The organism is Bacillus sp. JJ1533 (assembly GCF_036965045.1).
GTDB lineage: Bacteria > Bacillota > Bacilli > Bacillales > Bacillaceae_L > Ferdinandcohnia.
Genome location: NZ_JBALOV010000018.1, coordinates 100549 through 157982, shown reverse-complemented (window position 1 = coordinate 157982; position 57434 = coordinate 100549). Strand labels below are relative to the sequence as shown.

At 39.7% G+C, this 57434-nt stretch carries 51 protein-coding genes; 14 read left to right on the top strand and 37 right to left on the bottom strand.

Features of this window, described 5'->3' with window-relative positions:
* Positions 1-504: 504 nt before the first annotated feature.
* Positions 505-1500, top strand: coding sequence for a zinc-binding dehydrogenase (locus tag V7138_RS09595; RefSeq protein ID WP_335396427.1), 996 nt, complete (start codon positions 505-507; stop codon positions 1498-1500).
* A 35-nt stretch (positions 1501-1535) separates the two neighbouring features.
* On the opposite strand, the gene V7138_RS09590 is transcribed toward V7138_RS09595, so the two are convergent.
* Genes V7138_RS09590 through V7138_RS09575 form a run of 4 tightly spaced genes read right to left on the bottom strand, consistent with a single transcriptional unit; the run spans position 1536 to position 5009 of the window.
* Entirely contained in the window at positions 1536-2279 is a 744-nt protein-coding gene (locus V7138_RS09590) for a hypothetical protein (RefSeq protein WP_335396425.1), read from the bottom strand.
* Positions 2280-2328: 49 nt separating this feature from the next.
* Positions 2329-3594: a kynureninase gene (gene kynU / locus V7138_RS09585; protein WP_335396423.1), complete on the bottom strand. Its 1266-nt coding sequence runs from the start codon at positions 3592-3594 to the stop codon at positions 2329-2331.
* Between the two features lie 12 nt (positions 3595-3606).
* Complete coding sequence (locus tag V7138_RS09580) at positions 3607-4752, bottom strand: GNAT family N-acetyltransferase (RefSeq protein WP_335396420.1); 1146 nt, start codon at positions 4750-4752, stop codon at positions 3607-3609.
* A gap of 56 nt (positions 4753-4808) precedes the next feature.
* Positions 4809-5009, bottom strand: coding sequence for a hypothetical protein (locus V7138_RS09575; protein WP_335396418.1), 201 nt, complete (start codon positions 5007-5009; stop codon positions 4809-4811).
* Positions 5010-5147: 138 nt separating this feature from the next.
* Between V7138_RS09575 and V7138_RS09570 the strand changes: the two genes are divergently transcribed.
* Positions 5148-5465, top strand: a complete 318-nt coding sequence (locus V7138_RS09570; protein WP_335396414.1) for a hypothetical protein — start codon at positions 5148-5150, stop codon at positions 5463-5465.
* Between the two features lie 197 nt (positions 5466-5662).
* Here V7138_RS09570 and V7138_RS09565 read toward each other — a convergent pair whose 3' ends face one another.
* The 14 genes from V7138_RS09565 to mnmH form a co-directional block, all read right to left on the bottom strand.
* Positions 5663-6913 (bottom strand): M20 family metallo-hydrolase, encoded by a 1251-nt coding sequence (locus tag V7138_RS09565; protein WP_335396411.1) that lies wholly within the window; start codon positions 6911-6913, stop codon positions 5663-5665.
* A gap of 23 nt (positions 6914-6936) precedes the next feature.
* Complete coding sequence (ald, locus tag V7138_RS09560) at positions 6937-8040, bottom strand: alanine dehydrogenase (RefSeq protein WP_335396410.1); 1104 nt, start codon at positions 8038-8040, stop codon at positions 6937-6939.
* A gap of 90 nt (positions 8041-8130) precedes the next feature.
* Positions 8131-9483 carry an aspartate aminotransferase family protein gene (locus V7138_RS09555; RefSeq protein ID WP_335396408.1) on the bottom strand — a complete coding sequence of 451 codons (1353 nt, stop codon included), beginning with the start codon at positions 9481-9483 and terminating at the stop codon, positions 8131-8133.
* Positions 9484-9501: 18 nt separating this feature from the next.
* Positions 9502-10968, bottom strand: coding sequence for a CoA-acylating methylmalonate-semialdehyde dehydrogenase (locus V7138_RS09550; RefSeq protein WP_335396405.1), 1467 nt, complete (start codon positions 10966-10968; stop codon positions 9502-9504).
* Positions 10969-11271: 303 nt separating this feature from the next.
* A complete protein-coding gene (locus V7138_RS09545; RefSeq protein WP_335396403.1) occupies positions 11272-12873 on the bottom strand; it encodes a PucR family transcriptional regulator in 1602 nt (533 codons plus the stop codon).
* A 146-nt stretch (positions 12874-13019) separates the two neighbouring features.
* The gene (locus V7138_RS09540; RefSeq protein ID WP_335396402.1) at positions 13020-13232 is read right to left on the bottom strand and encodes a hypothetical protein; all 213 of its coding nucleotides are present in this window, start codon (positions 13230-13232) and stop codon (positions 13020-13022) included.
* 27 nt (positions 13233-13259) lie between these two features.
* On the bottom strand, positions 13260-14582 hold the full coding sequence (locus tag V7138_RS09535; RefSeq protein ID WP_335396400.1) for a solute carrier family 23 protein: 1323 nt from the start codon (positions 14580-14582) through the stop codon (positions 13260-13262).
* 71 nt (positions 14583-14653) lie between these two features.
* Positions 14654-16129 (bottom strand): NCS1 family transporter, encoded by a 1476-nt coding sequence (locus V7138_RS09530; RefSeq protein ID WP_335396398.1) that lies wholly within the window; start codon positions 16127-16129, stop codon positions 14654-14656.
* A 117-nt stretch (positions 16130-16246) separates the two neighbouring features.
* On the bottom strand, positions 16247-17665 hold the full coding sequence (gene hydA / locus V7138_RS09525; protein ID WP_335396397.1) for a dihydropyrimidinase: 1419 nt from the start codon (positions 17663-17665) through the stop codon (positions 16247-16249).
* A 25-nt stretch (positions 17666-17690) separates the two neighbouring features.
* Positions 17691-18974 carry an NAD-dependent dihydropyrimidine dehydrogenase subunit PreA gene (gene preA, locus V7138_RS09520; protein ID WP_335396394.1) on the bottom strand — a complete coding sequence of 428 codons (1284 nt, stop codon included), beginning with the start codon at positions 18972-18974 and terminating at the stop codon, positions 17691-17693.
* Between the two features lie 22 nt (positions 18975-18996).
* Positions 18997-20367, bottom strand: a complete 1371-nt coding sequence (locus V7138_RS09515) for an NAD(P)-dependent oxidoreductase (protein ID WP_335396393.1) — start codon at positions 20365-20367, stop codon at positions 18997-18999.
* A 334-nt stretch (positions 20368-20701) separates the two neighbouring features.
* Positions 20702-21061, bottom strand: coding sequence for a hypothetical protein (locus V7138_RS09510; RefSeq protein WP_335396390.1), 360 nt, complete (start codon positions 21059-21061; stop codon positions 20702-20704).
* 119 nt (positions 21062-21180) lie between these two features.
* Entirely contained in the window at positions 21181-22455 is a 1275-nt protein-coding gene (locus tag V7138_RS09505) for a DUF5667 domain-containing protein (RefSeq protein ID WP_335396388.1), read from the bottom strand.
* Between the two features lie 176 nt (positions 22456-22631).
* Positions 22632-23684 carry a tRNA 2-selenouridine(34) synthase MnmH gene (mnmH, locus tag V7138_RS09500; RefSeq protein ID WP_335396385.1) on the bottom strand — a complete coding sequence of 351 codons (1053 nt, stop codon included), beginning with the start codon at positions 23682-23684 and terminating at the stop codon, positions 22632-22634.
* Between the two features lie 157 nt (positions 23685-23841).
* Here mnmH and V7138_RS09495 point away from each other — a divergent pair, with 157 nt between their 5' ends.
* The 3 genes from V7138_RS09495 to V7138_RS09485 all read left to right on the top strand — a co-directional run bounded on the left by V7138_RS09495 (position 23842) and on the right by V7138_RS09485 (position 27766).
* Positions 23842-24957: a CdaR family transcriptional regulator gene (locus V7138_RS09495; RefSeq protein WP_335396383.1), complete on the top strand. Its 1116-nt coding sequence runs from the start codon at positions 23842-23844 to the stop codon at positions 24955-24957.
* A gap of 77 nt (positions 24958-25034) precedes the next feature.
* Positions 25035-26447, top strand: coding sequence for a glycolate oxidase subunit GlcD (glcD, locus tag V7138_RS09490; protein WP_335396380.1), 1413 nt, complete (start codon positions 25035-25037; stop codon positions 26445-26447).
* A complete protein-coding gene (locus tag V7138_RS09485; protein WP_335396377.1) occupies positions 26444-27766 on the top strand; it encodes a (Fe-S)-binding protein in 1323 nt (440 codons plus the stop codon). Before glcD ends, V7138_RS09485 begins: the two co-directional genes overlap by 4 nt.
* Positions 27767-27798: 32 nt before the next feature.
* Here the strand turns inward: V7138_RS09485 and V7138_RS09480 are convergent, their stop codons facing one another.
* The 9 genes from V7138_RS09480 to V7138_RS09440 all read right to left on the bottom strand — a co-directional run bounded on the left by V7138_RS09480 (position 27799) and on the right by V7138_RS09440 (position 39386).
* Positions 27799-28371: a YdcF family protein gene (locus V7138_RS09480; protein WP_438824335.1), complete on the bottom strand. Its 573-nt coding sequence runs from the start codon at positions 28369-28371 to the stop codon at positions 27799-27801.
* Positions 28372-28487: 116 nt separating this feature from the next.
* Positions 28488-29303 (bottom strand): NAD-dependent epimerase/dehydratase family protein, encoded by an 816-nt coding sequence (locus tag V7138_RS09475; protein WP_335396374.1) that lies wholly within the window; start codon positions 29301-29303, stop codon positions 28488-28490.
* Positions 29304-29448: 145 nt separating this feature from the next.
* Complete coding sequence (locus tag V7138_RS09470; protein ID WP_335396371.1) at positions 29449-32652, bottom strand: UvrD-helicase domain-containing protein; 3204 nt, start codon at positions 32650-32652, stop codon at positions 29449-29451.
* Positions 32645-35575: a PD-(D/E)XK nuclease family protein gene (locus V7138_RS09465; protein WP_335396368.1), complete on the bottom strand. Its 2931-nt coding sequence runs from the start codon at positions 35573-35575 to the stop codon at positions 32645-32647. The genes V7138_RS09470 and V7138_RS09465 overlap by 8 nt, the downstream gene beginning before the upstream one ends.
* Positions 35576-35703: 128 nt before the next feature.
* A complete protein-coding gene (locus V7138_RS09460) occupies positions 35704-36393 on the bottom strand; it encodes a copper homeostasis protein CutC (protein ID WP_335396365.1) in 690 nt (229 codons plus the stop codon).
* Between the two features lie 58 nt (positions 36394-36451).
* Positions 36452-36952, bottom strand: coding sequence for a DUF1648 domain-containing protein (locus tag V7138_RS09455; RefSeq protein WP_335396363.1), 501 nt, complete (start codon positions 36950-36952; stop codon positions 36452-36454).
* A 101-nt stretch (positions 36953-37053) separates the two neighbouring features.
* Positions 37054-38121 carry a hypothetical protein gene (locus V7138_RS09450; protein ID WP_335396360.1) on the bottom strand — a complete coding sequence of 356 codons (1068 nt, stop codon included), beginning with the start codon at positions 38119-38121 and terminating at the stop codon, positions 37054-37056.
* The gene (locus V7138_RS09445; RefSeq protein ID WP_335396358.1) at positions 38114-38998 is read right to left on the bottom strand and encodes an ABC transporter ATP-binding protein; all 885 of its coding nucleotides are present in this window, start codon (positions 38996-38998) and stop codon (positions 38114-38116) included. The genes V7138_RS09450 and V7138_RS09445 overlap by 8 nt, the downstream gene beginning before the upstream one ends.
* Positions 38991-39386, bottom strand: a complete 396-nt coding sequence (locus V7138_RS09440; RefSeq protein WP_335396355.1) for a GntR family transcriptional regulator — start codon at positions 39384-39386, stop codon at positions 38991-38993. Before V7138_RS09440 ends, V7138_RS09445 begins: the two co-directional genes overlap by 8 nt.
* A gap of 215 nt (positions 39387-39601) precedes the next feature.
* Here V7138_RS09440 and V7138_RS09435 point away from each other — a divergent pair, with 215 nt between their 5' ends.
* The 4 genes from V7138_RS09435 (at position 39602) to V7138_RS09420 (ending at position 45025) form a co-directional block, all read left to right on the top strand.
* A complete protein-coding gene (locus V7138_RS09435) occupies positions 39602-40834 on the top strand; it encodes an aminopeptidase (protein ID WP_335396353.1) in 1233 nt (410 codons plus the stop codon).
* A gap of 318 nt (positions 40835-41152) precedes the next feature.
* On the top strand, positions 41153-42004 hold the full coding sequence (gene nadC, locus V7138_RS09430; RefSeq protein ID WP_335396351.1) for a carboxylating nicotinate-nucleotide diphosphorylase: 852 nt from the start codon (positions 41153-41155) through the stop codon (positions 42002-42004).
* A 62-nt stretch (positions 42005-42066) separates the two neighbouring features.
* Positions 42067-43080, top strand: coding sequence for a TAXI family TRAP transporter solute-binding subunit (locus V7138_RS09425; protein ID WP_335396348.1), 1014 nt, complete (start codon positions 42067-42069; stop codon positions 43078-43080).
* Positions 43081-43096: 16 nt separating this feature from the next.
* Positions 43097-45025, top strand: a complete 1929-nt coding sequence (locus tag V7138_RS09420; RefSeq protein WP_335396346.1) for a TRAP transporter permease — start codon at positions 43097-43099, stop codon at positions 45023-45025.
* A gap of 404 nt (positions 45026-45429) precedes the next feature.
* On the opposite strand, the gene abc-f is transcribed toward V7138_RS09420, so the two are convergent.
* Positions 45430-47118 (bottom strand): ribosomal protection-like ABC-F family protein, encoded by a 1689-nt coding sequence (gene abc-f / locus V7138_RS09415; protein WP_335396344.1) that lies wholly within the window; start codon positions 47116-47118, stop codon positions 45430-45432.
* 317 nt (positions 47119-47435) lie between these two features.
* Between abc-f and V7138_RS09410 the strand changes: the two genes are divergently transcribed.
* A complete protein-coding gene (locus tag V7138_RS09410; RefSeq protein WP_335396343.1) occupies positions 47436-48368 on the top strand; it encodes a CobW family GTP-binding protein in 933 nt (310 codons plus the stop codon).
* A 151-nt stretch (positions 48369-48519) separates the two neighbouring features.
* The gene (locus tag V7138_RS09405) at positions 48520-48714 is read left to right on the top strand and encodes an alpha/beta-type small acid-soluble spore protein (RefSeq protein WP_335396341.1); all 195 of its coding nucleotides are present in this window, start codon (positions 48520-48522) and stop codon (positions 48712-48714) included.
* A 74-nt stretch (positions 48715-48788) separates the two neighbouring features.
* On the opposite strand, the gene V7138_RS09400 is transcribed toward V7138_RS09405, so the two are convergent.
* Positions 48789-48944, bottom strand: a complete 156-nt coding sequence (locus V7138_RS09400) for a hypothetical protein (RefSeq protein ID WP_335396340.1) — start codon at positions 48942-48944, stop codon at positions 48789-48791.
* A 174-nt stretch (positions 48945-49118) separates the two neighbouring features.
* On the opposite strand from V7138_RS09400, the gene V7138_RS09395 reads away from it, so the two are divergent.
* Both V7138_RS09395 and V7138_RS09390 read left to right on the top strand, forming a co-directional pair.
* Positions 49119-49304, top strand: a complete 186-nt coding sequence (locus V7138_RS09395) for a hypothetical protein (protein WP_335396339.1) — start codon at positions 49119-49121, stop codon at positions 49302-49304.
* A gap of 109 nt (positions 49305-49413) precedes the next feature.
* Positions 49414-49632: a spore germination protein gene (locus tag V7138_RS09390; RefSeq protein ID WP_335396338.1), complete on the top strand. Its 219-nt coding sequence runs from the start codon at positions 49414-49416 to the stop codon at positions 49630-49632.
* A 43-nt stretch (positions 49633-49675) separates the two neighbouring features.
* Here the strand turns inward: V7138_RS09390 and V7138_RS09385 are convergent, their stop codons facing one another.
* The 8 genes from V7138_RS09385 to V7138_RS09350 all read right to left on the bottom strand — a co-directional run bounded on the left by V7138_RS09385 (position 49676) and on the right by V7138_RS09350 (position 57035).
* Positions 49676-51295, bottom strand: coding sequence for an ABC-F family ATP-binding cassette domain-containing protein (locus V7138_RS09385; RefSeq protein WP_335396336.1), 1620 nt, complete (start codon positions 51293-51295; stop codon positions 49676-49678).
* Between the two features lie 193 nt (positions 51296-51488).
* The gene (locus tag V7138_RS09380; protein ID WP_335396334.1) at positions 51489-51833 is read right to left on the bottom strand and encodes a DUF4257 domain-containing protein; all 345 of its coding nucleotides are present in this window, start codon (positions 51831-51833) and stop codon (positions 51489-51491) included.
* 194 nt (positions 51834-52027) lie between these two features.
* Positions 52028-52987 (bottom strand): nucleoside hydrolase, encoded by a 960-nt coding sequence (locus tag V7138_RS09375; RefSeq protein WP_335396333.1) that lies wholly within the window; start codon positions 52985-52987, stop codon positions 52028-52030.
* Positions 52988-53083: 96 nt separating this feature from the next.
* The gene (locus tag V7138_RS09370; protein WP_335396331.1) at positions 53084-53674 is read right to left on the bottom strand and encodes a cell wall hydrolase; all 591 of its coding nucleotides are present in this window, start codon (positions 53672-53674) and stop codon (positions 53084-53086) included.
* 242 nt (positions 53675-53916) lie between these two features.
* The gene (locus V7138_RS09365; protein WP_335396329.1) at positions 53917-55290 is read right to left on the bottom strand and encodes an aldehyde dehydrogenase; all 1374 of its coding nucleotides are present in this window, start codon (positions 55288-55290) and stop codon (positions 53917-53919) included.
* A 152-nt stretch (positions 55291-55442) separates the two neighbouring features.
* A complete protein-coding gene (locus V7138_RS09360) occupies positions 55443-56189 on the bottom strand; it encodes a GTP cyclohydrolase II (protein ID WP_335396327.1) in 747 nt (248 codons plus the stop codon).
* A gap of 104 nt (positions 56190-56293) precedes the next feature.
* The gene (locus tag V7138_RS09355; RefSeq protein ID WP_335396326.1) at positions 56294-56749 is read right to left on the bottom strand and encodes a MarR family winged helix-turn-helix transcriptional regulator; all 456 of its coding nucleotides are present in this window, start codon (positions 56747-56749) and stop codon (positions 56294-56296) included.
* A gap of 91 nt (positions 56750-56840) precedes the next feature.
* Positions 56841-57035: a hypothetical protein gene (locus tag V7138_RS09350; RefSeq protein WP_335396324.1), complete on the bottom strand. Its 195-nt coding sequence runs from the start codon at positions 57033-57035 to the stop codon at positions 56841-56843.
* A gap of 207 nt (positions 57036-57242) precedes the next feature.
* Between V7138_RS09350 and V7138_RS09345 the strand changes: the two genes are divergently transcribed.
* Positions 57243-57434: hypothetical protein (locus V7138_RS09345; RefSeq protein WP_335396323.1), on the top strand; the 192-nt coding region annotated here is incomplete at its 3' end.

The following is a 57434-nucleotide window of genomic DNA, read 5'->3' as shown; positions in this document are numbered from 1 at the left end:
CTCCTAGTTTTATCCAAATGAAGGTGTATTTATTACATTTGCTGGGTCACAGCCTCCTAATTTCATCCAAGTATATGCATCTTTAATAGATTTGCACGCTCACAATCTACTAATTTCATCCAAATGAAGGTATCTTTATTACATTTTCGCGTTCACAGTCTCCTAGTTATTCCCAATCACAAACTACTTTAAAGTGCTTTTAGTTCAAATTTACAAAATTACCTTTTTTCATTCCCATTCACTCCTATTAATCTTCCAATCGGGCATGATTCGAGCCTTTGCGTTACCGTTTCCATCCTAAACCTCGACAATTGGGTACGATTCTCCCTTTTCCGTTCCCCATTCCTCCTATTAACCTTATAATCGAGCACCATTCCCCTTCCCTCTTAGCAACCTTAGCAATCAGGAACATACAACACCCCCCACCAATCCTATAAGTTGAAATCGTACATACACCTCTATTAAAATAAAACTATCATAATAGACAAATTAGGAGGGGAAAAGATGAAAGCGTTTGTACACCACAAAGTTCCTGGAATTGACGGAACATCCTATACAGAGATCGATGAAGTAGAACCAAAGCTGGGTGAAGTGAAGGTTAAGCTAAAAAGCGCGGGCCTCAATCATCGTGATTTATTCGTTTTACATAGACATAAAGAAACGGAGCCACCTCTTGTTATTGGCTCAGACGGTGCTGGGGTTGTGGAGGCGGTTGGTCCTGGTGTTAAAGATGTGAAGGTTGGGGATGAAGTTGTCATCAATCCTTCGTTAGGTTGGACAGAAAACAGTGATGCGCCACCTGAAGGCCATGAGATCCTTGGCTTACCTGACCACGGGACCTTCGTGGAAAAAATCACGATTTCAGCAGATAATGTCGGTCCAAAGCCAGCACATTTGTCCTGGGATGAGGCAGGCGTTTTGTCACTTGCAGCCATGACGGCTTATCGCGCACTATTCACTCGAGCACAAGTAAAAGCAACCGATACAATTCTTTTACCTGGAGTCGGCAGCGGCGCGGTTACGTTCCTCTTACTTTTTGCAAAGGCAGTTGGGGCCCGAGTCATTGTCACTTCTCGTTCTGAAGCAAAGCGAAAGCAGGCACTTGAATTAGGTGCAGATGTTGCAATTGACAGCAACGGCGACTGGAATGAAGCACTGAACGGTGAAAAAGTAGATATCGTCGTTGAAACAGTTGGAGCCGCTACCTTCCATAAATCCCTTGGCCAGCTTCGAAAAGGTGGAAAAATGGTTACATTCGGCGCATCAGCTGGTGATACGGTGGACTTCAATCTTCGCGAGTTTTTCTATGGCCAGTATACGTTACTTGGTTCAACCATGGCGAGTACCGAAGAGTTCAATGACATGCTTCAGTTTGTCAATGAACATAAAATTAAACCCATTCTGGATAAGGTATTCCCTCTCAAAGATGCAGCAAAAGCACTGCAACGGATTGATGAGGCAGAACAGTTCGGAAAAATTGCGATTAAAATTGAAGATTAGCAAACACTGCACCCCTTCCATTGGGTGCAGTTTTTTTATGAAAAATAAGTCGCGAGCTTTCGTTTCATTTGTTCTTTGTTCTCCGCAAACTGACGATGTCGATGCCCGTTTCCTCCTGATGTATGTGGAAAACCATAGAGCACGGAATCGCGTGAAACATAGTCATTTTCTGCAAGAAAATCAAATACTCCCGTCACATTCACCCCTAAGGGAATAATGAGTGGATTTTGAAGGCTCACGAGTTCATTCGTAAAACTTTCCGTGATATGCTTCTTTAACAACTCTGTTTTTAGCATCTTCGGGGTAGAACCACTGTAGTTTTTACCCTTATAAAAGACTGGATACCTAATAACCGAGGCTGTTTGTACAAGATGACTTGCCGTCCGAAATAGCTCGCTTGTAGAAGATATGTCTAAATAGGCGTGCAAACCAAGCTCGTCCAACATGTGAATCAGGTTTTTTCGCATTGGTCCTTCAAAGCTCGAGTTTTTCTTGACCTGGTGAAGTAGCTGTTCTTTTGAGAAACCCTTATTTTTTGGGTCAAGAATCGTTGAATATGATTTCTTCATTTGATGGAATCCAGGGGTAATTCCGACAATCATCACTTTTGCATCTTCATTCACGTATTCAAACGGAGCATAATAGATTTCAAGATGCTTCTTTTCATCTTTCTCCAATAAAAATGTCTCACTTTTCAAGTCCTCTTCTTGATAGTCCATTGGCAGGTTCAATATTTTCTTTTTATAGGTGTCAAACTTGGAATCGGGTACGATCGCCATTTTAATTTCCTCCTTAAAGATGTAAAAGGTATACCGAAATTGGTATACCTTAAGCCACTACGTCCCTCTCATTTTTATATTTTTCGTATTGTTTTTCTTCCATTATCTTTTTTAACATTTGAACGACATTCCATACGTCCTCGAAGGAATTATAGAGTGGTACTGGTGCAAGTCGAATCATATTTGGTGCTCGGAAGTCTGGAATAACCCCATTTTCTTTCAAGGCCTTACAAATGCGTGCGGCTTCCTTATGTTCAAGACTAACATGGCCACCTCGAACAGAATCTCTACGAGGTGAGCCGATTGTAAATTCCAGCCCAGCGAGTTCTGTATCAATCAATTCCATTAAAAAATTCGTCAATAAAAGAGATTTCGCCCGGATCTTGTCAATTCCTGCCTCTGCAAACATTTCAAGTGAACCAAGGAGAGGCGCCAAGCTTAGCACATGTGGTGTTCCGATTTGAAAAACACCGGCACTATCAGCAGGGGTAAATGAATGATCCATATCAAATTGCTTTTCTTTATTTGATCCAAACCAACCAGCAAGCCCCGGCAGTACTCCAAAATGCTTACGATTTACATATAACCCAGCAACTGCCCCAGGTCCCCCGTTAAGATGCTTGTAATTACACCAAAACGCAAAATCGACATCCCATTCAGAAAAGGCATGAGGGATGGCGCCAACTGAATGACAGCCGTCATATCCAATTAATATTCCACGCTTATGTGCTTCTGCTGTTAAATGCTTCATATCCAAGATTTGACCACTGCGGTATAAAATCGATGGCAAAACCACCAATGCTACATCGTCGATCATTGCTTCAATGATATCTTCTTCTACTAAATAGCGACCATCACGACTTTTAACCCGAACAAGATGGTCTTTAGGATTAAAACCGTGTATTCGAAGCTGGCTTTGGAGGGCGTATATATCAGATGGAAAATTCAATTCATCCGCAACAATTTTGGTCCGTTTCCCATTTGGTTGATAAAAGGTCGCAACTAACTGATGCAAGTTAACAGTTGTTGAACCCGTTACGATAACCTCTTCAGGAGAGGCACCAACTAATGGAGCAAGCTGTTCGCTCGCCTTTTCTGACAGATAAAACCAGGGCTGCCTCCCTTGGGTCCAGCCATCGATCCCATGATCCTTCCAGTCCTCCAGTGAATCCAGCAGTGATCGCTCCGCCCGCTTCGATAATAAGCCCAGCGAGTTTCCATCCATATAGATGGTATTTGGTATTAAATAAAATTCATCTCGAAACTTCGCTAACGCGTCTTCCCTATCTAGTTTCCTGGCATGCTCTATTAACATAGATTTCCTCCTTTAAAAGAAATCGTACATATAGGCTGGACGGTCCGGTATCACTTTTTCAAATGCTTCAACATCGCTGTCAGCACCATCAATCATACCCGCTGCACATAATTCACTAGGACGCTTGTGACCGAATAGTACTGTTGATAATGCGTTGATTGACAGTTTTAGTGCGCCTTCGGTTTCTTCCGTAACTTGAACCTTCCCCTCTTTTACAAGGAGTGTTTTTTCATTCCATGGTGCAAACGGGTCTGTGATTTGTAATTTCAATGTTTCATTTCCAGCAAATTTATATTCTTTTAAAAATGACTCTACATCGACTATTCGAACCATAAAATAGGGTAAAACCTCGCGTTTCACAGTTTTTTGTTTCTTTAACGCAAAAAATAATGGTTCTTTTTCATATGTAATCATTTCAAGTTCTGCAATCATTGAATCATGCTGACAAATAAAGTTCCATAAGCCTCGACGCGCTTCAGCATTTACAGGGACAAACTCCTCAACAGTCATCTTTTCATCCTTCGTTTCATAAAGGATATAGCCGATTGGTCGTTCAGTGGCATCATAGTAAATCGCAATATGCAGGTCGTCAATCACGCTTTTCCACCAATCATCCTCACGAACAAGCATCCCCGAGAACCTCGATGCATATTGCCGGTAAACCTGGTTAAGCTCATCTAAATTGACATTTTCAAAAAGATATCGCTTCACCGTACCCTCTACAGGCTCAAGCATAATTAAATCAGAACGCTGTTGAATTGTTTTCAAGCGATTGCTAAAAAGCTCCCAGCCATATTTCCGATAGAATGAAACATCAAATGGATGAAGCATCGATACGGTAAACCCCTGTGTCTTCATCGTTTCAAGTGCATATGTAAGTAATTCCTTCACATAACCCTTTCTACGGTATTCGGGATATGTCGCTACACCTGCAATTCCACCCATTTTAAAGGACTGGTCACCAACACTGGTAGTAAGGGGGATGAGATGAAACTTTGCAGCTAAGTTTTCATGTTCATAGATACCGTATATCTGGTGTTTTTTCATTTTCTTTAAATTTTCATCTAAACGTTCTACAGGCACCTTATACTGAAACGCATATTCTGATAAACGAACGGAATCCATAAATCGTTCTTCTGTAATTCTCTCAATTGTCATCTTCCAACAACTCCATTATTTCAAAAGTTAATCCTAATTCGTGCGGATACTCATATTTACTCACAACTAACTTTAGTTAGACTAAATAGATGTTTTTCTTCAAAAACAACTGTTCCACCTTTATCCATACATGATTCTGCTAACTGAAGGTTTAATTTGTGTTCATCCTTAATTTCTAGGATTCTTACAACTCCAAAAGTTACAATCAGAAGGCTTCCAATGATTGCAAGAAGGAGATTTCGTCTACTTTTACTCATCATTTCACCCCATCTTTAGGGTAACATAATTTCATTTGGTCAGAGTCCTATTTTCGCAATTTTTGTAAAAAACTTTTTATGGAATTTTGGTTTTATCCGATGTATGATAGTAACATTAACAATGGGGAGATGGTAAAAATGAGGAAACATTTAGCCCTTGCCATCATTATGTTTGTTGCGATCATGTCTTTTTCTGCCACAATCGCACACACCCATGCCTTTAAATCATCAGACATTCAAGAGAATACAGTAACAATTAGTGGTGTATCGTATGATAATCTGTCTTTTGATAATGATGGTAAACTAAAGATTTCTTGGGTGCTTTTTTCAATCACATCCATTTTACTTGTCCTTCAAGGGATGTTTAAGAACATCGATGTGAATCAATCGATTCGAAAGTTTGCATGGATCACACCCATTTTTTATCAGTCGAATTATGTGGTAAAAGCTCTTTGATTTTTTAGATTTTAAAAATCAAGGAGGAGAATAAAAATGTGGTTTCGATTGATTATGATAGGATTATGTTCCTTAACAGCTACTAGTTTGTTCGTTTTTCAAGGAATAGAGATTACGCATGCATTTAAAGACTTATTTACAAATAAATAATTAAAATAACGAATGTAGAATTGCGGTTCTACATTCGTTTTTTATTTTTAGTCCTGTGCCATTTTTACGGTAGTGCGATACAGAAGTTCAGTACCAAGTGAGATATCTTCAAAGGTTGAAAATTCCTTCGGATTATGGCTGATTCCATCCTTACACCGGACAAATATCATGCCATAGTCACATTCATAGGACATCGCGAGTGAATCGTGAAAAGGACCACTCATTAATTCCGTTGGGTCTAATCCGATATTTTGCATTTCATTCCTCATGATCTCTTTTATGCTTTCAGCACAATAGCGAGGTTCACTATTCGTATCCTCTGTAATTGTGCAATGTAGCTGGTGTTCTTCTGTAATTTCGCTTATTTTGTCACGTAATTGTGCCTCAAGTCTATGACGTCTATTGATATCAATATCTCTTAGGTCAACGGTGAAGCTTACTTTTTCTGGGATGATGTTCCGTGAATCCGGAAAAACGCGCAAGCTACCCACGGTACCAACGGTTGGAGCACCAGGTTCTTGGCTAGCGATTTCGTTGAGTGCAACGATGATTTTGGCTGCACCGACGAGTGCATCCTTCCTCATTGGCATGGGAACTGAACCAGCATGCCCTGCAAAGCCCTCTAACTCAACTGTTAGCCAAAGTGGACCTGAAATTCCAGACACAATACCAACTGGTTTATCCATTTTTTCTAGAACTGGTCCTTGCTCAATATGCATTTCAAGGAAAGAGCCAATGCTTCCTTTTGGATATTCTGACTCTTTAAATTTCGCAGGGTCACATCCAAACTCAATCAGCGCTTCCCTTCTAGTAATTCCATCTTTATCCTGACGATCTAACTCACCTTCTTCAAGCTTCCCAAGGATTCCCCGTACTCCAAATAATCCCTTATTAAAACGGCAGCCCTCCTCATCAGAAAAGGCAATTACCTCAAGGGGTTGATTGGGAACAATCTGATTTTCCTTCATCGTTTGAACAACTTCAAGGGCCCCTAAAACACCAATTGTTCCGTCAAACCTTCCACCATAAGGCTGGGAATCAATATGGGAACCTAGCATTAAAATGGGTTTGTCCGAGTCTTTCCCTTCCATTCTCCCAATCAAGTTTCCAAAATGATCGATTTTAGCGGTTAATCCCGCCTCCTCCATCCATCCTTTTACTGTTTCTACTGCTTGACGGTCCTCCTTAGAAAGTGTGAGGCGGCATACTCCAGTTTCACCGATTTTACCTATTTTCGATAACTCAGTTATTCTTTGTTCAAGCCGTTCCTTATTTACGGTAAGTGTTTGGACATTCATTCTATCAGCCTCCTATTATAACGTTAAATGGTTGTCACATACGGTAAATTATGTGCTTTAGCAACTCCTTCATAAACGATTTTTCCATCGATCACATTAAGCCCTTTTTGTAAGGCATTATTTTCTTTTAAAGCTCGCTCATAGCCTTTATTTGCTATTTGAAGAATATAAGGTACGGTTACATTTGTAAGGGCTATGGTGGATGTCCTTGGGACCGCTCCAGGCATATTTCCGACTGCATAGTGAACGACGCCGTGTTTTGTATATGTAGGATTGGCATGTGTTGTAACATGGGTAGCCGTTTCAAATATTCCACCCTGGTCAATGGCAACATCCACAATAACGGAACCTTCCTCCATTAAGCGAACCATTTCAGTCGTCACAAGCTTTGGTGCTTTAGCGCCTGGAATCAACACAGCACCAACCACGAGATCTGATTCTGCGACCGCCTGACCTATTGTATATGGATTTGACATGATGGTTGTAATGGAATTGCCAAAAATGTCATCTAACTCTCGCAATCTTGTAGGATTAACATCTAAAAGCGAAACTTGTGCACCAAGACCAACTGCAATTTTCGCAGCATTCATACCAACTACTCCGCCACCAATGATGGTCACCTTCCCCCGACTTACCCCAGGTACACCCCCAAGTAGAACTCCTTTTCCTCCCTTTGTTTTTTCAAGAAAAGAAGCGCCAATTTGAGTAGCCATTCGACCTGCAACCTCACTCATCGGAGTTAGCAAAGGAAGACTGCGATCTTCCAATTGCACCGTTTCATAGGCAATGGCAACCACACTCTTTTGCATCAAGGCTTCAGTAAGCTCCCGATCAGCTGCTAAATGCAAATACGTGAATAAAATGAGTCCATCATAAAAATACTGATATTCCTCTTGAATCGGCTCTTTTACCTTAATTACCATATCACAAGCCCATGCATCCGCTGCCGATTGGACAATCGTGGCCCCAGCTTCCAGATAAAGCTCGTCAAAAAAACCTGAATTCATCCCCGCACCTGTTTCTATAAAAACGGCATGGTTCTGTTGAACTAACTGTAAAACACCTGCTGGAGTAAGTGCGACACGATTTTCATTATTTTTAATTTCCTTTGGTACTCCAATCCTCATCTCCATCCACCTTTCTTGTGATTTTCTTGGGAAAAACACCCGTAATCTTTTCTTTTAAAAAGAAGATTACGAGTGTAGGAGTGATTCCTTTTACAGGGCCATTATTTCTTCAATTACTGTGCGTTGGACAAATTCTACATCTTCCTCTGAAATCGTTAGCGGAGGAGCAAGGGTTAGCACATTATTGTACCCTGCCACTGTAGCTCCATTTTTCCCGATAATAAGGCCCTTTTGTAGACAGCCACCGATGACCTTGTTCACTTGGCTAACTTCAAGTGGTTCTTTCGTCTGTTTATCCTTGACTAGTTCGAGCCCTACCAATAAACCTTTTCCTCTAATGTCGCCCACCTTTGGGTGGTCCACTAAAGCTGCTGTCAGTCCATCTCTTAATCTAGCGCCAAGTTCTTCTGACCGAGCAAAAAGGTTTTCATCTTCCATTATTTCTAGGTTTTTAAGAGCTAAGGCACATGCCGCTGGGGTTCCACCAAATGTATTAATATGACGGAAATAATCATATTCCTCAGACCCTTTAAAAGCTTCATAAATTTCCTTTCTAACAGCTGTTGCAGATAATGGCAGATACGCACTTGTAATGCCCTTCGCCATTGTAATGATGTCTGGCTTCACCCCATAGTTCATAAAACCAAACGCTTTTCCCGTCCTTCCGAATCCACAAATGACCTCATCGACTATTAGAAGTGCACCATGCTTTTCGCAAACTTCTTTTACCCCAGCCATATATTGGTCTGGTGGAACGATTACGCCTCCACCTGTAATAATTGGTTCCATGATTACTCCGGCTATTGTTTCACTGAGCTCCCATGTCATGACCCGGTCGATATCTTTTACAGACTGTAAGTCCAATGCCTTTGCATCTGGTTTTTCATCAGAGCGATATAAATCAGGTGGTGCGACATGGAGAAATCCTGGTGCGAGTGGCTCATACTTATATTTTCGTTGCGCTTGACCAGTTGCGGCAAGAGATCCCATCGAATTACCATGGTAGGCACGATAGCGTGAGATGAATTTATAACGTCCGTGTTCCCCTTTTTGTTGATGGTATTGCCTGACTAACTTAAAAGCCGTTTCATTTGCTTCTGAACCACTATTTGAAAAGAAAATAACGTACTCGTCACCAAGCATTTCATTTAGTTTTTCAGCTAGCTTAATTGCAGGTTCATGACTGTGTGTTAATGGATAATAGGCCATTTCTTTCAGCTGTTCATGAGCGGCATCAGCCAGCTCTTTTCTTCCATAACCCACATTCACACACCATAGCCCAGACATTCCATCAAGATACCGCTTCCCATTATGATCTGTTAACCAAGACCCCTCAGCTTTCTTAATTACCAGTGTTGCGTTTGGATTATATGGCTTCATCGAATGCCATACATAATCCTTATCCTTGGTTAACAGGTCCTCCCCCTGTGAAACCTTTGTCATACCGCCTTCCCTCCTTTTTTAATAGTCGAAACGGGATGTAATCATCTTTTTACGTGTATAGAAATTCACGCCATCCTTTCCGTTTACATGAAGGTCACCGTAGAAGGAGTCCTTCCAACCGGAGAATGGGAAAAATGCCATTGTCGCTGGAACTCCTACATTGATACCAAGCATCCCTGCTTCTGCTTCCTCTCTAAATTGTCGAATAGCCTTCGCATCTTTTGTATAAATGGTAGCGCCATTTCCAAAACGAGACTTTCTAATATAGTCAAGGCCCTCATCTAAATCCTTCGCACGTAAAAGACTTAAAACAGGTGCAAAGATTTCCTCTTTGGCAATCGTCATATCTGGTGTGACATGATCGAAAATGGTTGGACCTAAAAAATTCCCTTCTGGCATTTCATCCATTTCTTTACGTCCATCTCGAATCAGTTTCGCCCCTTCTTCAAGCCCTTTTTTCACATATCCTAGAACTTTATTAAGATGTGACTCTCGGATAACTGGTGTTAAAAGCACCTCATCGTCCATTCCATTTCCAATTGTTAGCTGATCGGCGGCCTCTTTTAGTGCCGATACAAATTTCTCACCGTCCCCTACAACAACGACTGCACTACAAGCCATACACCTTTGTCCAGCACTTCCAAATGTAGAACTAATAATATTGGCTACCGCTTTTTCCATATTTGCATCTGGCATAACGATATGATGGTTTTTAGCTCCTGATAAGGCTTGAACCCGCTTTCCTTGTGCTGCAGCACGCTCATACACGTATTTAGCAACTGGTTGTGACCCTACAAACGAAATCGCATTTACATTTGGATGATCTAATAATCCATTTACAACGTCATGCGCCCCATGCACAACATTTAACACTCCGTTTGGTGCCCCTGCTTCGGTAAATAAACGGGCAAGCTCATTCGCAAGCATCGGTGTTCGTTCAGATGGCTTTAAAACGAAGGTATTTCCACACGCAATCGCTAATGGGAACATCCACATTGGAACCATCATTGGAAAGTTAAAAGGGGTAATTCCGCCCACTACTCCCAATGGATAGCGGAACATTTCAGAGTCTATTTCCTCTGCAATATTTGATAAGGTTTCCCCCATCATTAAAGTGGGAGCACCTGCTGCAAATTCCACACATTCAATCCCACGTAAAACCTCACCATGTGCTTCTTTGAATGCTTTCCCGTTTTCTTGTACAACGAGTCTTGCCAATCGATCATGATTTTCTGTTAGTAAATAGTGATATTTGTATAGTATTCTCGCTCGTTTTGGAACAGGGGTGTTTTTCCAGGTTTTAAATGCTTCTCTAGCGGCTTTTACAGCTAGGTCAACATCCTCCTTTGAAGAAAGCGGCACACGTACTAATGTTTCTTTTGTTGCTGGATTCGGCACTTCTAATGTTTCAGTTCCAAGCGCATCCACCCATTCTCCATTCATATAATTTTTTAGTACAACAGTTTCATTTTTAACTACGGTCATATATCGTACTGCCTCCTTTTTTGGTTTTCGACTCTTCGAACCTCTTAACCTATAGGTTCATTATCCTCTAAATTGAAAGTGCTTTCATTAGACATTCTGTAACATATCTGCTTGTAATTTCTCAACATTTTGAATGATTAAGAAAAGCGCAAGGCGCCCGCATATCGGCGACAAGCATAAGACAAGCGCTGACAGAAGGTGCTCTTTACCTTCCGAAGCGATTGACTTATGACCTCGAGCCGATGGCGCCTGGAGCTAGACACAAAATCTTTGCACTAAAAAACCCACTTTAAAACCAGTGGGTTACAAGATATCCCTTTTCTCTTTTATTTGTTTTGATGAAACTAAAAATTCATATGATAAAATCATAAACTCAATTGCGAGTCGTTTTTCGTGGTTCATAAAGTCTGATCCTAGTAATTTCTCAAGCTTTTGAATCCGGTGATAGAGTGTTTGCCTCACAATAAATAAGCGCTTTGCTGTTTCCTGTTTCGAGCCATTACAGGAAAGATAGGTTTTTAGTGTTTCCATCAGCTTCCCATTGTTCTTTTTATCATAGGCAATAACGGGTTCTAAATATTCTAAAACGACCTCCTGCAAATCAATATGTCGATGAAGCAATGAAATAAGCCGGAATATATGTAAATCATCGTAAAAATAACTTTGTGCTGGAATCGACAACCGATTTTGAATGCGAATCGTTTCTAGAGCAGTTTGATAGCTTTTATGTACATCAGCTAACTCCTCCACAAATCTTCCAATCCCAAATACCGGTTGTGTTTTGTTCGTTTTCCTCTGCAATTCCGAGTTTACTACTCGTCGTATTCCCTCCTGAACTCTCATTTTCCATGTCATTGTGTTTCGCTCATTCATCATGATTAAAACGATTGTGTTTCTTTTTTCAGCAACAAAAAGTGTAAAGCCCTGCTGTTCAAAGATGGATCGGAGAAACATTTTAAAATACGTCAGATCACTAGTCGAATACTCGTCAATTGGTTCTATTTTACAAATGCAAACTACGGCTCCTTTTGGTTTACGTGTTGTAGTCAGTGCTAAATACTCATTAATAGACTCCTCGCTTTGTTCACCTTCTAACCAATCATTGATCCATTCTGTAGCCTCTACTCTTTGCTTCTCCTCGACATAAAGATTACGAAGAAAAAGCTGTGCAAGAGCTGTTGCTGTTCGATCTAAAATAAGATGGTCAAATTCGGTCAATTCTCGTTCTTCGGAGATAATCACTAATTCTGCATAGCGATCCCCTAATAAATAAATCGTATTTTTGGCCACATAGGTAGAATCCTCTGACTGAAATAGTTCTAGTAGATGCAGTCGTTTTTGTTCGGTTGCTTCTGGAATAAATTGATATTCATTATTATTAAAGTGGATGATTACTTGAACTTGGAGATAGTTTCTTATAAATTTAAGAATGTCAACATAATGATCGATCGACAGCAATCTTTTATTTAATGCTTGTGAGTAATTTTCCAGATTGGTTATCATTTGGTATTGGCGGTTAATAAGCAGTCCATGGATATCTTGTGTAATTTCAACAAACGGTACTTCTTTTAAAAAAAGGATAATGGGAAATTGGGACTTATTTGCGATGTCAATGATTTCTGGTGGGATCGATGAGGTGTATATGCCTAATTCAATACAAATTCCTGCTGCATGTGAATCAATTAATTGCTCGATGACTGAGATCAATTTCTCCTGATTGTCCCTCCAAGCAACACCTGTAGAAAGAATTAATTCATTTCCATTTAAGAGATTACGAATATTGGTTACTTCTACGACGTGGACCCATTTGACTTGTCGCCCGAGCCCCTCTTTACCTGCAATCACCTTACTGCTTTCAAAGTGTCTTCGACTTAAAATATCTTCAACTGTAATGGATGATTTCAATCTACAACTCCCCTATATTGAATTTTCAGACTAATTCCATTATACTCTAAGTCTTATCAATATAGGAGTGCTATTCCAAATCTTTTTTAAATTCCAGATAAAGAAAACCAGTATCAAACCGATACCGGCTTTCCTCGCGACAACGCTTAAGCACCTTCCTTTTGCTGCTTGATAAGCATTACGGCAAAGTATTTACGCCCTTCTGGTGTAACAATGTGTAAAGTCTCTTTTTCATCTTTTTTCTCAAAATCTACGAAATCCCCACTAAGGTTTTCAATAATATTTGTTATTTTATAGCCTTTTTGAAGTAAAAAGTCGATCTTGTCTCTTTCTTGTAAAAAGACTTCGTATTCTGACATGTATTGACACTCCTTTGAAAAGATTTCTTATTGTACTTTGGTTTTACGGTCTAACTCTACCTCATAAATATTGACCTCTTCTTCGACAGATCCTCCCGGTAAAGCCCAATTTAAAAGAACACCTAGAATAGCTGCTAAGGCCATTCCATGTATTTCAAAGTTAGCAGTAAACTTCATGATGGCTCCGCCTATTCCAACAACTAATATGACGGATGAAATAATCAGGTTTCGCTTATCATCTAAATCTACTTGGCTGTCAATGAGCATCCGTAATCCAGATGCAGCAATGATTCCAAATAATAAAAGGGAAATTCCCCCCATTACTGCTGTTGGTATCGAACTAATGAGGGCAGTAATTTTACCGATAAACCCAAATAATATGGCAAGCACTGCTGCTCCACCGATAACAAACACGCTAAATACTCTTGTGATGGCAAGTACACCAATGTTTTCTCCATACGTTGTATTCGGAGGTCCTCCCATTAGTGCCGCTATCATAGTGGCCAGACCGTCCCCCATAATCGAACGATGTAAACCAGGTCTTTGGATTAAATCTATATGAACAACCTTGCTTAATACCATTTGATGTCCGATATGTTCAGATAATGTAACGATTGAAACAGGAACCATCAAAGCGATAATACTTAATGTAACAGCAGGGGAATAATGAACAAATGGGAAAAGAAAATCGGGCATTTCAAATATTTTTGCAGCCTTGACACCAGATAGATCGACTAATCCAACAATTGAAGCAAAAATATATCCTCCTACTATTCCAATTAAGACAGGAATTAAATTTAAAAAGCCTCTAAGGAAAATGGAGCTTAAAATCACAATTAGCAATGTCACCAACGCAACGGAAAAGTGAAGAAGACTATATTCACCAGATGCGTCATTCATTGCCATGCCAACTGCTGTAGGTGCAAGACTAAGTCCGATTACAATAATAACTGGTCCAACAACAACTGGCGGGAGTAACTTTACCAGCCATTTATGGCCAGTTGCTTTAATAACTAAGGCTACAATCCCGTATACAAGACCTGCTAAAAAACTCCCTATCATTGCTGCCCCTGGACCATCCGCTGCGGTGGCAGCAATAATTGGCGCGATAAATGCAAATGAGGAACCAACATATGCTGGCACTTGCCCCTTTGTAATCACGAGAAAAGTGATTGTACCAATCCCACTCGTGATAAGGGCTACACCCGGGCTTAAGCCAACAAGATACGGAACTAAGATCGTTGCACCGAACATCGCAAATAAATGCTGAAGACTTAGCACTAAAAACTTACCTGGTGGCGGTGATTCATTAATTCCCAAAACAACTTTCTTCGAATCTTCATTGCTCATTTCTAATCCCCCTTTACTTTTGAATGTCTAAAATGGTTCACTTTATTCCTGTTTATTTCTCAATGCAAAAACTACATTTTCGAATCGACGGTTGTGTCTGGTACAATTACATCTTGTTCATTATCTGAAATTTCCCAGTCACGTCCAACCGTGATGCCTAAATATTTTTCATCATCAGGGTCAATAATCTCTGCCTGGGCAAACTTCTTGAAATACCAATATTTTGCTAATACATAGTAAATGACTGCCCCTACTCCAAATCCAACAAAGAAAGAATAGGCGGAGAAGAAATACGCTGCAGTCCCTCCAATGATCCAAGCAATCATACCTGCCCAATTGACACCATTTGAATATCTGTATTGTCCCTTACTCTCATAAAGCTCTGGAACATTTACCCGTCTCTTTCTAAGAACGTAATAGTCGGTAAATAATATCCCTACAATTGCTGATAGAACCCCACCAATAATAAGAAGAGCTGGAATGATGACTCCAAATAATTTCCAAGGCTGAATGACAACCCCTATAATACCGGCCGTTATAACCCCAGCCCAAAATGGATATTTTGGTCCTCCCACATTTGAAAAGATGGTTGCTGCAGGTATTACGTTAGCGGCTGTATTTGTGGACCATTGAGCAAGAACAATCATTAATAATAGGATGACTAAAACAAATCCAGTAGCCGCTTCTTGTAAGGCAACAACAGGGTCATAATTTAAGACTGCAACATACGCAACTGCACCAATGATGATCATTAATAAATTAACAAGTGGCATTACGACGACATTGCCCGCAATTTGGGCCTTATTCCGTTTAAACCAATTTCTTTCATACTTTGGTGCTTTAAAGAATCTGGATAGAGAAGGCATGTCAGCTGCAAGTGTTGCCCAGAAGCCCATATTTGCCATAACCACAACCATAAATGCAGTTATTGCAGCAGTTCCATTAACTGGACTTTCAACCCATGTCCAAATATCTCGACCTTGGTCAGCTGCTTTTCCAGATAGGGAAATGAACATCCAAAACGAAATTAGTAAGATAATTGGGGCAGCCAAATCTGCAAATCTTTCAATAGCTTTCATGCCTAGTGCAGTGTTAACTAACTGGAAGGCTGCAAACAGTAAAAAGCAGACAAACCAGTTATCAAACCCGACTAGAGTTTTTAAAATCGCATTCATGGCTGTTGCACCAAAATAAGTATTAATTCCAAACCAACAAGAGGCTGTTACCCCCCGGACCACTGAAGGTATATGCGTTCCAATTGTCCCAAAAGGAGCTCTCATATAGACCGGAAATGAAAGGCCATGCTCTACTCCGATATCACCGATAAACGTCATAAAAATTCCTATTAACACTGATCCAATAATGGTAGCAACAATTACCCATCCGAGAGGTAAATGTCTGATTCCGTCTCCCCCGATTGCAAAAGCGGCTAATAATATCGCCATACCTACCCAAATCAAGGAGAAACCAAATGCGCTTATCTTCCTAGCTCCGTGGCCAATTGGAAACAAGTCAGGAGATTTTAAATAATTGTTGCTTTTTTTCATGACAACACCCTCTCTTATATTATTTTTAATATTCTGAATTATTCGCGAGCAGAATCACCTCATTTCCTTTTAGTAAACAAAGGAAGGAATTTGTATCCCCTCCTTCTTACACTCGTTTTACAATGTGGCTGTTTTGTCTTTCATAATTTCATAGCTTTCACCGTATTTTGCACGTTTTATAAATTGACCGGCTCCTAGTTTTCCAACGAATTGTTTATCCCGGACAACAAATTCCCCTCTTGATAAAACAGATACTGGTTCACCGGTAAACTTCATGCCTTCAAATGCACTGTAATCAACTGCCATATGGTGTGTTTCAGCTGATATTATTCGCTCAATCGTAGGATCAAAGATCACAATATCCGCGTCTGCTCCGACAGCAATTGTCCCCTTCTTCGGATACAGTCCGAATAATTTCGCAACTCTAGTAGAAGTTAAATCCACAAACTGATTTAAAGTAATTCTTCCTTTTTTCACCCCTTCCGAGAACAGGACTGTTAAGCGTTCCTCAATCATAGGTCCCCCGTTAGGAATTTTAGAAAAATCACCTAAACCAAGCTCCTTTTGTCCTTTAAAATCAAATGAGCATTGATCTGAACCAAATGTTTGAAGCTGCCCTGTTCGAAGTGCATTCCATAGTACATCTTGATTCCATTTCTCCCGTAATGGTGGTGACCAGACGTATTTTGCTCCTTCAAAATCCGGCTTTTCAAGATACGACTGATCGAGAACTAAATATTGTGGACATGTTTCCCCCCACACATCAAACCCCTTTTCTCTCGCTTCGCTAATAGCTTTAACAGCATCAGCACATGTAACATGGACAACGTAAAGTTGAGAATTTGCAAGTCCTGCAAATGTTGCAGCTCTTTCTGTCGCCTCTCCTTCAATCTCTTGAGGTCGTGTTAATGCATGATAGATTGGGTCTGTCTTGCCTTCGCTGAGAGCCTTTTTCACAAGATAGTCAATTACATCGCCATTTTCAGCGTGAACCATGACAAGGGCACCTAATTCTTTAGCAGCAAGTAAGGTTTTAAATAAGGTTTCATCATCCGCCTGAAGGACATTTTTATAGGCCATAAATACTTTAAAGGAGGTAATCCCTTCATTTTCAATAACGGAAGGAAGTTCATTTAATACAGCATCTGTTACTTCTCCAATTGAAAGGTGAAAGCCGTAGTCAATAACCGCTTTGCCATGTGACTTTCCATGCCATGTATTAATTGCGTTTTTTAAAGGCTCTCCTTTAGTGGACAAACAAAAGTCAATGATTGTGGTTGTTCCTCCAAAAGCAGCAGCAATTGTTCCGGTTTCAAAATCATCCTTTGTGACTGTTCCACCAAAAGGCATTTCCAGATGAGTATGCGGATCAATGCCACCTGGGAAAACATAGCATCCATTTGCATCAATTACTTCTGCACCTTCGCTCGAAAGATTCATCCCGATTTGACTAACCACACCATTTTCCACTAGAATTTCTGCTTGATACGTATCTGTTGCTGTAACAATGGTTCCATTTTTAATAATCTTCTTCATCGTAGCCCTCCCCCAGAAAAACGATTTATTTTACTGTGTCTACTTTACAACTAACTGCACCAAGAGCCGCCTGACGTTCATTCCATGTCATTGGTGGTAATCCACTTGGGACTTCAACCATGTCAATCGCTCCATCTACTGGACATACAATCGAACATAGGTTACATCCAACACAATCTTCCTCTCTTACCTTTAAAATGTTGTAGCCATTTCCATCCTGAAGCATGTCGATACATTGATGCGAAGTATCTTCACATGCAATATGACACTTATTGCAATTGATACAAACATCATTATTGATGCGGGCAACAATTTTATAGTTTAAGTCGAGGTCACCCCAGTCAGAATATTTCGGCACGGTTTTTCCAACGATGTCCATGACAGAATCAATCCCTTTTTGATCTAAATAGTTATCTAACCCCTCAATCATGTCCTCTACAATTCTAAACCCATGATGCATGGCAGCCGTACACACCTGTACCCCCGATGCTCCCATTAACATATATTCAACAGCATCCTGCCATGTTGAAATGCCACCTATCCCAGATATCGGAATATTAATATGAGGGCTTCTTGCACATTCAGCAACCATATTAAGTGCAATCGGCTTTACGGCAGGACCACAATACCCACCATGTGCACCTTTACCTCCGACATGTGGAATGGTGTTCCACGTATCCAAATCCACTCCCGCTAGACTATTAATGGTATTGATCATACTGATTGCATCGGCACCACCTCTAGTAGCAGCCTCCGCAGTGGCCGTAATATCCGTAATATTTGGCGTTAGCTTTACTATAACAGGGGTTTGCGCTACTTCTTTCACCCAATAGGTTTGTTGTTCTACAAGTGAAGGTACCTGCCCAGATGCCGATCCCATCCCCCTTTCAGCCATCCCATGTGGACAACCAAAGTTGAGTTCTAACCCATCTACGCCTACTTCTTCCACTCTTTTTACAATTTCATGCCATTTTTCCTGTTTTGGCTCAACCATTAATGAGGCAATAATGGTATGATTCGGAAATAGTTTCTTTGTTTCTTTAATTTCTTTTAGGTTAACCTCAATCGGACGGTCTGAGATAAGTTCGATATTATTAAAGCCTGCTACTCGCTGTCCATTAAAGCTAACAGCTCCAAATCGTGACGTGACATTTAAAATGGGGTCACCTAATGTCTTCCACACTGCTCCACCCCATCCTGCATCAAATGCCCGTTGGACTTGATAACCGGAATTTGTTGGAGGAGCAGAAGCCAACCAAAACGGATTAGGGGATTCAATCCCTGCTAGATTAATTCGTAAATCTGCCATTAATAAACCTCCCTTTCATTTTTTACGCGATTTCCGTCATTGCACCAAACATGACCTTATGAATGGCATACGCCGCATCCTTGCCCTGCTGTGCAGCAGAAACGACCATTGCTTCACCTTGACCCTTTCCAAAAATCACATCACCACATGCAAATACCTTCTTATTCGAAGTTTGGAGAGTCTCTTGATTAATTTTCACTACTCCACCATCATGCTCTAGACCGAATTGTTCAATCAGTTCCGTATACCTTGTCTGCCCAATTGCCTTAATAACAGCATCAACCTCTAAAGTAAACTCTGATCCCTTAATAGGCACAGGTCGTCTACGACCATCGGCTCCTGGTTCACCAAGCTCCATTTTGATACATTCGATTGCTGTTACACGGCCTTGTTCGTCACCTATTATTTTCTTAGGCGCTGTTAGCCATCTAAATTCAACACCATCTTGTTTAGCAAATTCGTATTCAAAATCATAGGCAGTCATTTCTTCAATCGTTCTTCTGTAAAGAATTTTTACATTTTCAGCCCCTAATCTGACCGAACAAGTTGCCCCATCAATGGCTGTATTTCCCGCACCTATTACTACAACTTTCTTTCCTAAGAAGCGATCTGTAATTGGCTTTGTTTTTGTTTCTTTTACAAAATCAATCGCATCATACACTCCATCGAACTCTTCACCGTCAATGCCTAGAGAGGGAACCTTTGACATTCCAATTGCTAGAATGACAGCATCGAAGTTTTCGAGAATTTCATCTACTGAAATATCCTTTCCAACTCTAGTATTTGTTCGTATTTTTACATCAAAGCTTTCTACCTGTTTCACTTCCCAGAATGATATCTCCTGTGGAAGTCTAAACGAAACGATCCCATATGTGTTTAGACCACCAGCCTTTTCTTCTGCTTCAAAAATTGTCACATCATAACCAAGTAAACCTAGTTCCCTAGCAGCCGATAGTCCTGCTGGGCCACCCCCAACAATAGCAACCGTTTTTCCATTTTTCTTACCTGGCTCAAAAAGTACCTGTTCATTTCGGATTGCCCAGTCCGTTGCATATCTTTGCAGATCACCAATCATAATTGGTTTTGTAGAGTGATTTAGGACACAAGCCCCTTCACATAACTCTTCAGTAGGACAAACACGGGCACAGCTTGCACCGATTGGGTTCGATGACATTATCGTTTTGGCAGATCCTTTTAAGTTTCCAGATGCGATTTTTTTAATAAAGGTAGGTATGTCAATTCCAGTAGGGCATGCAGTTATGCAGGGGGCATCATAGCAATAAAGACAGCGATTGGATTCTTCAATAGCTTCACGGTTCGTGAGTCCAGGGTTCACTTCATTAAAGTTCATTTTTAAATCCTGATACGAAATCCTAACATTTGAGTGACTCATAGAATGACCTCCTTCTTATAGTAAAATTTGCAAAACTCATAGCCATTCATTTTGCAAATTTATAAACATATAAACGGAAAGCGTTTTCATCTTTATTCATGTTCTAGTAGTTTTTATGACTAAATATGGACTATTGTCCAAAAAATATGAACTTTGTGTCTATTTTACTTTTTTCCAAGTATGATTGCATTATACAGAGTGTTAAAAGATATAGGCTGATTTCTGCTCATAATGTAAAAAAAAGAGCGCTAGATTTGAATCACTATCATTGTGACTTCAAACCTGCGCTCTTCCTTTTATAGTTTCGTTTATATTTACCGATCATTTCGAGAAACTACTTAACAATTGATTCCTTATAGATTAATTTATTTACTGTCGAACTATACTTTTCAAAAAATTCACTCTTAAAGGATTCCCATTCACCAATAGAACCATAATATTTTGCCATGGTATTTTTCTGGCCTACCTTTTTTCCTCTAACTGTAAATTCCTTTGAAGGATAGTAATGAACCTCCCCATTTTTTTGCAGTTTTAAAGGTATAATGACGGAAAAATCGATGCCTATCTTTTTATCGCGTACAACCATCTTCTTCGTGACATTACTTTCCGTTCTCTTGATTACCTGTGTCAAACATAGAGCCCGCTCATTTTCAAATGAAAATCGATTAGATCCCTTACTTTTTACATTAATCATTCATCTGTCCTCCTCAGGTAGTTACTCCTTTAATCATAACACAAAAAAAATAAAAAGCTAATTTATGGAAAAAGGATGAAATCAATTTTGATTTCATCCTTTGAATAACTGTACGTTATTTAGTTTTTACCATTTCCGTTGCCATTACCGTTGTTGCCCTGACCATTGCTGTTTCCGCTGTTCCCTTGGCCATTGCCATTGTTTTTACCTGCATTTTGATTTGGCTTATTTTCTTTAGCCTGTTGTTGTTTTTCAGCCTTTTTTTCTTGTGCTTGTTGTTTTTTCTCTTGAGCTTTTTGTTGCTTTTCTTGTGCTAGTTGCTGAGCTTGTTCACGCTTTTCATTTACTTTTTCTTGTTTCTTTTCTACGACAGGAACAGGAGTAGCTACAACCGGTTGAACCTCTGTTTCTTCGACTACTGGTTCAGCCGCTACTTCTTCAACTACCACTTCTTGCTCTACTACTGGTTCTTCTGTAGTTTCTTCGACAGGCTCTTCCTCTTGCTTAGCTGCAAATTTTGCCGCTTTTTGCTCAAGCTTTGCAAGTTTCTTATCCAATTTTGCAAATGACTTATGAATGTTTTTCATTAATGCTTTTTGAGCTGTTGGGTTTTTCACATTTGCAAGCGCAGCTGCTAAAGCATCGATATTATTTGCAAGCTTTGCTTCTACTACCGTTGCTTCAGAATCCTCAGCTACTTCTTCTTCTGCTACTACTTCATCTTCAGTAACTTCAGTTTCTTCTTCAACTGCTACTTCTTCTGTTCCATCTGACTCTTCAGTTGCAACCTCATCGGTTTCTGTTAACTTTTCGGTTGCAGCTTCTTGTGTTTCAATTGCTTTTTGAAGAAGTTCTTCAGCCTCTTCAGTTTTACCTTCAGCAAACAAAGCATTTGCTTCTGCGATTCGCTCTGCTGCGAAATCAGCTAATAGTTTTGCTTCCTTATAATCGTCAACAGTTACTGCAAGGCGTACTTTTTCAATCATAAGCTTTACAAAATAAAAGAAATCACCAGGTACTAGAGAAGCTTCTTCTTCAGCTTGAACTTCCTCTTCAGTTGCCTCTTCTTCAGCAATTTCTTCATTTTCTGAAACGACTTCTTCAGAAGGTTCTTCCTCAGTTACTTCTTCTTCGCCTTCGACAACTTCATCAGTAGCTTCTTCACCTTCAACTACTTCCTCAGTTGATTCTTCACTTACGCTATCTTCAACTACTTCTTCTTCCGCCACTACTTCATCTTCAGCTGTACCGTAATTAACCGGGATTTCTTCAACAACTGTTTCTTGTTGTACTTCTTCCTCGTTAGCAAAAGCAGCAGGTGTTGCTAATGAAAGAATAAGTGCAGATGCTACTGTTCCGCTAATGATTGACTTCTTGAACTTTGTTTTTGACATGTGTTAGTTCCCCCTAATTTTGAATTACGCTAAAACATTCGACGAAAGTTGACAGGTATATGTCCGTCTTTTACTAGAAAAATAATATATGATTCTTAAGTCTAATGAAATGCTAAAAAATTTCCAAAAGACCTAGTGCTAAGGGCGCTAGGTCTTTTACATTCTCATCCATTTGTTTAGGCTTTTGTTGTTTTTTCAGCAATTAGTTCTTTGATTGATTGTATAGCTTCTTCAACGTTTTTTACATGTAAAACCGTACTTCGTTCTTCAGGTATTTGTTCCGCAGTATGATGGTATCTCGGGTCATAATAATATTCCAATAGTAATTTTACTGCCGAATTGTAATTTCCGGTTTCAAGATCTTTTTCAATCTGTGCTGCAACTGGAGTATGAATTCTCTTTTTGATTCGTTGGAAGGCTGACATGCATTCATTCGGAAATTCCCATGGACGATAATCCTCTAATATGTTTAAGACTCGTTCCTCCATTGGCAGGTCAACAAAAATATGGTATCCCTGTTCTTTAATGTCGAGTAAAAAATCCGGTAGTGTGGCTCGACCAACTCGTTTGCTCTCTGCCTCAAGCAAAACATATGGAGTTTCCTTTAGCTGAAGTGCCCGCTCCACAAACATCAGGTCAAACACCTTTTGAGTGTGCGGTTTTTTCCCAATCATCCCAAACACCGAACCACGATGATTCGCCATGCCTTCTAAATCCATAACGGGGTATCCCTTTTCTTGAAGGTCAATTAAAATTTTTGTTTTCCCCGAACCTGTATATCCGTTAATTACCAGGGCCTTCGGTTTAAATTCTTTTTCAAGCTCTTCCAATTTTTCAACAACCCAAGTCCGATAGCCACGGATTCCACCAATCAGCCGTTTTGCCTTGATTCCCATTAAATCGATGAGTGTTGCAGATGTTTTACTGCGCATCCCACCACGCCAGCAATAAACAACCTTCTCCTCCTGTGGGAGCTTAGCAAATTCTTTAATAAAATTTGGAAGCTTGGCCGATACAATTTCTAGTCCTTTTTCCTTGGCCGCATCAGGACTAATTTGTTTATAGACTGTACCAATTTCAGCTCGTTCTTCATCTGTAAATATCGGTATATTCACACTGCCAGGTATTTTCGATTCGGCAAATTCAGAAGGTGAGCGCACATCAACGATCGCGATCGCCTTTTCCTTCTGTAATTCCCGCAACTCATCAACTGATATATCTTGAAACATCTGTTTTCTTCCCTTCCAAACTTGTCTATCTACACTATGTCCACATTATCCACCCTCTATTATAAAACAGAAAAACTTCATATGCTTAAAAAATGAAATTGCAACAGTTTTTTGAAATGATAGAATAAACATTAATAAAGAACCCGGAGGATTTTTCATGCTAATACCATCGCTTGCTAAAAAAATTAGTAGAGAAGTACGTCGATTAATTGATGAGGATATTATCATTGTCGATGTTTCAGGAACGATTATCGCAAGTACGGATACAAGTCGAATTGGAAACTTTCACGAAGGTGCACTTCTTGCAAGTCAGGACCAGAAGAAAATGATCATTACAAAAGATATGGAAAATCAATTAAAAGGGGTAAAAGCCGGCATCAATTTACCTATTCTTTTTAAAGAAAAGGTTGTTGGTGTAATAGGGATTACCGGGGATCCCGAAAAGGTTTCTGCATATGGAGAGCTTTTGAAAAAAATGACTGAGCTACTAATCCAAGAGAGCTACTATGCTGAGCAAATCGAATTGGAGTCCCGCGTACTTGAGACCTTTGTTTTCGATTGGCTTCAAAGTAGGGAAGAAAGTGAGGAATTTAATAAACGAGCAGAACATCTAGGTATAGATCTTGAAATAAAACGACAGGTTGTATTCGGGTCGATCACAAGTGAAACAGAAGTTCAGCTTCGGGAGATAGCTAATCTGCTACAGCAAAGATCCTTTTTACACGCGAATGAAATTTTTGTCAGATGGGGAAATGATCGATTCCTTCTCCTTTTAACAGACCGTTCAAAAGATCAAATTCAAAAAATGCTTCGAAACATTAAATCGGAACTGGAAAGTAAATTTACTGCGAAAGTCTCATTTGGAGTGGGCAGTGAGGATTATACGCTAAGAAAATCATTTGATGAAGCTGAGCGTGCCCTTCAAATTGCTAAAAAGAATAACTCGATAAAATTTGATGATGACTTAAAATTGGAAATGCTCATTCATGAAACAAGTAACAAAGTACAAGTGGAATATCTTAATCGTACAATCGGTATGCTTCTAGATGATACCGAGTTGTTAGGGACTTTAATTGAATATATTGTACATAATCAGTCGATCAAAGAAACTGCTGAGACTCTTCATATTCATGTGAATACTCTTACCTACCGTTTTAATAAAATCGAAGAGAAAACGGGACTACACCCAAGAAATTTTGTAGATTTAGCAACACTTTATCTTGGTATATTACTATTGGATAAATCTATAAAAGTAAGCCAAGAAAAACATTAAAATTTGTAGACTTCTCTATAGCGGATTTCTCCGCTTTTTTTTATGCTTAATATAAGAAGTTAATTGGAGGCGTTATCATGATTGATGTAAAAGCAAAACAACAATTTTTAAACATTGTCGGTCCGGAAAATTATGATGATTCATCTACAGGGCGGCTTGTCTACTCCTATGATGCTACCCCACAATTCCAGTCGATGCCTGATGCGGTCATTTCTCCTCGAAACAAACAGGAAATCTCAGAAATCGTCAAGGTCTGTAATGAATATAAAATTCCGATTGTCCCCCGCGGTTCTGGGACAAATCTTTGCGCAGGCACTTGTCCAACTGAGGGTGGAGTCGTCCTTCTCTTTAAACATTTAAACAAGATATTAGAAATCGATGAGGAAAATTTAACAATCACGGTCCAACCAGGAGTGATTACGCAGGAAGTAACAAACGCCGTAGAGGCAAATGGTTTATTTTATCCGCCAGACCCTGGCTCGATGAAAATATCAACCATCGGTGGCAACATCAACGAAAATTCTGGCGGATTACGTGGCCTTAAATATGGTGTAACACGCGACTATGTAATGGGGCTTGAGGTTGTTCTCGCGAATGGAGATATCATCAAAACCGGTGGAAAGCTCGCAAAGGATGTGGCTGGATATGACCTGACACGGCTTTTTGTCGGCTCGGAGGGTACACTTGGTATCATTACGGAGGCCACACTTAAACTCATCCCAATGCCCGAAACAAAGGAAACCATTCTTGCCCTTTATCAGGACTTGGAGGCCGCTGCCAAAACAGTTTCAAAAATCATCGCTAGTAAAATTATTCCGATTACTCTTGAATTCTTAGACCAGCCTACACTTGAAGCAGTCGAGGCTTTCGCACAAATCGGCCTTCCGACAGATGTAAAAGCAATACTTCTGATTGAACAAGATGGTCCTGCTGAAATCGTAAAACGAGATATTGAGAGAATTATAGAGATTTGTAAAGCTGAAAATGCCGTATCTGTAAAATCCGCTGAATCTGAAGAAGAAGCTGAAAGTTTAAGGACAGCAAGACGGGCTGCACTTTCTGCCCTTGCACGATTAAAACCAACAACCATTTTAGAGGATGCGACTGTTCCACGTTCTGAAATTGCCAAAATGGTAAAAGCGATTGAAGAAATCGCGACAAAATATGACCTAAGGATTTGTACCTTTGGCCATGCCGGTGATGGAAACCTTCATCCTACTTGCTTAACAGATGTCAGAGACCGTGAAGAAATTGAGCGAGTCGAAAAAGCTTTTGAAGAAATTTTTCAAAAGGCAATTGAGCTTGGCGGGACGATTACGGGTGAACATGGTGTAGGCGTGATGAAGGCTCCATATCTTGAGATGAAGCTAGGTGCTCCGGGGATTGCTGCGATGCAAGCCATTAAAACCGGACTGGATCCAAATAATATTATGAATCCAGGTAAGATGTTCGCAAAGGATTCAAGAAAACGTGTGGTGGTTTCTAAATGACAACAATTCACGAACAACAAAAAATCAAAGCTGATTTCCAATCAAGAATGGATCAGAATGAGTTATTGAATTGCATGCGCTGCGGGTTCTGTCTACCAACCTGCCCAACCTATATCGAATCCGGCTACCAGGAATCCCACTCCCCGCGCGGAAGAATTGCGTTAATGATGGCTGTTGTAGATGGTCTCATTGAACCTGATGAGGACTTCGAAAAATCGTTGAACATGTGCTTGGGTTGTCGCGCTTGTGAACCCGTTTGTCCCTCCGGCGTAAATTACGGGCATCTTTTAGAAGAAGCTAGAGATATCGTAAATCAAAATAAAAAGCATTCCCTACCAGCGAAAGCTGTGAGAAAAACGGTTTTTGAAGGTCTGTTCCCTCATCAAAATCGCATGCGTACTTTAACTGGGTTATTAGGTGTCTACCAGCGTTCCGGCATACAAAAAGTCGTTCATAAAAGTGGGCTATTGAAGTTTTTACCTGATAGTATGGCGACGATGGAACGTGTGCTTCCAGAGGTTCCTAGCTTAAAGGAACTAAAAAATCGGCCATATCACCTTGAACCGATTGGCGTTCAAAAGAAAAAAGTTTCCTTTTTCACAGGCTGTTTAATGGATACAATGTTCATGAAAACAAATGATGCCACAATGAAGCTGCTTCAATTAGCAGGTTGTGAGATTGTCATTCCTAAAACACAGGCTTGTTGTGGTGCATTGCATGGGCATAGTGGTGAAAAAAACAAAGCCAAAGAACTTGCAAAACAAAATATTACCGCATTTGAAGAAATTGAAGCAGATTATATCATTACAAATGCGGGTGGCTGTGGTGCCTTTTTAATTGATTATGGCCATCTTCTAAAAGATGAGCCCGTGTGGTCAGAACGGGCGAAAGCATTTTCGAAAAAGCTTAAGGATATTTCTTCTATTTTAGTTGAATTAGAGTTTCATAAAAAAGAGCTTTCGCTTCCTACACAAGTAATCACTTATCAGGACTCCTGCCATTTGCGAAATGTGATGAAGACCGCTTCAGAGCCAAGAAAGCTTCTTCAAGCCATTGGTGGTGCAAGCTATTTGGAAATGAAAAATGCGGATAGCTGTTGTGGCTCAGCCGGGATTTATAATATCGTAGAGTCTGAAATGTCGATGAAAATATTGGATTCCAAAATGAAAAATGTGAAAGATACTCAGGCAAAAACAATTGTCACAGCGAACCCAGGCTGCTTACTGCAGATGAAGCTGGGCATTGAACGCGAAGGATTATCCGATAAAATGCGGGCAGTCCATATCGTAGACTTATTGCTTGAAGCAGTTGAAGGCTAAAAGCGAAAACAACGCTCGATTGGGCGTTGTTTTTATTTAAGAATATACTTTTCCATATAATATTTCGTAACCGACAAATACTCGCGACTGTACGCTTTTAGCAATGTAACTTGCGGTGTTTTTGCCGGCAAACCTTTCACCTTTAAACCAGCATCTTCCGCAATTTGGATTGAGCGATAAAGATGATAATCATTCGTTACAATAATCCCAAGCTTTGCATCCTCAGGGATAAATTCTTTTGAGAATTTAATGTTTTCATATGTACTTGTTGACCTGTCTTCAAGGTAAATTCTTGATTCCGAAATTCCTTTGTCAACAAGTTCTCGTCTCATTGCCTCAGCTTCTGTGATATCTTCCCCTGGTCCCTGGCCACCTGATGCAATCAAGATCGTATTCTCGTTCTCCTTCGCGTACTCAGCTGCGGCATCAATTCTATATTGCAATGCAAGCGAAGGTATTTCACTATTCACCTTTGCCCCAAGAATAATCAAATAATCAGCATCCATTGGGGGTTGAGTTTCAGCATAATATGAAATTTTATAATGAATTCTTCCGAAATAGATAACACCAATTATGAGTAAAATTCCAATTGAAAGTAACATCATTTTCCTCTTTTTCAAAATAGTCACAACCCCCTTTAGGGTTATTCTATCATTATATCAAATGGACAAAAATGAAAACATTCAATTTAAAAAATCATGCCCTTTGCTGGGACATGATTTTAGTTAAGCCAATCTTGATTTTCTAAATCTTCGTTGTATGAAATAAAGCTATCTAACTCGGCAGCGGCCCGGTCCAGCACATCCTCTGAATTCATCTTTGAGACAAATCCAAGCTCACGGGTTGCGTTTTCAGTTGACCACGGTTTATCTTTATTGTCTGAAACGCCATAATATGTACCAAACTTAATAGTTGATTCGATGGCTAAATCAAATAACTGGACCACATCTTTTTGGCTTAATAAGGTTTTATTGATCCGAGGTTTCGTTTGTAAATCCTTCACCTCGTCTCTTCTGACACTGCCAATTCGTAAATTAATAACGGAAAGATTGTTTTCTTTCTCGTAGGCTAAAATATGGCCGATATTTTCTGATGCTAATTTAAGTGTACCGTACAATGTTTTTGAGTAGGGATAATCATTAACTGTGATCTCACGACCAAGTAATGAAATCCCATCCTTTTCATAAAAATCGGTCACATGATTACTGCTAGCATAAACCACCTTTGGGATTCCAAGTTCAATTGCCGCCCTTAAAATGTAGAAGGATGCAAGAAAGTGTATTTCGGTCTTTTTTTGAAATTGGCTTAGATCGGTAAAATCATTTTTTGTGTTTACATTTAACAGGTTTACCAGTGCGGCACAGTTCTCTGGAATTTTACTCACAAGATCTTCAAAGTTTGTTGCATCCACTTCGATGTGGTTCGGATGATTGTCCACATTTTTATCGAGAATGATGATTTCGTATTTATCGTGTAGTCCTGCTTCAAGAATGGAACCTATTAATCCAGTTCCCCCGATGACGGCAATCTTCTTCATTGGAGCGCTCCCCTTTTGACGAGTCTTACTTGTTAAAGTTCGTCACTTTTAGCAAAAACATACATGTGCCTGACAGGAACGAAGAACCGTTTGAATGCGATTTTACTTTATTCGGCCCTTCATCTGGAACAAATATCCAATACGATTACACACTAACAATTTTATTCGGTGTCACAAAATAAAGCTGCTTGTCCGCTACTTTTTCACCCGTCATTCGCTCCCAAATTCGTTGATAAAAATCGATTTGATTTTGATAAAATTTCACAAGGTCCGGAAGCTTAGCAAGATCTTTTGGTCGATCCGTTTTATAATCGACAATCTTCCATGCCCCATTCAGCTTGTACACGAGATCAATTACTCCACTAACAAAAATCGTCTCAGCATTGTTCCCTTTTTCTATATACGAATACAATTGATCAGAAGCATCGATTTTTACCATAAACGGAACCTCTGTTAATACAAGGTTAGCAAGTTGAAGCTCTGCCCAAATCATGGATTGTTTAAAATGAGCGACTGTTTGTGAAACTTCATCTCTTCTACCTAATGAAATGTCATGTTTTTTCAAGGAGGAGGTAATCACTTCTTCAGTTTCATCCCCGTTGACGATCTTTTCAAATACCTCGTGGATGGCAGTCCCCCATGTCAGTCCTCCACCTTCCTCACGTTCAATTCCGAGTGTGTGGATATCCTGTTTGTCCTCAGTTGGACTATATGTTAAATAAGAAGGTTGTTTCCGATCATCAATCCAATCAAGTAATCCCTGTGTTTCTTCAATAAATTCTTCACGTGTGATTATCCCACTTTTTAACTCTTTTTCTTCATGAATTGATTCAGCTATTTCAAGATCCTCAACCCCAGGTAAACCTTCAAGCAGCAGATTCCACGGATTTTTATTGTTTTTTGATTGAAATGTACTGATAATCATCGCTTTCTCAGCCCTTGTTGCAGCCACATATAGAACCCGGATTTCCTCAGCAAGCAAATATGCTTCCTCTGCATCAAGATAGTCCTCCCAGTGTAGAGGCTGTGCAACAGGTTTTCGCGCGAAGCCTTGCTTTTTCTCAAACATAAAATACCCCGTTGACGCTTGCTCTTCCCTACGAATATGGGACCATATTTTATTCCGTATCTCAGGCTTTTTTCCAGGATGGGCCAGGAAAACAATGGATGCCTCTAAGCCTTTTGCTTTATGGACATTCATAATTCGGACTGCATTTTCATCTTCCTCAAGATTGACGACTTTTGTTTTTTCTTCAATTTGCTGTTTAACAATTTCGACTGCTTGGCTGAAGGTTGTTGCCTCGTCTTCCTCTTTCTCCCGTAGTGCTTCAATCATTTGCAGCAGGTTCGTCGCCTCTCTTTTTCCATAGCTTTTAGCTAGGAACAATGGATAGAGACCAATATCCTCGATTATATTTTCAATTGCCACTACTGGTGAAAAGGCGGTTTTCCACTTTGCATATTGTTTGAGCTTTGAAAGTGCCGTTTCCATATGCTGTTTCGTATCAGAATGTAAGCTGTCGGGCGTCCCGGCATACAGGTGAAAAGCACCACCTGCCTGCCCCCATTGGAATAGCTCTTCATCACTGATCCCAAACCAAATGGTACGCAATGCTGCTACAAAAGCAATCTCATCGGCAGGATCGACAATTGCTTCAAGCAGACGAATAAGATCCTGAAATTCAAGAATCGTGCCAATCTCCATTTCACCACTGACACTAACCGGGATCCCTGCTTCCTCAAGTTTTGTGGCGTACACATCGATTCCGTCTTTCTGCCTTGTTAAAATCATAAATTCATGTGGCTCGTGACCTTCATTTATTAATTTTTGAATATAAGACGTAATGTTTGTTGCATCTTCTTCAACCGTGATTGTTTTATTCTTCGCGAATTCGTCTGCTAAAACCAGTCTTTTAATCCCCGAGAAACCAGAGTCGCTTGCGTTCTTATAGGAATGGAGCGGACGATATGCGGCCTGATGAACAATCTCTTTTTCCGGCAATTGCTCCTTAAATACCTCATTCAATAAGTTTGTAACAGTATCAACTGTTCTAAAGTTCATTATTAACTGAAGCACTTCCCCACCATGGGCTTCAATCAGGTCCTTCACCAGATTGTAAATATCAATATCTGCTCGTCGAAAACGATAAATCGCTTGCTTCGGATCCCCCACCACAAAAAGCGAACCCGGACGCGGTTTGCACTTGGTCCAATTCGTTTCGCTTACATCTTCACCGGTTAAATAAAACATGATCTCCGCTTGAATTGGATCCGTATCCTGAAATTCGTCGACAAGCAGTCTTTTGTACTTTTCTTGAAAATACGAACGAACCTCTGCATTCTCCTTTAAAAGAGCTGCTGTTCTCATTAATAAATCCTGAAAATTCATCAACGAACGTTCTTGCTTCATTTTTTCATAGACTACCATTGCTCCATGAAACAGCTCAATTACGAATGGATGGCAATATTCGCCCCATCTTACCAGTAAAGGCTGGATGTGAACTTCAAAAAAATCAGTAATTCTGGCATGATATTCCTTTGCATCTTCTTTTGAGGACCACTTGTACTGTGTTATCGTTAATTTTTTATCAAACAGCTGAAAAATCTTAATCTTTAGAGCATCTGTATTGTCATCGTATCGAACATGACGAAGAGCATCATCAATGGCTTCCTGGAGACTGTCTGGACCGTTTAGAATATCATTCGGGATACATCGGCTTGCCTCTTTTAAGAGCGTGATAAAACGTCGAAAAACCTCATCAAGATTTGGTTTTTCTACCACTTCCCTTGCCCACTCCACATCGGGGTAGTTCTTTATTTCACAAAAACTCTCCAATAAATCTTGCTCCCGAATTCCTAAATCCTTCATGATTGTTGATTTCTGTGGATCATCCTGCTCCAATTTCTGTGTGTAAACGAACCAAGCTGCTTCAGCAATTTTGTCATCCTCTGTATCCTCAAGTTCAGAGAAATTGACATCAACCCCGGCTTCAACTGGCCGCTCCCGCAGTAAACGTGCACAAAAGGAATGGACCGTTCCGATAAATGATTGTTCGATGTTTTGTAAGGCATCCTCGAGCAGAAATTTCACTTCAACGTTTGATTCTTCTTTACATTTTTTCTCAAGAACCGTTAGGAACCTTGTTTTCAATTCATCTGCCGCTTTTTTTGTAAAGGTAATCGCGACTATCTCGTCTATTTTTGCTGTTCCTGTATAAATCAGGTTTACCATCCGATCCACTAGGCTCGTTGTTTTCCCAGAGCCAGCCCCGGCTTCTACAAGGAAATTTTGATCAAGTACGGTTGTAATTTTATCCCTTGCCTCCTGATCGACAATTAGCTTAGTCATAAGCGCGCACCCCCTTAAAGCTTTTTAGTCCTTCTGCCGTCTCATCCTGTTGCTTTTGTGTTAATGCATCCTTATCATAAGTGGAACGTCTGCAAATATGTTTAAAATCACAGAATTTACATTCATTCTCATCGTCAGTCATCGTAAAATGACCGTGCTCGACAATCGAAAGGAGTTTGTCTAAAATATCTTTACCGTTGGTTCGGGTCGTTTCTTCTTGCTCCCTCACAAAGCGTTTCCCCGCTCCTTTTCGTGTCGGAAATAGATAGGAGCTCTTTTTAACCGCACCATCCTCCATTCCCAAATGGGCCTCGATTGCGAGGGTGTATAGGAGATGCTGCAGCTGTCTTCCACCTTTAAAAAACTCCTTGCTATGATAACCCCAACTGCTTCCCGTTTTATAATCAATGATATGGTAGGAGCCATCTGGGAGTTTGTCTACGCGGTCAATGATTCCTCTTACATGAACCGTTCCAGATGGAAGCTCAATCATAGCTGGTGCATCTTTTCCAAATGAATATTCAAAATACAATGGTTCACCAAGTTCGCTATTTTCCTCTTCGATTTTCAAAAAGGTCTCACACGACTCGATGATTTCCTCTGACTCTAGTCTTTCCGTTCTTGGATTGGGTGGCGGAACAACCGTTTTTACATATTCCAGCCTTTCGTTTGCAATCTTGGTTAGAAGACTAATGTGTTTCTCGTAGGAAGGCTTTTCTTGACGCTCTTTCATTTCTTGATAAAAGGTCTCAAAAATTTCGTGCAACAGAGTTCCCCTCGTTTTGGCATCCAACCATTTCGTTGGGTCATAGGTAATGTCTTCATTTACTTTTAATCGCAGCACATTTTCTAAAAAATAGGCATAAGGGCATTTTGCAATTTTTTCAAGCTTTCCAGCTGAAATCGTAATATCCGGATTCTTCCGAGGATCAAATCCAGTCGTATCACTTTCAATTTTTCCTTCGTATACCGTAAAAGCTGGATCCTGTCTCATTTTTTCCGCATGAAGCCCTCTTGTAATATTTGAAAAATCCGCTAATAATGCTTGATCAAGCTGAACAGTTTGAGAGTTTGTGATTTTCTCATACCACCAGTCTTCATTTTCTAGCGTATGTTTCACACCAGGGACTTTGTTTTGCAGCGTCTTAAAATCTGCAGATAGGTTACCAGTATGAATTCGATAGCATTGTAAAAACAAATACGTCGGTGAAATGGCTCGATTTTCATTGATATCGAATCTACAATAACTAACCGTAATCTCATTTTTTGCCGCTGAAGCCAATAGCTGCAGCATGGAATATAGGTCTTCTTTCGACTTATCTTTTTGTAATGGTAGAAGTCTTCCTAGTTTTTCTCTTTCCGCATCTAGTAGAAGTGGGTCCTCACCTGCCATTCCCGGAAACCTCCTATTGTCCATCCCTACAATAAACAAATGCTCACGATTCATGTAAAGCCCGTTCTTGTAAGAAGTGATATGTAAGTAGCCAGGCTTAGGTCGCGAATGCCCAATGGAAATAGAGAGGAAATCATCCTCGAACTTTTGGTAGACATTGGATACGGATTCATTGGCGTATGGAAGCAAATCCTCAATTCGCTCAAGCAAAGATTCTTTTGCTGACTGGTCAAAACCTGAAGAAACCTTGCAATAATCCTGAAGAAAATACTTGATTGTTTTTAGCAGGTCTCCATAAATAACTGTCCCATCGCTATCAACAGTTGGCATATGTTTGAATATATTCGTAAACCATGTTAACAGCCATTGATATTCAGGGATTCTGGAATCTTCTTCAGCAAGTTCATGCATTTTCGCATTGATCTGTGAAGGATAACGCTCTTTTCCCCAACCGATATTCGCTCCCCGAAGATAAGTTGCCCATTTTCTTTTTGATGGTGCATCCTCCCCCAAGTCCAGCAAATTTTCCTGAAGAAGCTTTAAAAATGCTTGCACACTATAATAATCCTTCATCCAAGCTAGGATGCCCGCCACCAGTTTTCCTGGTTTCGTAAACCCAGTCGGGATCCCTTCGCCAAAGGTAACCGGCACTTGTAAACGCTGTGCTATGTGATACATGGCGGTTACATATTGGGCGCTTGAGGTGCAAAAGATTGCAACCTCATCAAAGCAAATGCCTTTTTCTTTGATTCGATAGATGACCTCCTTTAGCTCCGATTCTTCAGTCTTTGCTGAAAAAAGCGAAAGAGTTGGCACAGTTGTTGGTGCATTTTCCACATCAAATAAATAGCTTAATGGTGTTTCATCACCAAACACAACCTTCGAAAAAGACGAACTCTCAGGAATCGCAACGCCACGAACAGCTTCCATTGGTAAATGAAAATAGTTGGTTGGAAGGGCAGTTTTTAAAAATTCTGCCTGTACATATGCAAGCCTAAGGTTGCTTTGAAGTATGAATATCTGATTTCTAGAATCATATTTTCCTAGCGCATTTCGATAAAGGTCCGCCTCATCAATTAGTTTATATTCAGTAAGAAGCCGCTCGTAATCCTCTAAAATGAGCATCATATCTTCACCCTTTGTTTGTGAAACAAATGGTTCTCTTGAAAGTGTGCTACTAGTGTATCCCGCCATTCGAAGCTGCCTTATTGTTTGATACATACGTTGGCTTAAGGCTGGCGTGATCTCGACTTCATGAAAATAGTTTAGGTTTCGTTTTTGCTCGGTTAATATGGCATACATCAAATGAGGACCGAGAGCCTCGCTTATCAGGTGATTTTGTTCTGTTGTCGCAGCATCAAGTGCTAGATCCTTGATTGTTTTGATTTTAAGATTGATGACATGATTATTTTTTTGAGTAAACTGCCTTATCATTTGCTCGCCAATCCTATATGAATCCACTAGGAGGATTTTTTCGGTTAAAAAATGCTGTTTACAGATGGTTTCGAGGTGTTTAAAGAGAACTTCCATTGATTTCACTCTCCCTTTAGTTGATTTTGCGTATCATTTCTATCTACTTTAGCGCTCATTTATCATCGTCAGCCAATTTTCCAAATTAAAAGGATGCCCAAATTCTTGATTCAGACATCCTTGTTGTATTAGCTTATTAAATCCCTTATTGTTTTTATAGTATTCCCATTTATTGGTTCGCTAAACTTCCCATTCATCCGGACAGCCGACCCGAAATGGTATTCCGTTGCGTGAAGTTTTTCGTGAAGCTCTACGATGTTATTATGTGAAAGGCCTGAACCCGGCATAATTACTGGAGATGGCTTTTCGCTAGAGAGAGACAACATCTTCTTAAGGTTTTCCACCCCATCCAATGCCTTAGGTGCCCCTCCAGAGGTTAACACTGTTTGAATATAATCGCTGTATTTTTGTAAGGTTTTGTAGGCTTCAATTATATCCTTTGCCTCATCGATCGCACGGTGGAACGTAATCTTCATACCATCCGCAGCCTCAATCACTTTTTCAAGAAATGCTTCATCGATTTCACCATTTTCAGTTAAGGATCCAAATACAATCCCAGCTGCCCCAAGTTCTTTACACACTCTAACATCCTCTAAAATAACACGCTTATCGTCTTCGGAGTATGTAAACGAATAACCATGAGGACGCACCATGACGTGAACAGGAATAGAGACTGCTTGGACAACATCATTGATGATTCCATATGAAGGGGTTAAACCACCTTCTGTCATCGCCGTAACCAATTCTAAACGATTTGCCCCATGTTCTTCTGCTAATCTTGCATCTTGGGCATGTTGGACAATAATTTCAATTAACATTGTTAATTTCCTACTTTCATTAAAAAGTTTGGGGCACCTGTGGTCCCTTTTTGTTACACTATTTTTTACGTAATTTGAACATCTTGTACATATAATACCCCATTGTTCCGAACATAGACACGAAGAACACAATCATGTACCACATCCCTAACCCTTCTTTGCCCTGGGCAACGGTCACCATTTCCCAAGAACCGATCGCTAAAAAGAAAGTAAGAAAAAAGTTCATGGTAACCAGCATTTTTCGAGAGTTTCTATAAATGCCTTCCGCATTTTCTGGTGTTACCTCGACAGGGTAATTATGGATATGGGGAAATTTACTTAAGATAAACATCGTCTTAAATAAAAAAGTAGCGATAATGGGGAGAATGAAGACACTTGCTTTTCCACCCCAGCTATCAGGCTCCCCGGCAATGTTAAAATGGGTCGGTACTCGGTCTGGAATCTCGCTCCAATTCACAATAACAAAACCATATATACCAACTAAAATTACCGCTGAGAGCAACTCTAAGCGTTTTTCAGATCGTGTTTTTGGCAACTTCAATACAGGTCTTTCAGACACAAAAAACACCCCTTTTCTCCTCTTTATACGATGAAGGGGTGGGTAAAGTTTCATTTTAAAAGGACCATCTGGTTCGTCATTCGTCTAAATTTTCCCATCCCCTATTTTCGTCCGAATACCATTCGCATTCCAGCAAGTTTGATGAGGATGAAATAGGCAATCAGGCTGAAGCCAAGTCCACCTAAATGATAAGATAGAAGGCTCGGAAGTTCGTCGTAGTAATTGAATGAACCAAATACCATACCACCAAATAGGTAGAAACAGATGAACACCCCTACTTTTAAATAAGGCAACAACTTCTCATAGGCCAATATTTTACCATTGTTTTCACTTTTTATTCGGTTCGCTAAAACCTTCATAAAAAATAGGGATAACCCTGTTACAACAGCTGGAACAATGAGAAACAGCAGTACAAGGGTTGGACTTGATTGCTTCCAAACAAAGACATCATTGATAAAGTTATCTACATCAAATAACATGATTGGAAAAGACAGAAAATCAAAAATGACATCTACATTGTATAGATCAAATAGTTTATAAAATGGTGTTCCCGTAATCGCATAATAGTGATATCCAACTGCGTGAATAACAAGATGATATAAGCCGTTCGGCAGAAAAAGAAACAGTATACTAAAGGCAAATTGCGAAACGATACTCGCCCCAATGAAACCCATCAATAGACTGAAGGAATAGATCCCAATCAGTGAGAAAAGAGCGATGACAAAATAGATTCCTAACGCCGATAAAGGTAAATAGTCGTGAACCTTAGAGTTAACTAAAATAAATCCTGAAATGAACACACTGACAGTTAGTGCGGAAAAGATATGCGTAACTCCAAATAACCATTTATTAAAAAAGATTTCTTGTCTTTTATATGGGAGTGAAAGTGTAAAATCCAAACTTTGATTGGTCCGTTCTAACCCAATTAGAATGGAAGCTAATAACACAATCACAATCATTTGGAAAACGCCAACCTCCAAAAAGTTATGAAAATGAAAGGAATAGTTTTCTATACTCCCCCATTCATTGGTATGAAGTTGCATGGAGCGTTCCTGAATATCAATAAACGTATAAAGTTTATAAGCAAAGTACAAGCAAACCACCCAAAGTCCCCACACAACAAACTTTGATTGCTTATAATTCTTTAGCCAAAGTGCTTTATTAAACAATGTCATCCCCTCCTAATGTCGACACAAATATGTCTTCTAAGTCAACGGGCAATTCCTCTAAAAGCAGGGGCTGTTCCTCTTTTAATGTTGAAATAATTTCTTCTATATTTTCTTTTATCAAAAGTGTGTTAACACGGCCGATTTGAGATAAGACCTTCATGTTTGGGATTTGTTTGAATCTTTCAGGAATCCCTTTTTCTTTAAAAACCACCTGGATTTTTTTATAATAATGCCGCGTATCCTCCATTGAGACGATTGTTTCAATCTCGCCATCCTTTAACATAATGATTGTATCGGCAATTTTCTCGAGTTCCTCTAAATGGTGACTTGAAATAAGGAGTGAAACCCTCGATTCCGAAACTTCTTCTAAGAGAAACTGCAGGATTTTCCTTTTTATTATGACATCGAGTCCATTTGTAGGTTCATCTAATATAATGAGCTTTGCCTTTGTTGAAATGGCCAAAATGATAAATAACAAGGCCTTCATTCCACGAGAGAGGGTCCGAATTTTCCGCTTCTCTGGAAGGTTGAAACGCTGTAGAAGCTGGTAAAAATAGGAGGTTTCAAAATTCACATAGACAGCCTCATACAAAGTCACAAGTTCTTTAATACTGTAGCCATTGAACGCTGAATTTGAATCTGGAACAAAGACCATTTCCCCCTTCACTTCAGGGTTTGACACGATGTTTTTCCCTAGAAACACAACCTCCCCTTGATCGGCATCTAAAATGCCAACAAGGCTTTTAAGCAATGTTGTTTTTCCTACTCCATTTCGCCCGACCAATCCGACAATGGATCCTTCATCTAATGAAAATGAGATTTCCTTCAAGACTGTTTCTCCTTCAATGCTTTTTGAAAGATTTTGTACATTAAGCATCACTGCTGTTCCCCCCTAACTCCTTCACATAGTTCTCGACCCACTCAACAAAGGTTTCTTTATTTATCCCTAAATATGAGGCTTCTACGAGCAAAAGCTTTAATGATTGTTTGATTTCCTCCACTTTTTCTTCATCCACCTTGTTTGGAAGTTGCCCAGAAACAAATGTCCCCTTTCCCCTTCGTGTTTCGATGATTCCCTGTCGTTCAAGCTCTTGATATGCTTTGCTGACGGTGTTGGGGTTCACTAGCAAGGTTGAAGAAAGCTCACGAACACTTAGTAATTTTTCATCTGGATGAAGGACCCCTTTTAAAATGAGCTCCTTTACTTGGTTAACAATTTGTTCCCAAATTGGTGTATTGCTGCGTTCATCTAAATGAAAATACAAGCAGAACACCCCTTTCAGTCGTTCATACTTAATGCGTTTTATCTGTATTACCTCATGTAGTACACTTAATACATTAAATCACAATCACTTACAAGTCAATGTACATCTGCCTATTTTTTAAAAAAAGGTATTTCGCCCATCGAAGAGATTCTGTTACACTAGAATGGAAGTACTTACATTCGTGCTATGTATAGCACAATAAAAGGAGATTACATATGTCTAAGTTCGAACAAACGCTTGAAAAATATGCTGATTTAGCCGTTCGGGTTGGTGTCAATGTTCAAAATGGACAAAACCTTCTTATAAATGCACCCATTTCAGCAGTTGAGTATGTAAGAAAAGTTGTAAAAAAAGCCTATGAGGCTGGTGCTAGAAATGTTTACGTTGAGTGGAGTGATGACGAGATTACACGCACGCGCTTTGACCTTGCACCAGACGAAGCGTTTCTTGACTATCCCATGTGGAAGGCAAAAGGAATGGAAGAACTTGCGGAAAATGGAGCTGCCTTTTTATCCATCATTTCGTCTAACCCAGATCTATTAAAAGGCGTTAATCCTGAGCGAATTGCCAATGCTAATAAAACAGCAGGACAAGCGTTGGAAAAGTACCGAAATTATTCTCAGGCTGATAAAATCAGCTGGTCTGTCATCGCTGTACCTTCAGAAAGCTGGGCTGAGAAAGTATTCCCAGACCTATCTGCCAAAGAGCAGGTTGATAAATTATGGGATGCCATTTTCCATGCGGTACGTGTTAATGTGGAAGACCCGGTTCAAGCGTGGAAGGTACATAACGCAACTCTACATGCGAAGGTTGAGTACTTAAACAAGAAAAAATATCAAAAATTACATTATAAAGCACCTGGAACTGACTTGGTGGTCGAACTTCCTGAAAACCATGTATGGATTGGCGGCGGTGGAAAAAATGAGCAAAACATTGAGTTCGTTGCCAATATGCCGACTGAAGAGGTGTTTACAGTTCCTAAAAAAGACGGTGTAAATGGTTTCATCAGTAGCACAAAGCCACTTAATTACGGTGGAAGCCTGATCGATCAATTTACATTAACCTTTGAAAATGGAAGAATTATCGATGTGAAGGCTGAAACAGGTGAAGAGACGTTAAAACGTCTTGTGGAAATAGATGAAGGTAGCCATTATTTAGGTGAAGTGGCACTTGTTCCACATAACTCACCTATTTCACAATCTAAAATTCTTTTTTACAATACGCTGTTTGATGAAAATGCATCCAATCACTTTGCTATTGGAAATGCATATGCTTTCTGTATTGAAGGCGGTAAAACGATGTCACGTGATGAGTTAGTGAGAAAAGGAGCAAACTCAAGCATCACACATGTCGATTTCATGGTCGGGTCAGGCGAAATGGATATCGACGGCATCACGGTAGATGGCACAGTTGAACCTGTCTTCCGCAACGGAAACTGGGCTTTTTAACAAGATCAACGACAAGCACAACCATCTAGAAGCGATTGACTTGGAGCAAAAATCAAAGTTAGCCTAGAACTAGACAAATATGCAAGGCACCAGCAGGGCTTAGCTCTGATGGTGCCTTTTTTGATTCCCTCCCCTTGTCACGATGCAAAATTAACCAAAAATTTTATATTTGATACTATTGATATTCGATTGGTAATATGTAAATATAGATGACAAGACAGTTGTAATATCATCTGTTCAAACTGAAGATTTTCAGCATATTCATCTACCTAAGTATGTGAAATTATTATCAAACTTATAATTTCGAGGAGGCAAACTATGAATCTATTAAAATTACGAAAGATGCTACAAGAATTTTTACTTGAAGATATTGGTGAACAAGATATCACTAGTCAATCGATTTTTCCGCTTGAAAAAACAAGTCAAGGTGTGTTCATCGCGAAAGAAAATGGAATTATATCTGGATTATCCATAATTGAAGAAGCGTATCATTTGTTGGATCCCTCAATCAAAGTCGAACAACGCTTTTTAGACGGAGATCGTGTTACAGCCGGAGATACAATTGCGACTGTTAGTGGTCCAACTGCCCATCTCCTTACTGGTGAAAGAGTCATTCTAAATCTTCTGCAAAGAATGAGTGGAATTGCAACGATTACGAATAAATGTGTGGAAGCTTTAAACGACCCTTCCATCCATGTTTGCGACACTCGAAAAACGATTCCGGGCCTGCGGATGCTTGATAAATATGCAGTCGTATCCGGCGGTGGCAAGAACCATCGATTTGGTTTGTATGATGGTGTCATGATTAAAGATAATCATATTGCCTATTGTGGTTCGATTACAAAAGCCGTTCAAGCCGTACGTGAAAAAATTGGCCATATGGTGAAAATTGAGGTTGAAACGGAAAGCGCTGAGGAAATAGTAGAAGCCGTAAAAGCTGGAGCGGATGTCATTATGTTTGATAATCGCAGCCCAGAAGAGGTAAAAGAATTTGTACAGTTAGTACCAAAGGGCATAATCACCGAAGCCTCTGGAGGCATTACCTTGGATAATTTAGCAACCTATTCAGGAACAGGTGTCCAGTATATTTCATTAGGATTTTTAACCCATTCCGTTAAAGCTCTTGATATTAGCCTACAGGTTAAAGAAGGAAACAAAAAAAATCTATAACCGAATGAAATCTTTAATAGATGATCATGGAAATTCGCCAATCGAATTGGGGGGAAAAAAAGATGTCTCAAAGAAATTGGACTATGTCCTTCATTTTATTAGTGTGTACTCTACTACTAGCAGGTTGCATGAATAAGGTTGGCGCGGTTTCTGTTGGCTCTTCTGACGATATTCGAACAACTATGATCGGTGGACGAACAGGTGGTGCTTGGTCCGTATTTACAGAAGGAATTGCAGAATCCATTCGTCGCGATAATCAAGGTTCACTTATCACAGTAGAACCTGGAGGAATTGTCGAAAACCCTGCGAGTGTCGGGACCAACACTGTTCCCTATGGGATCTCATATGCCATGACAGCATATGCGGCATTTAGTGGAGCAGAGCCCTATAAAGAAGCCTATCCAGATATCCGGGCAATCAGCGTCGTCATCCCTGCTAACTTTTATCAACTGATTGCACGTGGAGATGTAGAATTTAATTCACTAGATGAAGTGATTGAAAAGAAAATTCCGATCCGACTTGCTGTTGACCAACGAGGTTCCGCAGGTGAACGTATCACACGAGCGATTTTAAAAGAGTACGGTGTCACCTATCAAGATATCGCTTCTTGGGGTGGGTCTGTTGACCATCTAAGTGGATCAACAACCTTTGAATTGATGGCAGATAATCGAATCGATACGACAGGAGATGCAGTATCTGTTCCTTCGAGTGATATCTTAGAAGCCGCCACAACAAATGATATGAAGTTTATTTCAATGGATCAAGGTATCTTACAAGTTGTGGCAGAAAAATTAGGAATGGAACAAGGCACAATTACTGCAGGAAGCTATGATTTCCTAGAACAAGATGTGAGTACCGTATATACACCGGCCATATTAATTGTCCATAAGGATGTTCCAGAAGAAGAAGTGTATCGCGTAACTAAAGCGATCTATGAAAACTTTGAATACTTAAGAACTGTTCATAAAGAATTTCAAAATCTCTCTGACGAAAACTTTAGTAAGGTTGGGAAGGTCCCGCTTCATCCAGGTGCGGAAAAATTTTTGAAAGAAAAAGGACTCATTCACGAATTCTAGAAGGGAGCTCCCAACGATGGGCATTAAACATAATCTAACAAAAGCTTTCGCTGAAGGTGAAAAGCGTCACTTAACAGGACCACATTTTAACGTATTTATTTGTTTCGCATTTATTCTATCTGTATTTCAGGTGTGGTCCGTAATTTGGGGGAAGCTGGATCCAATCCAGCTATTGGCGACACATTTATCTCTGATTCTCCTATTAACGTTTATGTATTATACTTTTTCAAAAAAGAATGGAACGAGTGTTGCTCCAACATTTATAGACTATTTCTGTTCTTTTTTAGCATTAGGTGCTGGAATCTATTTTAACATCCATGCAGTACGAATTTCGGAACGGATTCCGATTGTTGACCCTCTTTCTACTATGGATATTGTAGTTGGCTTCCTTTTTGTCATTTTAAGCATTGAAGCAGCCCGCAGGACGATTGGAATGCCGATTGTCATCATCGTCCTTATTGGTGTTGGCTATGCACTATGGGGTCACCATTTAGGAGGCCTCATTTGGCATCGGGAATTTTCGTTCTCAGAGGTAGTCGAAGATTTAGCGTTTAGCTTTAATGGGCTTTGGGGGTCACCCATTGCCGTTGCGGCATCCTTTGTCTACATGTTCTTATTGTTTGGGTCCTTTTTACAAAAAGCAGGTGCGGGTGAGTTTTTCTTCCAGTTATCAACCGCCTTGGCAGGAAGAACACGTGGTGGAGCCGCGAAGGTCGCCGTTTTAGCGAGTGCGTTTTTTGGGATGATTTCTGGAAGCCCGACAGCTAATGTCGTGACAACAGGCTCTTTTACCATCCCTGTTAGTAAACGCTCTGGTTACAAGCCTTCGTTTGCAGCAGCAGTTGAGGCAGCTGCATCAACAGGAGGTAGCATCTTACCGCCTATTATGGGATCGTCTGCCTTTTTAATGGCAGCCATTACACAAATTCCCTATATTTCAATCGTGATAGCAGCCATTATTCCGGGCATTCTATACTATCTTTCCTTACTTGCCATGGTTCATTTTGAAGCGATACGATTAGATTTACCAAAAGCAAATAAAGAAGATATTCCTAAAATCTCGCATGTGTTAAAGCAAGGCTGGTATTACTTTATTCCACTTGTTGTTTTACTTGCATTTCTTTTAAATGGCTATAGTGCATCAAGAACTGGTTTGTATGGTGTCTTGGCAATTGTCATCGTGAGCTGGTTTCGTAGGGAAACACGAATGGGCATTAAACAAATTTTCGAAGCGATGGTTGATGGTGCTAAATCGTCTATCCCTGTTACAACTGCATGTGCAGCAGCAGGTTTAGTGATTTCAGGTATCATGTCAACAGGTCTCGGGGGAAAGTTAACGAGTGTGGTACTTGGCTTAACAGAGGGTATGCTTATTCCTACTTTAATACTAACAATGCTCATTTGTATCATTTTAGGAATGGGAATGCCAGTAGCGGCGGCATACATTTTAACGGCCATGTTAGCAGCTCCAGCCTTAATGGAGTTAGGTGTTTCCTTAATGGCGGCGCATTTATTTATCGTTTATTTCTCCATTTTTTCAGCGATTACACCACCTGTTGCTGTCGCAGCCTACGCTGCAGCTGGAATTGCCGATAGTAACCCAAACCAAGTCGGGCTTGAAGCCGTTCGGCTAGGAATTGTCGGCTTTATCGTGCCATTTATGTTTGTATTAGAACCTGCATTATTATTAGACGGTTCACCGCTTGAAATCATGGTTTCATTCTTTACTGCCGTAGTCGGGGTTGTTTCATTAAGCGCTGGTATTATCGGCAGGCTTCTAACAAAAGCTAACACGATCGACAGAATTCTTTTAATCACAAGTGGATTATTGCTCATCTACCCACATGTTCTCCTTAGCGGTTTGGGCATTCTCTTGTTTATTTTCGTTCTTGTTTATCAGAAAAAGCGTCACCTCCCATATACCCCTATCCAGAAAGGGGCCTGAGCAAGAATAAAAGCGTAAGCGCCTTGAAAGGGAACATCGACTAACTACTGCCACGTCCTGTGGCAAACGTCGATGTCAGCACTTCCATGTGCAAGTCCGACAAGCATAAGAAAAGATGGCGAGAAGGATGTACTTTATCCTTCTTGACAGATTGGCTTATGACCTCGAGATGCTCAAAGCACTAAGGAAGGCCTCCTTGCGTAATCCTCGCAGGAACAAGCTATGCTTGTTCAGAAGCTTCTCGCAAGATACTCGCAGAAGCATATTCTAGATGAAAACTGGCTAGGCGCTGGAGCTGGACTTGAATACACCCATTAAAAGTTATCCACAACGATTAATTTTCTAATTTCCTATACAAATTAGAAAAAGTTCAGTGTATTACGCACTGAACTTTTCTTGTGGATTCACAGTTCTCTTTTCTTTTTCATTAAGTCTAATAGTTTTTTGTCTAGCTCCTCATATTTAGGATCGGTCTTTGTTAAAAATGATAATTGACCGATTATCGCATTAATCTCATTTTCGACCAAAAGCTTTTCTTCTTCCCTATCTTGTTCAACAACCGGTTCTTGGCAAGCTTTATTCTGATACTCCAATAGCCCCATTTCAACTCGTTTAATGACATGGTTTTCAAATACCAACAGTTTGGAACACATTTTTTCAAGAAAATAGTGATCGTGTGAAACGGTAAGAATCGTCCCTTCAAAGGACTGCAGCATTTTTTCAAGAGACTGGCGACTAGCAAGATCAAGATGGTTTGTTGGTTCATCCAGTATTAATATATCTACCTCATCCAATAATAATTTAACAAGCTTTATCCTTGTTCTTTCACCCAAACTTAAGGCCGAAATGGGCTGATTGATTTTATCAGCTTTAAACCCAATGTTTGCGAAAATGGTCCTTGCTTCATTAATCTCATCTTTTACTGTGAGTGCAAGGTATTCAAGGATTGTCTTCGACTCATCCAAATCTGTCACATCCTGTGACAGATAGCCAATTTTCAAGGAATCACTTTTCCAAAGCTCCCCCGTTGAAAGCTCAGATTCTCCCATTAGTACACGCAGCAATGTCGTCTTCCCACAGCCATTTTCACCAAGAATACCAAGCCGTTCGCCAAACGCCAGATAGAAATGGCTATTGTGAAACAAGGTCCGTTCACCAAATCTCATCCCTCCATTTTTCACCTCAATCATTCGTTTACCCCGCTTTTTGCTTTGTTTAAAATGAAAGTAGAGTTCTTCCTTTTCCTTTGGCTTCTCAACCTTGTTTTTTTCGAGTTCCCTTTCAAGTCGCTTCCTTTTTGACTTTTTTTGTTGATCCATTTTCTTAGCCTTCACGCGGTAGAATTCCTTAAAGCCCTCCTGCTTTGTCGATTGGCGATGCGCTTTGTCTGACCAATTTTGCAAATTGCTCATTTGGTCTTCGATTTTGGCTTTTTGTTTTTGCTGCATGTCATAGCGATGGAGTTGACTTTTATATTGTCGTTCCTTTTCTTCAGAATAATCCGTATAATTTCCATGGTAAATGAACGACTTACCGTCCTCAATTTCAATCATTTTGGTGACTGTTTTATCAAGAAAATAGCGGTCATGCGAGATCACAATAATAGCACCAGGAAAAGCCTTCATTTCCTCAATGAGCCATTCTACCCCTTTAAAATCAAGATGGTTTGTTGGTTCATCAAGCAATAATAAGTCTGGTTTTGATGCCCAAACCTTCGCTAATGATAACTTGGATTTTTCCCCGCCGCTTAAGTGTGACCCTCTCTGTTGGTCCCATGTCTGAATTTTTGTTAACCCAAGTAGACTTGTTTGCTCTAAAATATCTCCTGAAACCGTGGCTTCCTCAAGGTCACGAAGCGTATCTTCAGCAGCCTGTTTTAAATAGCCAATTGAAATCGGTCCAGACGGCATCTCCAAATGACCCCGATCCATCTCTATTTTTCCCGTTAAGATGTTTGCTAAGGTCGTTTTCCCTGCTCCATTATTTCCGACAATCCCGATTCGATCTCCCCTTTGGACATCAAATTCAATATCCTTTAAAATGATCTTATCTCCATAGCTTTTGTGTGTCCCGCTTAATTTTAAAATCGTCATAAAAAACCTCCCTAGACCGTATCTAGAGAGGACACATTTTTCCCAGCACAAATAAACGTACATCTAATTCATGTACCATCGGACATGGAAATGGGCAGACGAATCCTATTCTCTAGATACAAATTTTTCGGTATTGAAAAATAAGTACGAAAATAAGATTAATTGTCCATTGCCCCTTACCATTCCTTTCGAATTTTGTTAGTTCTAGTATATGTGCATGGGAAGAAACTGTCAAACCGACATTTGTTCAGTTTTCTTTCCTGTTTGCCATTATTCGTTATAATAAGAGTAATCATATGAAAGAATGAGGCGTTTTTATGGAAAAAGTTGAGGTTTTTATTTTATCTGGATTTTTAGGAAGTGGGAAGACCACTTTGTTGCAAAATATTCTTACTCAGGAAAAAGAAGCAGGTCGAAAAGTAGCTGTTGTCATGAACGAATTAGGCCAGGTTTCGATTGATTCAAATGCAGTTTCAGAGAATACCCCTCTTAAAGAATTATTAAATGGTTGTGTTTGCTGTACCATTCAAGGCCAGCTTGAGGTTCATCTCCAAGGGCTTTTACAGGACCATGATCTTGATGCGATTTATATTGAGACTACTGGTGTTGCCCATCCGATTGAAGTGTTGGATGCCTGCATGTCACCGCTTTTTGCTGATCAATTATTCGTCCAATCGATTGTGACGCTTCTTGATGTAAATCGTTGGAAGGAAAGAGACTTACTAAGTGCTCAACTTCAAATGCTCTTACGCGAACAAGTTCGTCATGCAGATGTACTATTACTTAATAAAATTGACCAGTTGTCAGAAATGGAACAAGGACAAATGCTATATGAAATCCAATCAATTAATAGGGATGCAAGATGCTTACTGACGAAGTACGCTGCAGTAAAGATTGATGATCTTCGTACCATGAAAAAACCAGAGCGCAAGCCACATGAACGGGCCCATGTCCATCTGGATTTGAAGCTAAAAACGTATGTACATACATTTGCACAGCCACTTGACCTTGATTTGTTCGAGGATTGGCTCAGAAATATGCCTGACACGATTTACCGAATAAAAGGCTATTTAAAGTTTACCCATTCAAATCATACATATTTGTTCCAATACTCCTATGGAACGCCCATTTACTTAAAGGAACTTATGAATTACAAGCCAACTTTGGTATTTATCGGAGAAAAATTGGATCCACAATGGATGAAAGCTGAAATGGAGAAGCTTGAGGAAAGAAGTTTGAATGCTGAATAGTGTCTTTTGTGCCCTAACTCTTCATAATTGTTCCCTATCTTGCAAAACGCAGGATTGGTCCTATTTGCCAAGCATCATTTCTGAAAAACGTGACACCTTAAAAATGAGTAATCATTTGGTTACTCAAAAACTTTGTCGGGAGTGATGTATCATGGCAAGAAACAAACTATTGGTTCCAGGTGCTGAAAATGCGCTCGATCAAATGAAAGAAGAAATCGCCAATGAGTTTGGAGTTCAGCTTGGTGCAGATACGACCGCACGTGCTAATGGCTCCGTTGGGGGCGAGATGACGAAACGCCTCGTTGCAATGGCACAGCAACAGCTTCAAAATGGTTCACAACAATAACCATATCGTCAGGAGGTCCTTTCGGGGACCTCCTTTTGTTTTGGTATGATGAACACAAAAAAACCGTCACCTTTTTAAAAGTGGACGGTTTTTTGGTCATCTATTATCTCTGTTGACATCATCACAGTTGGTTTTTCCTTCGCCTCAATCGTCCTTACCCCAAATAAAATCATTCCCACCACTAATAACGCAAACAACAACACGATAATACAATTTTTCACTAATGCCATCTGTTCCCACCCTATCTTTTTTACAAGCTCCGCTTTCGTTGCATTTTTCCAACAAAACCATTCTATTCACGTTTTTCTGTTTTATTCCCAAATATTAAAAATTGATTAAAACATCTCTGATTTTCTCACTTTCCCATTGGTGGGACATATAGTGAAGTAAAGGAGGGAAATCACTTGGATAAATATATATTCTTATTTGTTGCGTGTATTTTAGCAGGTTTTGCACTGATTCGAGTAACTGCATATGATACTGTTTTAGTTAGCTTGCACTCCGTGTTCAACTTAGTTGGTGCTGTTACAATCATCGTCTTTTCATTTGTCCTTATTTTCAAAGGAATTTTAGCTTTATTAGGTAAGTGATAAGCCATCAAGGCTTATCATTTTTGTTTTTTTAGGGGTTTGTACCTTTCACTTTTCCATAGGAGCCATATGCTAGTACTATGAAGATTATAAAGGTGGTACAAAGCATATGACGTCAATTTTTTTAGGGCCAATAGAGATTAACCGGAATGAGGGAACCATTATTGCTGGTAACTCGTATAATGTTTCGCCTTCATCGACAGGAAAAACGTTTGCTGGTTCAGGATCGCTTAATACAGGTGTCTATATTACAAATAATAGTGGTGTGAGCATATTTAATACAAATGATAAGGATGGAAGCGATTCAAATATTTCCGGAGAAGTGTAAAAAGCCGTCTCCATTATTTTGGAAGACGGCTTTTTTTTACATATTATGCATACATTGCTTCTACTTGTTTCTGAAGTTCAGCATTTTCTAGGTATTCGTCATATGTCATTTGCTTATCAACAAGACCATTTGGTGTAATTTCGATAATACGGTTTGCAATTGTTTGAACAAACTGATGGTCATGTGAAGTAAATAAAATGGATCCTTTAAATGCAATTAAGCCATTGTTTAAAGCGGTAATTGACTCAAGGTCTAAGTGGTTTGTTGGATCATCCAGCAATAGCACGTTTGAGCCACTTAGCATCATTTTTGATAGCATGCAGCGTACTTTTTCTCCTCCAGAAAGAACGCTAGGTTTTTTTAATACTTCTTCTCCGGAGAAAAGCATTCTTCCTAAGAACCCTCGCAGGAAGCTTTCACTTTGATCATTAGGGGAGAACTGACGAAGCCAGTCTACTAATGTTGGCTCATTTCCTTCAAAATACTTCGTATTGTCCTTAGGGAAATAGGCTTGTGATGTGGTAATACCCCATTTAAAGGTACCACTATCCGCTTCCATTTCACCCATTAAAATTTTAAATAATGTCGTGATTGCAATTTCACTTTTGCCCACAAACGCTACCTTGTCGCCTTTATTCATAATAAAGCTTACATTGTCAAGGACCTTCACGCCATCGATTGTTTTAGTTAAACCTTCAACACGTAATAAATCATTTCCAATTTCACGCTCTGGTGTAAATCCAACAAATGGATAACGACGTGAGGACGGCTTGATATCATCTAGTGAAATTTTATCTAATAATTTTTTACGAGATGTTGCTTGTTTAGATTTTGATGCATTCGCACTAAAGCGCGCAATAAACGCTTGAAGTTCTTTAATTTTTTCTTCTTTTTTGCGGTTTGCATCCGATGCCATTCTTGATGCGAGCTGGCTTGATTCATACCAGAAATCATAGTTTCCAACATAGATTTGAATTTTTCCATAATCCAGGTCGGCCATATGCGTACATACTTTATTCAAGAAATGACGGTCATGGGATACGACAATGACGGTATTTTCAAAGTTAATTAAAAATTCCTCTAACCACTGAATTGCTTTTAAATCCAAGTTGTTGGTAGGCTCGTCAAGTAATAGAACATCAGGCTTTCCAAACAGTGCCTGTGCAAGTAATACTTTTACTTTTTCAGATCCTGTTAAGTCTTCCATTTTTTTTGAGTGAAGTTCCTCTGAAATTCCTAATCCTTTTAAAAGGATGGCTGCTTCAGATTCTGCTTCCCAACCATTTAACTCCGCAAATTCGCCTTCAAGTTCAGCTGCTCGCATGCCGTCCTCATCAGTGAAATCTGGCTTCATATAAATAGCATCTTTCTCTTGCATCACTTCGTAGAGACGGGAATGTCCCATGATAACGACTTTAAGTACTTCATGCTCTTCATATTCGAAGTGGTTTTGTTTTAGAATGGCAAGGCGTTCACCTGGTGTCATATGAATATCACCAGTTTGTGGCTCAATCTCACCAGAAAGAATTTTTAAGAAAGTAGACTTTCCGGCACCATTAGCACCAATCAAGCCATAGCAATTTCCGGGTGTAAACTTTATATTAACATCTTCAAAAAGCTTGCGATCACCATAACGCAAACTGACATTAGTAACTGTAATCATGTAGTGTGAATCCTCCATTTCATATCATTGCTACTGATTATACCATTTTCATAGAAACATCTCTACTATTGGCTAATTTGTTTACGCCATGGAGTTTACTTTAGAATAATATAAAAATAACCCTTTCCACAGATTTCCTGTCAAAAGGGTCAATTAGAATACATTGCGTTTTTCTTCTTTTTCTTGTTTTGAATCAAATTGCATCATTCTTCTCTTTGCTCTCCTGTTCTTGTTTTGTTTCCGTTGGCAATTCATTGCGTCGTCCAACTTGTCTGACTAAATCAACTCTCTGCATAATCCTGTCTCCCCCGTAACCTGCTAAAATAGAGAGGAACACTACTCGAAAAATCGATTCTGTGTCACTCGAAGCTACTACTAATACTGCCGCAACGGTTCCGATCAACATTTCTTCTAAAAAGCCGAGGTAGATGAAGCGTTTTGTCACACGAGGTTTTTCGATTTTCCCCAGTTTTTTAGCATGTCCCAACAACCCCATAGAGCCACCAATAAAGATTGCTAGCAAGAGATGTAACAACATGTCATCACCCCCTAAAGTCCAGATTTTGTAATGCTTGACCTTAGGCAAATAAAGAAGCTTCCTTATTCACATTATATGCCAAATGTGGAGAAGAAAGCTTGGGTATATTTTCCGAAAATTGTAAATATTCCGTACTACCAATGCACTATTTTCCTTTCAATAATCGTTTCGCCCCCCGAAGGAACTACATACTCCTACCTATCTACATCTCCCATCGTCATCACCTGAATAAATTCAGCAATGAAGTTTTCATAATCAAAGCGCAATCCAATACGGTCTAATGTTTCGGGTGGTTCCTCATCCGGATTACCACGAAAATCAGCAACACTTACTCCCTTTAAAATTCCAAACATTTCTACTTTTACCCTGCGAAGTGCATATTGCACTATCGTTGGATTCACAATGGCACTTAAGGCAACAACATCGTGTAGTGGTGTCCCTTTAATGCCTGGCATGCTTTTTTTATAGAACTTATAATAATAATCAAAAATAGGGCGAATTAAATGGCGGTACGGGTTGCGGGTACCCTTTTGGACAATCGTATCGACAATGTCGGAAGTCAATAAGGCTTGGATTGTTATATTTAATGGGTGAATTGCAAGGTTTCGTGCACGCTCACAGATAAGGTTTGCAGCGATTGGATCTCCATGAAAATTAGCTTCAGCTTCAGCAGTTGCATTACCAGGCACAAAAAAGGCCCCTCCCATGATATAAATTCCTTTCACCTTATTCATTACCTCTCCGCCAAGGAGAAAGGCAATAGCAAGAGAGGTTGACCTTCCAACATCAACAATATAAATTTCATTTTCATATCGATTAATAATCGTAAAAATTTCATCGAAGTTTAATAACTCTGCTGTTTGTAATGTATCAGGCGGACGAATTGGACCAAGCCCTTCTTCACCATGAATTTCAGGATAATAAGGGGTGAATTCTCCAGACAGTGGCCCTTTCGCCCCCGCTATAATCGGAATATCTCTTTTTCCAGCAAGGGATAATAAATAGGCCACATTTTGAACAGCTTGTTCTTGTTTAACATTCCCGTAGCTAGGTACGATTCCGACAATTTCAATTTTAGGATTTAGCAATCCATACATAATCGCAATTGAATCATCAATTCCCGGATCTCCAAAAAGTAGCACCTTTACTGTCATACCTTTCACTCCTCCCCTCAATATTTCCCTATAATATTCACTATATGAAGGAGATATGAAAAAACACCCACTTTGATATGGGTGTTTTGAATCGTTTTATTTTGCAAATCGGTGATTCCCAATAACCGTTGTTACTTCTCTTGACATCATGAATGGGTGCGATGACTTATCCGGATTGAAGAAAAATAATGATCCATTCCCTTGTCCACGGAACGTAATGGCTTCATCTACTGCACGCTTTGATTCTTCATCAGCTGGTTGATTGATTGAACCATCTGCCACTGGGCTAAATGCATATGAACCACCTGGTGTCTTTTCGTAAATCACATCTTTAATAGTATCAGGGAATTCAGGTGAATCAACACGGTTTAACACTACTGTAGCCACGGCAACTTTACCCGCATACGGCTCGCCTTTGCTCTCCGCATGTACGATTCGAGCAAGTAATTCTTTATCTTGTGCTGATACTGATTCAGGTATTTCAAGCTGTTCTCCTGGATGGATTATATCACTAGTTCGGTTATTAACTTCCTTTAGCTTTAATACCGATACACCATATTTCATGCCAAGATTCCAAAATGTATCTCCGGATTTTACAGTATGAGTTGCTGCCGATGCACTCACACTTGATGCTAGTATTGAGAATATTACCGCAGTTGCAAATCCTATCTTTTTAAGGTTTTTCATAATTAAATTCCTCCTAGTAGTTGTCGTTTTTGCCTCTACTAGAAGGGTAACAGCTGTAATATTTCGATTCATTGTCCAATAAATGGCAGAATACGAGAACCTATGGGACACTTTGCCTGAAAAAATACTTGGAAAAATAATCCAGGTCAAAATTTTACCTAAATATTGGACAACAGGGAAAAATACGGGTTCCATTTTACAAACATCTCAACTATGTAATAAACATTTGGATACTTTTACGGCTATTTCATAATCATTTTAATCCACTTTAACCCATTCTTTGTCGTGGGATAACGGAATGGCAAATCAAATTTTGTGGTTTGTTTCATGATTCCTTTTTCATGAGAAAACACATCAAAACTTCCCTTCCCATGATAAGCACCGATGCCACTTTCACCAACACCACCAAATGGCAGGTGTGGGGTCACAAAATGATAAACTGTGTCATTCACACAGCCACCACCGAAGGAAATCGACTCGATAACTTTGTTTTGTACGCGTTCAATTTCTGAGAAGATATATAAAGCAAGAGGTTTTGGAAGCTTATTAATTTCATCAATCATTTGTAAAATGTCTTCATATTCCAGCACAGGTAAAATCGGTCCAAATATTTCATCCTCCATGATTGGGTCCTCCCATGAAATATTCGACAGGACCGTTGGTGCAATCAGCTGCTTCTGGGCATCTGATTCCCCGCCATACGCAATTGTTCCACTATTGTATATAAACGTTTTTAGGCGCTGAAAATGGCGATCACTTACGATTTTAGTAAACGTACTATTCTCGCTAAGTGCATCCCCATATAATTGATGGATGGCCTCTGTTAACAACTTCAAAAATTCATCCTTTACCTCATGATGGACATATACATAATCTGGGGCCACACAGGTTTGCCCTGCATTCGTAAACTTTCCCCACGCAATTCGCTTTGCTGCATACTGAAGATTCGCATCCTTATGGACGATACAAGGACTTTTCCCTCCGAGTTCAAGGGTAACAGGTGTTAAGTGCTTTGCTGCAGCCTCCATAATTACCTTTCCAACCGCAACACTACCTGTGAAAAAGATATAATCTGTCTTTTCTTCTAAAAGGGCTGTACTTGTTTCAACTCCTCCCTCAATTACTGCGATGTATTCCTCTTGGAAATTTTCACGAATTAGCTTTGACAGCAATTCTGAAGTTCGTGGTGTTAATTCCGAAGGCTTTAAAATCGCACAGTTCCCAGCGGCGATAGCTCCAATCAACGGCGCGAAGGCAAGTTGGAACGGATAATTCCAAGGAGATATAATCAGCACAACCCCATATGGTTCAGGATATATATAATTTTTACTGCCAAAGCCTGCTATACTTGTTTTTACCCTTCGTGGCTTTGCCCAACTTTCTATATGTTTCAAGGTGTAGTGCAGTTCCTCTAATACAAACCCAATCTCGGTTGTGTACGATTCAAATTCTGATTTATTTAAATCTGTATGTAAAGCATCCGAAATATCTTTTTCATGCGTTTTAATTAAGTTTCGAAGTGTTTTAAGCGTATCGACCCGAAAAGTGATTTCCTTTGTTTTTCCTGTCGAAAAGAACTCACGCTGCCTTTTTATAAGCGCCTCATAGCTTTCCACAAATGTTTCCCCCATTTCAACAAGACTCTACTATATAAATAATACAAGACTATGTGATTCTCCTCTATTTTTTTACAAAAAACAAAGATAATACTACTATTTGCATAAAAAAAGTAAGCCCTCGACATAAGGCTTACCTTTTATTGCCACTATTAGATTGTGATCATTTTTTCTTTTACCGGGATGTGCCCTGATTTTTCGACTTTTGTTGCTAAATACTTTTCATTATATTCAGAGATATCCCCCCAGAGTGGGATATGTGTGTCTGATAAAAGTCCATAATCTTGTAAGGCAGCTAATTTTTTTGGATTATTTGTAATTAGCGTAACTGGCTTCTCGCGTAACTCAGAGAGCACGCGAATGGCATCTTCATAATTGCGGCTATCGTCTTTAAAGCCTAATGCAAGATTCGCCTCTACCGTATCAAAGCCTTCCTGCTGAAGGATATAGGCAAGTGATTTTGAAAATAACCCAATCCCTCTTCCTTCATGATCGGCTAAATAAAAGAGTGCACCACAGCCATTTGAAACGATCATTCTCATCGATTCACGCAATTGGAACCCACAATCACAGCGCTTGCTTCCGAAAATGTCTCCAGTATGACAGATGCTATGCATTCTTATAAGCGCATCATTTTCAGTATCAAAATCTCCATACACAAGTACAGATGATTGCTGCATGGCTGCTAAATTCATTTTGGTTAGTGAGTCAAGCACATCCTCTGTGTTCATTTCATCCTCTATTTTTAACCAAGTGTACCATTTAAATGTTACGACTTTATCATCTAACTGAACAGGCAATGTAATAGGTCCAACTAAGCAGATATCCTGTTCATCGTGCTTTTGGATCAATTTCATTTTATTTAAAAGAAGGTCCTTCGCCTTTTTTTTAACTACCATCATTATTCTCCCTTTCTACTGCCACTATTAAAGAATTCTCTCTTCTATGTCTTGAAAGTATAGTATTTTTATAAAAGGGAGGTCAAGTAATATACATTTCACTGTTATTTATGTTTTTCAGCATGAAAACCTAACTTTTTCAAGAGAACCATCATTTCTTCTTTTTCAGAGTCAGTTAATCCCCCGACAATTTCTTCAATGGCCTCCTGATGCTTCGGAAAAATAGTATCCATGAATTGCTTGCCTTCATCCGTAATCGACGCCCATGTTACACGTCGGTCTTTTGGACAAGGATTTCTGACAAGGAAATTCTTTTTTTCTAATTTATCCACAACATAGGTGATGCTTCCACTAGACAATAAGACCTTTTTACCAATATGTTGAATTGGTTGGTCCCCTTTATGATAAAGCAGTTCTAAGACGGCAAATTCAGTTAAGTTTAATCCGTATCCTTTTACATCCTCTTCAACCCGCTCATTCACAGAACGGAATGCTCGAGATAGTATGACAAAAAATTTTAAGGAGAGATTAGGAACATTGATTGCTTCATTTGCTTCCATATTTTCCACCCTTTTCATTATCTTGAATTCAAGATAATTTTACTAAATTTTCATGTCGCTTGTCAACCTTTGTACTGTGACTTTTGTCACATTAACTTCTCGCGACCTCCACATATGTGTACATCACATCTCCGCCATGCAAAGCAATCCCGCGAAAATGCTTAAAATCTTCCCTCTTGACCAATGTATTTCGAAACTCTAAAAATTGATCATTTTTCACTAAATACTCACTAAGTTCTCCATCTCTTAGCTTATTTAAAATTTCATTTACAAATTGTTCATTCATAGTAAACACCTCTTTGTAAATTATAGTAGTTCACAGAATGAGAAACAAGGCAAACACCCATTTATACTGCGATTCTACACACAATGCGCCTGTAGGCATATGATATGGGGAATATGTCTAGTAGGCTTTTATAAGTAGTAGCTAACGTTAACTTGCATCAGTTACTACCTTTTTAAACTGAATGAATACAATAGAGAGGTGGATTCTATGAAAAATTACCAAAATCCTTATGCTTTGAATCCGAATATGTATGGAGGGCAGCCTGGAATAACACAAACTATAATGGTTCCTCATGGGCCACACGGACCTGGCTGTACCTGTGGTCAAACAATGAGTGGATATAATATGATGGGTGATCAAGACCCTCAGGATCCAGATTTTGGACCAATGTTAGGTAAT

What these genes read in the sequence shown, in the direction of transcription:
- V7138_RS09580 (WP_335396420.1), bottom strand. Translation starts at nt 4,752, where the DNA reads ATGACAATTGAGAGAATTACAGAAGAACGATTTATGGATTCCGTTCGT.
- V7138_RS09495 (WP_335396383.1), top strand. Translation starts at nt 23,842, where the DNA reads ATGCTAATACCATCGCTTGCTAAAAAAATTAGTAGAGAAGTACGTCGA.
- V7138_RS09575 (WP_335396418.1), bottom strand. Translation starts at nt 5,009, where the DNA reads ATGAGTAAAAGTAGACGAAATCTCCTTCTTGCAATCATTGGAAGCCTT.
- V7138_RS09460 (WP_335396365.1), bottom strand. Translation starts at nt 36,393, where the DNA reads ATGTTAATTGAAATTATTGTCCAACATGCCCAAGATGCAAGATTAGCA.
- V7138_RS09475 (WP_335396374.1), bottom strand. Translation starts at nt 29,303, where the DNA reads ATGAAGAAGATTGCCGTCATCGGGGGAACTGGATTAATAGGTTCCATT.
- V7138_RS09390 (WP_335396338.1), top strand. Translation starts at nt 49,414, where the DNA reads ATGACGTCAATTTTTTTAGGGCCAATAGAGATTAACCGGAATGAGGGA.
- preA (WP_335396394.1), bottom strand. Translation starts at nt 18,974, where the DNA reads ATGGCAGATTTACGAATTAATCTAGCAGGGATTGAATCCCCTAATCCG.
- glcD (WP_335396380.1), top strand. Translation starts at nt 25,035, where the DNA reads ATGATTGATGTAAAAGCAAAACAACAATTTTTAAACATTGTCGGTCCG.
- V7138_RS09360 (WP_335396327.1), bottom strand. Translation starts at nt 56,189, where the DNA reads ATGGTAGTTAAAAAAAAGGCGAAGGACCTTCTTTTAAATAAAATGAAA.
- V7138_RS09565 (WP_335396411.1), bottom strand. Translation starts at nt 6,913, where the DNA reads ATGAATGTCCAAACACTTACCGTAAATAAGGAACGGCTTGAACAAAGA.
- V7138_RS09410 (WP_335396343.1), top strand. Translation starts at nt 47,436, where the DNA reads ATGGAAAAAGTTGAGGTTTTTATTTTATCTGGATTTTTAGGAAGTGGG.
- V7138_RS09555 (WP_335396408.1), bottom strand. Translation starts at nt 9,483, where the DNA reads ATGACAAAGGTTTCACAGGGGGAGGACCTGTTAACCAAGGATAAGGAT.
- V7138_RS09505 (WP_335396388.1), bottom strand. Translation starts at nt 22,455, where the DNA reads ATGTCAAAAACAAAGTTCAAGAAGTCAATCATTAGCGGAACAGTAGCA.
- V7138_RS09590 (WP_335396425.1), bottom strand. Translation starts at nt 2,279, where the DNA reads ATGGCGATCGTACCCGATTCCAAGTTTGACACCTATAAAAAGAAAATA.
- V7138_RS09595 (WP_335396427.1), top strand. Translation starts at nt 505, where the DNA reads ATGAAAGCGTTTGTACACCACAAAGTTCCTGGAATTGACGGAACATCC.
- V7138_RS09420 (WP_335396346.1), top strand. Translation starts at nt 43,097, where the DNA reads ATGGGCATTAAACATAATCTAACAAAAGCTTTCGCTGAAGGTGAAAAG.
- V7138_RS09570 (WP_335396414.1), top strand. Translation starts at nt 5,148, where the DNA reads ATGAGGAAACATTTAGCCCTTGCCATCATTATGTTTGTTGCGATCATG.
- V7138_RS09515 (WP_335396393.1), bottom strand. Translation starts at nt 20,367, where the DNA reads ATGAGTCACTCAAATGTTAGGATTTCGTATCAGGATTTAAAAATGAAC.
- V7138_RS09530 (WP_335396398.1), bottom strand. Translation starts at nt 16,129, where the DNA reads ATGAAAAAAAGCAACAATTATTTAAAATCTCCTGACTTGTTTCCAATT.
- V7138_RS09425 (WP_335396348.1), top strand. Translation starts at nt 42,067, where the DNA reads ATGTCTCAAAGAAATTGGACTATGTCCTTCATTTTATTAGTGTGTACT.
- hydA (WP_335396397.1), bottom strand. Translation starts at nt 17,665, where the DNA reads ATGAAGAAGATTATTAAAAATGGAACCATTGTTACAGCAACAGATACG.
- V7138_RS09550 (WP_335396405.1), bottom strand. Translation starts at nt 10,968, where the DNA reads ATGACCGTAGTTAAAAATGAAACTGTTGTACTAAAAAATTATATGAAT.
- mnmH (WP_335396385.1), bottom strand. Translation starts at nt 23,684, where the DNA reads ATGTTTCAAGATATATCAGTTGATGAGTTGCGGGAATTACAGAAGGAA.
- V7138_RS09480 (WP_438824335.1), bottom strand. Translation starts at nt 28,371, where the DNA reads ATGATGTTACTTTCAATTGGAATTTTACTCATAATTGGTGTTATCTAT.
- V7138_RS09540 (WP_335396402.1), bottom strand. Translation starts at nt 13,232, where the DNA reads ATGTCAGAATACGAAGTCTTTTTACAAGAAAGAGACAAGATCGACTTT.
- V7138_RS09465 (WP_335396368.1), bottom strand. Translation starts at nt 35,575, where the DNA reads ATGGAAGTTCTCTTTAAACACCTCGAAACCATCTGTAAACAGCATTTT.
- V7138_RS09445 (WP_335396358.1), bottom strand. Translation starts at nt 38,998, where the DNA reads ATGCTTAATGTACAAAATCTTTCAAAAAGCATTGAAGGAGAAACAGTC.
- V7138_RS09470 (WP_335396371.1), bottom strand. Translation starts at nt 32,652, where the DNA reads ATGACTAAGCTAATTGTCGATCAGGAGGCAAGGGATAAAATTACAACC.
- V7138_RS09375 (WP_335396333.1), bottom strand. Translation starts at nt 52,987, where the DNA reads ATGACAGTAAAGGTGCTACTTTTTGGAGATCCGGGAATTGATGATTCA.
- V7138_RS09535 (WP_335396400.1), bottom strand. Translation starts at nt 14,582, where the DNA reads ATGAGCAATGAAGATTCGAAGAAAGTTGTTTTGGGAATTAATGAATCA.
- ald (WP_335396410.1), bottom strand. Translation starts at nt 8,040, where the DNA reads ATGAGGATTGGAGTACCAAAGGAAATTAAAAATAATGAAAATCGTGTC.
- nadC (WP_335396351.1), top strand. Translation starts at nt 41,153, where the DNA reads ATGAATCTATTAAAATTACGAAAGATGCTACAAGAATTTTTACTTGAA.
- V7138_RS09400 (WP_335396340.1), bottom strand. Translation starts at nt 48,944, where the DNA reads ATGGCATTAGTGAAAAATTGTATTATCGTGTTGTTGTTTGCGTTATTA.
- V7138_RS09355 (WP_335396326.1), bottom strand. Translation starts at nt 56,749, where the DNA reads ATGGAAGCAAATGAAGCAATCAATGTTCCTAATCTCTCCTTAAAATTT.
- V7138_RS09435 (WP_335396353.1), top strand. Translation starts at nt 39,602, where the DNA reads ATGTCTAAGTTCGAACAAACGCTTGAAAAATATGCTGATTTAGCCGTT.
- V7138_RS09380 (WP_335396334.1), bottom strand. Translation starts at nt 51,833, where the DNA reads ATGTTGTTACATCTCTTGCTAGCAATCTTTATTGGTGGCTCTATGGGG.
- V7138_RS09385 (WP_335396336.1), bottom strand. Translation starts at nt 51,295, where the DNA reads ATGATTACAGTTACTAATGTCAGTTTGCGTTATGGTGATCGCAAGCTT.
- abc-f (WP_335396344.1), bottom strand. Translation starts at nt 47,118, where the DNA reads ATGACGATTTTAAAATTAAGCGGGACACACAAAAGCTATGGAGATAAG.
- V7138_RS09370 (WP_335396331.1), bottom strand. Translation starts at nt 53,674, where the DNA reads ATGAAAAACCTTAAAAAGATAGGATTTGCAACTGCGGTAATATTCTCA.
- kynU (WP_335396423.1), bottom strand. Translation starts at nt 3,594, where the DNA reads ATGTTAATAGAGCATGCCAGGAAACTAGATAGGGAAGACGCGTTAGCG.
- V7138_RS09485 (WP_335396377.1), top strand. Translation starts at nt 26,444, where the DNA reads ATGACAACAATTCACGAACAACAAAAAATCAAAGCTGATTTCCAATCA.
- V7138_RS09510 (WP_335396390.1), bottom strand. Translation starts at nt 21,061, where the DNA reads ATGATTAATGTAAAAAGTAAGGGATCTAATCGATTTTCATTTGAAAAT.
- V7138_RS09350 (WP_335396324.1), bottom strand. Translation starts at nt 57,035, where the DNA reads ATGAATGAACAATTTGTAAATGAAATTTTAAATAAGCTAAGAGATGGA.
- V7138_RS09405 (WP_335396341.1), top strand. Translation starts at nt 48,520, where the DNA reads ATGGCAAGAAACAAACTATTGGTTCCAGGTGCTGAAAATGCGCTCGAT.